Raw genomic sequence first — 57226 nt, 5'->3', positions numbered from 1 at the left:
CTACGTCGTGCGCGGAAGAAGCGCCTCTTTTGGCCCGAGTGCCCGGTGGGGCGGCTCAGTGGGGCGGTTCAGCGCGACGGCTCAGCGGGCGTTGAAGTACTTCGCCTCCGGGTGGTGGATCACGATGGCGTCCGTGGACTGCTCGGGGTGCAGCTGGAACTCCTCGGACAGGTGGACGCCGATGCGCTCCGGCTGGAGCAGGTCGGCGATCTTGGCGCGGTCCTCCAGGTTGGGGCAGGCGCCGTAGCCGAGGGAGAAGCGGGCGCCCCGGTACTTCAGCTCGAACATGCCCTGCATCTCGTCCGGGTCCTCGGCGGCGTAGCCGAGTTCGGAACGCACGCGCGCGTGCCAGTACTCGGCGAGCGCCTCGGCCAACTGCACGGACAGCCCGTGCAGTTCGAGGTAGTCGCGGTAGGCGTTGGCCTCGAACATCCGGGCGGTCTCCTCGCCGATGCGCGAGCCGACGGTGACGATCTGGAGGCCCACGACGTCCGTCTCGCCGGACTCCTCCGGGCGGAAGTAGTCGGCCAGGCACAGTCGGCGGCCCCGGCGCTGGCGCGGGAAGGTGAAGCGGGTGCGCTCGTTGCCCCGCTCGTCCAGGAGGATCAGGTCGTCGTCCTTGGAGACGCACGGGAAGTAGCCGTAGACGACGGCCGCCTCCAGCAGGTTCTCCGTCTGGAGCTTGTCCAGCAGGCCGCGCAGCCGGGGCCGGCCCTCGCTCTCGACGAGTTCCTCGTACGACGGGCCCTCGCCGCTGCGGACCTGCTTCAGGCCCCACTGGCCCTTGAACAGGGCGCCCTCGTCGAGCCAGCTCGCGTACTCCTTGAGCTGGATGCCCTTGATCACGCGCGTGCCCTGGAAGGGCGGCTCGGGGACGGGGTTGTCGGTGGCGACGTCGGAGCGGACGTGCCCCTCCTCGGGGCGCTCCTCGACCACGGCCTGGGCGGTCGCCCGGACGCGGCGCTGCTTCAGCTCGGGCAGCTTCGCTCCCGGCACGCCCCGCTTCACGCCGATCAGGGCGTCCATCAGGCGCAGGCCCTCGAAGGCGTCTCGGGCGTAGCGGACCTCGCCCTCGTAGATCTCGTGCAGGTCCTGCTCGACGTAGGCCCGGGTGAGGGCGGCGCCGCCGAGGATGACCGGGAAGTTCGCCGCCAGTCCGCGCTGGTTCAGCTCCTCCAGGTTCTCCTTCATGATCACGGTGGACTTGACCAGGAGCCCGGACATGCCGATGACATCGGCCCGGTGCTCCTCGGCGGCGTCCAGGATCGCGGAGACCGGCTGCTTGATGCCGAGGTTGACGACGTTGTAGCCGTTGTTGGACAGGATGATGTCGACGAGGTTCTTGCCGATGTCGTGCACATCGCCGCGGACGGTGGCCAGGACGATGGTGCCCTTGCCGTCCTCGTCGGTCTTCTCCATGTGCGGTTCGAGGTGGGCGACGGCCGTCTTCATCACCTCGGCGGACTGCAGGACGAACGGCAGCTGCATCTGGCCGGAGCCGAACAGCTCGCCGACGACCTTCATGCCGTCCAGCAGGGTCGCGTTGACGATGTCGAGGGCGGAGCGCTCCTGGAGGGCGTCGTCGAGGTCGGCCTCCAGGCCGTTGCGCTCGCCGTCGATGATGCGCCGCTTCAGGCGCTCGTCCAGCGGCAGGGCGGCCAGTTCCTCGGCCTTGCCGGCCTTGAGGGACTTGGCGGTGGCGCCCTCGAAGAGCTGCATGAGCTTCTGGAGCGGGTCGTAGCCCTCGGCGCGGCGGTCGTAGATCAGGTCCAGGGCCGTCCGGACCTCCTCCTCGCTGAAGCGGGCGATCGGGAGGATCTTCGACGCGTGCACGATCGCCGAGTCCAGGCCCGCCTTGACGCACTCGTCGAGGAAGACGGAGTTGAGCAGGATGCGGGCGGCCGGATTGAGGCCGAAGGAGATGTTGGACAGGCCGAGGGTGGTCTGCACCTTCGGGTGGCGCCGCTTCAGCTCGCGGATGCCCTCGATGGTGGCGATGCCGTCCTTGCGGGACTCCTCCTGGCCGGTGCAGATGGTGAAGGTCAGACAGTCGACGAGGATGTCCTCCTCGTGGATGCCCCAGTTCCCGGTCAGGTCGTCGATGAGCCGTTCGGCGATCTCGACCTTGTTCTCGGCGGTGCGGGCCTGGCCCTCCTCGTCGATGGTCAGCGCGATGAGGGCGGCCCCGTGCTCCTTGGCGAGCTGGGTGACCTTGGCGAAGCGGGACTCGGGGCCGTCGCCGTCCTCGTAGTTCACCGAGTTGATCACCGCGCGGCCGCCGAGCTTCTCCAGGCCGGCCTGGATGACGTCGATCTCGGTGGAGTCCAGCACGATCGGCAGGGTGGAGGCGGTGGCGAAGCGGCCGGCCAGCTCCTCCATGTCGGCGGCGCCGTCCCGGCCGACGTAGTCCACGCACAGGTCGAGCATGTGCGCGCCCTCGCGGATCTGCTCCCGGGCGATCTCCACGCAGTCGTCCCAGCGGGCCTCCAGCATGGCCTCGCGGAACTTCTTCGAGCCGTTGGCGTTGGTGCGCTCGCCGATGGCCAGGTAGGAGGTGTCCTGCCGGAACGGCACGCTCTGGTAGAGGGAGGCGGCGCCGGGCTCGGGCTGCGGGCTGCGCTCGCCCGGGGCGACGTCCCGGACGCGCTCGACCAGCTGGCGCAGGTGCTCGGGGGTGGTGCCGCAGCAGCCGCCGACCAGGGACAGGCCGTAGTCCTGGACGAAGGTCTGCTGGGCGTCGGCCAGGCCCTCGGCGTCGAGCGGGAAGTGGGCGCCGTCCTTGGTCAGGATCGGCAGGCCGGCGTTCGGCATGCACAGCAGCGGGATGCGCGAGTGGCGCGTCAGATACCGCAGGTGCTCGCTCATCTCGGCGGGGCCGGTGGAGCAGTTCAGGCCGATCATGTCGATGCCGAGGGGCTCCAGCGCGGTCAGCGCCGCGCCGATCTCGGAGCCGAGCAGCATGGTGCCGGTGGTCTCGAAGGCCATCGAGCACAGCAGGGGCACGTCGAAGCCGGTGGCCTCCATGGCCCGGCGGGCGCCCAGGATGGACGCCTTCGTCTGGAGCAGATCCTGCGTGGTCTCCACGAGCAGCGCGTCGGCGCCGCCTGCGAGCATGCCCTCGGCGTTGGCCTGGTAGCCGTCGCGGATGGTGGCGTACGCGACGTGGCCGAGGGTGGGCAGCTTGGTGCCGGGGCCGACGGAGCCGAGCACCCAGCGGGGCCGGCCGTCCTTCGCGGTGTACTCGTCGGCCACCTCGCGGGCGATGCGGGCGCCCGACTTGGACAGCTCGTGCACGCGGTCGGAGATCTCGTACTCGGCCGCGGCCGTGTGGTTGGCGCCGAAGGTGTTGGTCTCGACGCAGTCCACGCCCACCGCGAAGTACGCGTCGTGGACGGAACGGACGATGTCCGGCCGGGTCAGGTTCAGGATCTCGTTGCAGCCCTCGAGATTCTCGAAGTCCTCGAGTGTGGGGTCCTGAGCCTGGAGCATGGTGCCCATGGCTCCGTCGGCCACCACCACACGGGTGGCCAGGGCCTCTCTGAGCGCGGCCACACGGGTCCGGCTGTCTGCGGAAGGGGTCAGCGGCAACGAGGCCATGTAAAGGGCTCCCTCGGATGCGACGGCTGTCGGCTTTGCGGCTTCCCGGACATCCGGAGGGCATCCGGGGAAGGGCGCACCGCGCCAGCGTAACCGGGAGTCGGCTTGGATGGGCAGCGCGTCCACGGGGCGGACGCCGATGGCGCCGGGGCGGCCGTCGGGCGTCCGATGAACCCGGACCTGAACCGCCTGTGACGCAACAAATGGCGTCCCGCCATTAGCGAGAGGTCGGCAACGACCGGTAGTGTTCGACATTGCCGAACAAGGGCTGCGGCGCCGCTTGTCGGCGGTCGAAGGGGACGGAGGCAGTACGGCGATGGCACGGAACATCCAGTCGCTCGAACGGGCGGCCGCGATGCTGCGGCTGCTCGGGGGCGGCGAGCGACGGCTCGGCCTGTCGGACATCGCCTCGTCGCTGGGCCTGGCCAAAGGCACCGCCCACGGCATCCTGCGCACCCTCCAGCAGGAGGGCTTCGTGGAGCAGGACGACGCTTCCGGGCGCTATCAGCTCGGCGCGGAGCTGCTGCGCCTGGGCACCACCTACCTCGATGTGCACGAGCTGCGGGCGCGCGCCCTGGTGTGGGCCGACGACCTGGCCCGTTCCAGCGGCGAGAGCGTCTATCTGGGCGTCCTGCACCAGCAGGGCGTGCTGATCGTGCACCACGTCTTCCGGCCCGACGACAGCCGGCAGGTCCTGGAGATCGGGGCCATGCAGCCGCTGCACTCCACGGCCCTGGGCAAGGTGCTGTCCGCCTACGACCCGGTGGCGCACAGCGAGGCCCTGGAGAACGACCGCAAGGCGTTCACCGACCGGACCGTGTGCGAGCCGGAGGACTTCGAGCACATCCTCGACCTCACGCGCGCGCGTGGCTACGCGGCGGACGTCGAGGAGACCTGGGAGGGCGTCGCCTCCCTCGCCGCACCCATCCACGACAGACGGCGCATGCCCGTCGGCGCGGTCGGCATCACCGGCGCCGTGGAGCGGCTGTGCCGGTCCGACGAGGAGGGCGCGGTGCGGCCGGAGCTGATCGCGGCCGTCCGGGACTGTGCCCGCGCGGTGTCGCGGGACCTGGGCGCCGGGCGGTTCTGAGAGCTCACAGCGGGACCGGGGCGCCGTACGGCGTTCCGGTCCTCGGCATGTCCGCGCCTGCGGGCGTCGGACACCCATGGGACGGGCAGCGATCAGTAACGATCGTGTTTTCGACTACAGAGCCCTTGACGTGCTCGTAACCCCGAAGCAAGACTCCCGTCCATCGGTCGACATTGTCGAACAGCTACCGGCAATACGCGCTAGAGTGGGACAACGCCAGGCCGGTATCGAACTTCCCCCCTGGACGAAGGACAAAGGAGTCGCGGGTGTCCAGCTCCGACATCTTCATCGGCGAGACCATCGGTACCGCCATACTCATCCTCCTCGGCGGCGGAGTCTGCGCCGCCGTCACACTGAAGGCTTCCAAGGCCCGCAACGCCGGCTGGCTCGCCATCACCTTCGGGTGGGGCTTCGCGGTGCTCACGGCGGTCTACACCACGGCGCCGCTCTCCGGCGCCCATCTGAACCCGGCTGTGACGCTGGCCATCGCCATCAAGGACGGCGACTGGAAGAACGTCCCGGTCTACTGGGCCGGACAGGTGCTCGGCGCCATGATCGGCGCGGGTCTGGTCTGGATCGCCTACTACGGTCAGTTCCACGCCCACCTCACCGACCGCGAGATCGTCGGCGGTCCGGGCGCGCAGGCCACGACCGCCAAGGCCGTCGAGGCGCAGGAGAAGGGCGCCGGCCCCGTGCTGGGCGTCTTCTCCACCGGGCCCGAGGTCCGGGTCGCCTGGCAGAACCTGGCCACGGAGATCATCGGCACCATCGTGCTGGTGCTCGCCGTGCTCACCCAGGGCCTGAACGACAAGGGCAACGGCCTGGGCACCCTGGGTGCCCTGATCACCGCGCTCGTGGTGGTCTCCATCGGTCTGTCCCTCGGCGGCCCGACGGGGTACGCGATCAACCCGGCCCGTGACCTCGGTCCGCGTATCGTGCACGCCCTGCTGCCGCTGCCCAACAAGGGCGGCTCCGACTGGGGCTACGCCTGGGTCCCCGTGGTGGGTCCGCTGATCGGCGGCGCCCTCGCGGCAGGCATCTACAACGTCGCGTTCGCCTAGAGATCCTCGCGCTCTCGCGAAACTCTCGGCACGCGCCGTACGTAAAGCCCCATAAACACGGAAACCTCCAGGAGCACACAGTGACCGACGCGCACACCGCCGGCCCCTTCATCGCCGCCATCGACCAGGGCACGACCTCCTCCCGCTGCATCGTCTTCGACCGCGACGGCCGGATCGTCTCCGTCGACCAGAAGGAGCACGAGCAGATCTTCCCGAAGCCGGGCTGGGTCGAGCACAACGCCACCGAGATCTGGACGAACGTCCAGGAGGTCGTCGCCGGGGCCATCGCCAAGGCCGGCATCACCCGCGACGACATCAAGGCCATCGGCATCACCAACCAGCGCGAGACGACCGTGCTGTGGGACAAGAACACCGGTGAGCCCGTCCACAACGCCATCGTCTGGCAGGACACCCGCACCGACGCCCTCTGTCGCGAGCTCGGCCGCAATGTCGGCCAGGACCGCTTCCGCCGCGAGACGGGCCTGCCCCTCGCCTCCTACTTCGCCGGCCCCAAGGCCCGCTGGCTGATCGAGAACGTCGACGGCCTCCAGGAGCGCGCCGAGGCGGGCGACATCCTCTTCGGCACCATGGACACCTGGGTCATCTGGAACCTGACCGGCGGTGTCAACGGCGGCAAGCACGTCACGGACGTCACCAACGCCTCCCGCACGATGCTCATGAACCTGCACACCATGCAGTGGGACGAGAAGATCTGCGAGTCCATCGGCGTCCCGAAGCAGGTCCTGCCCGAGATCCGCTCCTCCGCCGAGGTCTACGGCGAGATCACCGGCGGCACGCTGGGCGACCTGCTCGGCGGCATCCCGGTCGCCTCCGCGCTCGGCGACCAGCAGGCTGCCCTGTTCGGCCAGACCTGTTTCGCCGAGGGCGAGACCAAGTCGACGTACGGCACCGGCACCTTCATGGTGATGAACACCGGTGACAAGATCATCAACTCGTACAGCGGCCTGCTGACCACCGTCGGCTACAAGATCGGCGACCAGAAGACGGTCTACGCCCTGGAGGGCTCGATCGCCGTCACCGGCTCGCTGGTGCAGTGGATGCGCGACCAGATGGGCCTGATCTCCACCGCCGCCGAGATCGAGACCCTCGCCCTGTCGGTCGAGGACAACGGCGGCGCCTACTTCGTGCCGGCCTTCTCCGGCCTGTTCGCCCCGTACTGGCGCTCCGACGCCCGCGGTGTGATCGCCGGCCTCACCCGGTACGTCACCAAGGCGCACCTCGCGCGCGCCGTCCTGGAGGCCACCGCCTGGCAGACGCGGGAGATCGCCGACGCCATGACGAAGGACTCCGGCGTCGAGCTGACCGCCCTCAAGGTCGACGGCGGTATGACCAGCAACAACCTGCTGATGCAGACGCTCTCGGACTTCCTGGACGCCCCCGTGGTGCGCCCGATGGTCGCCGAGACCACCTGCCTCGGCGCCGCCTACGCCGCCGGCCTCGCCGTCGGCTTCTGGAACAGCACCGACGACCTGCGCGCCAACTGGCGCCGGGCCGCCGAGTGGACCCCCCGCATGGACGCGGAAATCCGCGACCGTGAGTACAAGAGCTGGCTCAAGGCCGTCGAGCGGACCATGGGCTGGCTCGAGGACGAGGAGTAAGAAACAGCATGACCACTCAGTCCACCCTGCAGTCCGTGCCTGCCCTGGGGACGCACCCGGCCTCCGGCTCGAACCCGAGCCGAGCCGAGACCAGGGAGCAGCTCGCCAAGGCGTCGTACGACCTTCTCGTGATCGGCGGCGGCATCCTGGGCATCTCCACCGCCTGGCACGCCGCGCAGTCCGGCCTCAGGGTGGCTCTGGTCGACGCCGGCGACTTCGCCGGCGCGACATCCTCCGCCTCCTCCAAGCTGCTCCACGGCGGTCTGCGCTACCTGCAGACCGGCGCGGTGAAGCTGGTGGCGGAGAACCACTTCGAGCGCCGTGCGGTCTCCCGCCAGGTGGCCCCCCACCTGGCGAACCCGCTCACCTTCTACCTCCCCGTGTACAAGGGCGGGCCGCACGGCGCGGCGAAGCTCGGGGCGGGCGTCTTCGCCTACTCCGCGCTCTCCGCCTTCGGTGACGGCGTCGGACACCTGCTCTCGCCGGCCAAGGCCGCGCAGGACGTCCCGGAGCTGCGCACCGAGAACCTCAAGGCCGTGGCCGTGTACGGCGACGACCAGATGAACGACGCGCGCATGGCGCTGATGACGGTCCGCGGCGCCGTGGAGGCGGGCGCGGTCGTCCTCAACCACGCCGAGGTGACGGGCCTGCGCTTCACCAAGGGCCGTGTCACGGGCGCCGAGCTGAAGGACCGCCTCTCGGGCGACGAGTTCGGCGTCAGCGCCCGGCTGGTCCTGAACGCGACCGGCCCGTGGGTCGACCACCTGCGCAAGATGGAGGACGCGAACGCCGCGCCGTCCATCCGGCTGTCGAAGGGCGCGCACCTGGTCCTGAAGCGCACCTCCCCCTGGAAGGCCGCGCTCGCCACCCCGATCGACAAGTACCGCATCACGTTCGCCCTCCCCTGGGAGGACATGCTGCTCCTCGGCACCACCGACGAGGAGTTCGAGGGCGACCCGGCGGATGTCTCGGTCACCGAGAAGGACATATCCCAGATCCTCGACGAGGCCGCCTTCTCCGTCCGCGACCAGCAGCTCAGCCGCGACCTCATCACCTACTCCTTCGCGGGCCTGCGGGTGCTGCCGGGCGGCCCCGGCGACACCTCCAAGGCCAAGCGGGAGACGGTCGTCACCGAGGGCCGGGGCGGCATGCTGTCCGTCGCGGGCGGCAAGTGGACCACCTTCCGGCACATCGGCCGGACGATCATGCAGAAGCTGGAGTCGCTGCCGGGCCACCCCCTGGGCGACGACTTCGAGCCGATCAGCTCGCTGCCGAAGAAGCTGCCGCTGCCCGGCATCGCCAACCCGCGCGCGGTCGCCCACCGGCTGCTCACCGACCGCCCGGCGCCCGGCCCCCGCATGGGAGCCGACACCGCCAAGCACCTGGCCACGCACTACGGCTCGCTGGCGTTCGACATCGCCCGCCTGGCCAACGACAACCCGGAGCTCGCCGAGCGCGTGCACCCGGACGCCCCGGAGATCTGGGCGCAGGTCGCCTGGGCCCGGGACCACGAGTGGGCCGAGACGCAGGACGACGTGCTGCGCCGCCGGACGACGCTGACGATCCGGGGCCTGGCCACGGACGACGTCCGCGCCAAGGTCCAGGACCTGCTCGACAAGAAGTAGGCGCGATACGGGCCTCGTGCACGAAGGGGCGGCTCCCCGCCGACGGAGCCGCCCCTTCCTTGTGTCCGTGGCCGCATAATGACGTGATACGTCGGAGGTCTTAGGCGACAGGAGGCCGACCATGGCAGTCACCGACGAGGCGATCGAGAAGATCAAGGGAATGATCGTCTCCGGGGCGCTGCGCCCGGGCGACCGGCTGCCCAAGGAGAGCGAACTCGCCGCCGACCTCGGCCTGTCCCGCAACTCCCTGCGGGAGGCCGTCCGCGCGCTGTCGCTCATCCGGATCCTGGACGTCCGCCAGGGCGACGGCACCTATGTGACGAGCCTCGATCCGCAACTCCTGCTGGAGGCCATGAGCTTCGTCGTGGACTTCCACCGCGACGACACGGTCCTGGAGTTCCTCGCCGTACGCCGCATCCTGGAGCCGGCCGCGACGGCCATGGCCGCGCTGCGGATCAGCGAGCAGCAGCTGGACGCGCTCACGGCCCAGCTCGACAAGCTCGGCGACGCCCCGTCCGTGGAGGATCTCGTCGCCTGCGACCTGGAGTTCCACCGGGGCATCGTGCACAGCTCGGGCAACTCCGTGCTGTGCTCGCTGCTCGACGGGCTGTCCGGCCCCACCACCCGGGCCCGGATCTGGCGGGGCCTCACCCAGGAGGACGCCGTGGGCCGCACCCTGCGCGAGCACCGGGCGATCCTCGCCGCCCTGCGCGACCGGGACGCCGAGGCGGCGCGCTCGTGGGCGACCGTGCACATCGCGAGCGTGGAGCAGTGGCTGCGCTCCACGCTGTGACCGCAGCCTCACGGACAGCTCGGATGAATCCGGGGTGTTCAGGGGCGGATCACGGGGCAGTGATGGGGTCACTCCCCCTGCGAGGGGGCTGCGGGCGCCCCCTTGGCACGCCGTAAGGTTGGGGCGTTCGCGAGGGTACGTCGGAAGGAGGCACTGGGTGATCGAGCTCGAGGGGGTTCCCGAGCTGGTCGACCCGGTCATGGTGGCCGCGTTCGAGGGCTGGAACGATGCCGGCGACGCCGCCTCCACCGCGGTCGCGCATATCGACAGGGAATGGAAGGGCGAGGTGTTCGCGGCGCTGGACGCCGAGGACTACTACGACTTCCAGGTGAACCGCCCCACGGTGTTCATGGAGGCGGGCGTCCGCAAGATCACCTGGCCGACGACACGGCTGTCGGTGGTCCGGGTCGGCGGGGACAAGCCGCGTGATCTCGTGCTCGTCCGGGGCATCGAACCGTCCATGCGGTGGCGCTCGTTCTGCAACGAACTGCTGGGCTTCGCGCACGAACTGGGCGTGGAGCTGGTGGTGGTCCTGGGCGCCCTGCTCGGCGACACTCCGCACACCCGTCCGGTGCCGATCAGCGGGACGACGTCCGACGCCGACCTGGCCCGCCGCATGGACCTGGAGGAGACCAAGTACGAGGGCCCGACGGGCATCGTGGGCGTCCTCCAGGAGGCCTGCACCCACGCGGGCGTGCCGGCCGTGTCGCTGTGGGCGGCGGTGCCGCACTACGTGTCGCAGCCGCCGAACCCGAAGGCCACGCTGGCTCTCCTGAACCGCCTGGAGGACCTGATCGACGTGCGCATCCCGCTGGGCGAGCTGCCCGAGGACGCGCGCGCCTGGCAGGTGGGCGTGGACCAGCTCGCCGCCGAGGACAGCGAGGTCGCCGAGTACGTCCAGTCGCTGGAGGAGGCCCGGGACACCGCCGAGCTGCCGGAGGCCTCGGGCGAGGCCATCGCGCGCGAGTTCGAGCGTTATCTGAGACGCCGGGACGGCGGCGGACCGACCGCCTCCGGCGGACACGCGACGGCGGACGGCAGCGACAGCACGTCGTATCTGCGGGACAGCCCCAGCGGCCGTACCCGACCGCCGAAGCCGCCCAAGGCGGGCACGGACGACGGGGAGTCCTCGGCCCAGCCCAAGCCGGGCACGGACGACGAGGAGTCGTCGGAGGACTGAGGCACACAGACACAGCAGAAGGGGCGCTTCCCGGCCGGGAAGCGCCCCTCTCTCTGTTCTCGGCTACAGCGCTACGCCCAGCAGCGCGTCCACCGCCCGGGACACGACACCGGGAGCGCCGATGTCCGTGCCGCCGCTCTCCTCCTGGAGGGCGGCCCAGCGGTCGACCGCGGCGAGCGCGGCCGGGGCGTCCAGGTCGTTCGCGAGGGCCTCGCGGATCTCCTCCACGAGCGCCTCCGCGGCCGGGCCGTCGGGCCGGGACACGGCGGCGCGCCAGCGGCCGAGCCGGGCGACGGCGGCCCGCAGGACCTGGTCGGTCCACTCCCAGTCGGCGCGGTAGTGGTGGGCGAGCAGCGCGAGCCGGATGGCGGCCGGGTCGACGCCGTCGTGCCGCAGCTTGGAGACGAAGACCAGGTTGCCCTTGGACTTGGACATCTTCTCGCCGTCGAGGGCGACCATGCCGGCGTGCACATACGCCTTGGCCATGGGGAACTCGCCGGTGAGGGCCTGGGCGTGCGAGGCGCCCATCTCGTGGTGCGGGAAGGCGAGGTCCGAGCCGCCGCCCTGGATGTCGAAGCCCATGCCGAGGTGGTCGAGGGCGATGGCCACGCACTCGATGTGCCAGCCGGGCCGTCCGCGCCCGAGCGATCCGCCGTCCCAGCTCGGCTCGCCCTCACGGGCCGCCATCCAGAGCATCGGGTCGAGGGGGTTCTTCTTGCCCGGCCGCTCCGGGTCGCCGCCGCGCTCGGCGGACAGCAGACGCATCGCCTCGGCGTCGAGGTTCGAGACCTTGCCGAAGTGCGGGTCGGACTCGACGGAGAAGTAGACGTCCCCTTCGAGTTCGTAGGCCGCGCCCGCGTCCCGCAGCCGCTCGACGAGCGGGACGATGCCCGGTATCGCCTCGACGGCTCCTATGTACTGCCGCGGCGGCAGCATCCGCAGGGCCGTCATGTCCTCGCGGAAGAGGACCGTCTCCTTCTCGGCGAGGGCGGCCCAGTCGATGCCGTCGCGCTGCGCCCGCTCCAGGAGCGGGTCGTCGACGTCGGTGACGTTCTGGACGTAGTGAACCTGCCGCTGGGTGTCGAGCCACACGCGCTGCACGAGGTCGAACGCGTTGTACGTCGCCGCGTGTCCCAGGTGGGTGGCGTCGTACGGGGTGATGCCGCAGACGTAGATACGGGCGACGGGACCGGGGTCGAGGGTGACGAGGCCGCCGGTCGCGGTGTCGTGGATCCTCAGGTCGCGGCCCTGACCAGGCAGGGCGGGGACCTCGGAAGCGGGCCAGGCATGCATGTCATGAGCGTAACCGGACTGCAGTTCCATATACGAATGGGAGCGGTCCGGACGGCCGAGAAGGCGTTCTTGCGCGACCTCGACCTCTGTGCTTCTACACGGGTGGCCAGGGAATCGCCGGCCACTCCCCGCTCGGTTCCGGATGCGTCCCCGAGGCGAGCAGCGCACCGACACGCGCGCGTACGGCGTCGATCTCTACGGCGGTGATCAGCGGTTCCAGCCGCGCGGTGAGGGCCCCGCCCTCCGCCAGACCCTTCCTGAGCCCTTCGAGGACGTCGGCGGCCTCCGGGGTGAAGGGCTCCCCCGCCCAGCCCCACAGCAGGGTCCGCAGCTTGTTCTCGGCGTTGAAGGTCACCCCGTGGTCGATCCCGTACAACCGCCCCTCGCCGGTGGGCAGCAGGTGCCCGCCCTTGCGGTCGGCGTTGTTGATCACGGCGTCCAGCACCGCGAGCCGCCGCAGCCGCTCGTCGTCGGCGTGCACGAGCAGGGCGGTACGGCCCTCCCCGACCTCGGCGAACCCGATCGCCTTCCAGCCCGGCTCCGGTTCCTCCCCGTCGACCAGGGCGAGCAGCTCCGCGTCCGGCGCCGCCTCGATCCACAGCTGGCACATGCCCTCGCCGTAGGGGCCGTCGCGCAGCACGGTGGGCGGGACGAGGCCCCAGCCGGTCGCCTCGGAGACTTCGTACGCGGCGACCTCGCGCTGGGCGAGGGTCCCGTCGGGGAAGTCCCACAGGGGCCGCTCCCCGGCGACCGGCTTGTAGACGCAGGCCGCCTCCTGGCCGTCGTAGGCCACCGTGCAGTACAGGGCGGCGTTGGAGGCGTCACGGATGCGTCCGCGTACGGTGATCTCGCCCCGGGCGAGCAGCTCGGCGGAGGCCTGCGGCTCGGCGGGGTCCTCGGGAGGTGTCACGCTCCGCGGCGGTATCCGTTCTGGCGCGGACATACGTGTCCTTCCGGGTCGAGCGGGAGGCTGCACAGCGGGCACGGCGGCCGCCCGGCGTTGACGACGTCGAGGGCGCGCTTGGCGAAGGCCCTCGCCTGCGCGCCGGTGAGCCGGACCCGCAGCATCGGCGGCCCGTTCTCCTCGTCCTGGAGCAGCCGCTCCTCGGCCTCGGCGAGGTCCTCCTCGGAGTCGGCGTCGAGCTCGACGAGCGCCTGCGCCTCGACGATCATGAGCTGCTCGTCGCCGTCCCAGGCGAGCGCCATGGTGCCGACCCGGAACTCCTCCTCGACGGGGGTGTCCAGCGGGGCGCTGTCGTTGATCTCCGTCGGTGCGACGGCGGGGACGGAGGCGCTTCCTCCGCTACGGCGTACGACCTCGTCGAGGAGCTCGTCCATGCGCTCGGCGAGCGCGGCGACCTGGGTCTTCTCCAGGGCCACGCTGGTCACCCGGGTGCCGGCCGAAGCCTGGAGGAAGAACGAACGGCGCCCGGGCAGCCCGACCGTACCGGCCACAAAACGCTCCGGATGGTCGTAGAGGAACACCTGACGGGACACGTCCTGTCTCCATTGGAATCGTGGGGGCCGTGTGACAACGGCACTGCTGCGACCGCTTCACCCTACTGCGGCGAACGATCACGGTGCGCCCGCACCACCCCCGACTTGGGCGTCGTCGCCCGGCGCCTCCTCACGCGGCACCAGGGACGTGAAGTCGCCGGTGTCGCCGAGGCGGACGAGGAACGGCCGCAGTCGTGTGTAACGGATCGCGGTGATGGAACACGGTTCGACGGAAATCCGCTGGAAGAGGTCCAGATGAAGTCCGAGTGCCTCGGCGACGAGCGACTTGATGATGTCGCCGTGGGAGCACATCAGGTAGACGGCGTCGGCGCCGTGGTCGCGCTCCACGCGCGCGTTCCACTCGCGCACCGACTCGGCGGCACGCGTCTGCATGGCCCGCATCGACTCGCCGCCGGGGAAGGCCGCCGCGGACGGGTGCGCCTGCACCACCTCCATCAGGGGCTCGTCCTTGAGCTCGGCGAGCTTGCGCCCGGACCAGTCGCCGTAGTGGCACTCGCCGATGCGCTCGTCGGTGTGCGGGGTCAGTTCCGGCCGGGCCTCCAGCAGGGGCCCGATCGTCTCCTGGCAGCGCTGGAGCGGGCTGGCGACGATCTCGGCGAGGGGCAGTTCGGCGAGGCGTCCGGGCAGCGCGGCGGCCTGCGCGGCGCCGCGTTCGTCGAGGGCGACACCGGGCGTCCAGCCGGCGAGCAGTCCCTCGGTGTTCGCGGTGGAACGTCCGTGCCTGACGAGGATCAACGTGGGCATGCGATCCAGCGTAGGCGCACGCGCGCGTACGGTGTCGTTCGAGTGACAGGAGACTCGCCTCGTGATCGTCGACTGTGCCATCTACCGCGACGGACACCGGACGGAGGGGCCCGAGGACTTCTCCGACGCCCTGGGTGAGGCCCGTACGGCGGGCGGTTTCGTCTGGATCGGGCTGCACGAGCCGACGGAGCGCGAATTCGACCATGTCACCCGGGAGTTCGGTCTGCACCCGCTGGCCGTCGAGGACGCCCTCAAGGCCCATCAGCGGCCCAAGCTGGAGGTGTACGACGACTCGCTCTTCGTGGTCCTCAAGCCGGTGGTGTACGAGCCGCGCAGCGACACCGTCTCCTCCGGCGAGATCATGATCTTCCTGGGCGACGCGTTCGCCGTCACCGTCCGGCACGGCGAGGGCGCCCCGCTCAAGGCCGTACGCAACCGGCTGGAGCAGGAGCCGGAGCTGCTGGGCAACGGCCCCACGTCCGTGCTGTACGCGATAGCCGACGCCACCGTCGACCACTATCTGGACGTCGCGATCGAGTTGCAGGCCGATCTGGAGGGGCTGGAGGCGGAGGTGTTCTCGCCGCTGGACGGCGGCTCACGGAACACCGCCTCCCGGATCTACGACTTCAAGCGCCAGGTCCTGGAGTTCCGCCGGGCGACCGGACCGCTGGCCTTGCCGGTGAGCCGGCTCGCGGGCACGGCGCAGTCCGGTGCGACGGTGCCGTTCGTGGACGACCGGGCCCGGCCCTTCTTCCGGGACGTCGGCGACCACCTCACACGCGTCAACGAGTCCGTGGAGGGCCTGGACCGGCTGGTGTCGGACATCCTCTCGGCGCATCTGGCGCAGATGAGCGTCCGGCAGAACGACGACATGCGGAAGATCTCCGCGTGGGCGGCCATGGCCGCGATCCCCACGATGGTCGCGGGGATCTACGGCATGAACTTCGAGCACATGCCCGAGCTGCGCTGGGAGTGGTCCTACCCGGCCCTCGTCCTGCTGATGGTCGTCCTGGAGGTGCTGGTGTTCCGGCTGTTCAAGCGCCGGGGGTGGCTGTAGACCGGCTGGTCTCAGGCGAACTCGGGTGCCGCGGAGGCCGGGCCGCCGAGGGCGTCGCGGCGCTCGGGCATCTCCAGGGACACCATCCGGCGCCATCCGCCCAGCCGTTCGTAGGCGTACATCGCGTGGATGCCCGCCGCGAGCACCGCCGACTTGGCCTTCGACCAGCCCAGGATGCGCCCCATGTTCGCCATGACCGCGAGGCTGACGTCCCGGTAGACCCGGATCTCGGCGAGCGCGCACTCGCGCAGGGTCCGCTGGATGGCCCGGCCGTGCCCCGCGTAGGCGAAGCGCAGCAGTTCCTCGTGGCAGTAGGCGAGGTGGTTGTCCTCGTCGCCCGAGATCTGCTTGACCGCGCGGCCGATGTCGGGGTCGTCCGCGAAGTGCTTGCGGAGCAGATCCATCTGCTCGGAGGCGCGCTGTTCGGTGACCCGGCTGTGCGAGAGGTACGTGACGATGTCCTGGACCGCGAGCCGCTCGTCACGCCCCAGCTGCTCGTGCGCGAGGCCGATGCCGTTCTTCTCCAGGAGCATCGTGTAGTCGGTCTCCGGCGGGACCGGGACGGGGTCGAGGCCGCGCTTCTTCATCAGGGCGTTGAAGATCCGCCCGTGCTTGTCCTCGTCGGCACCGTGGCGGGTGATCTTGGGGGCGAGTTCTCGCTCGCTCTCCGGGACGAGCGCGGCGATCCGGGCGTTCTCCCAGCCGCCCTGGGACTCGCCGCTCGCGGCGATGGAGCAGAACAGGGCGAAGGACTCGTCGTTGGCGAGGATCTCCTGGAACAGACTCTTGGCCGAAAGCATCGTGGGCACCTCTCCCGCGCGCGTGCGCGTGCTGCAGGATTCCGCAGTTTCCGCAAAGAACGAGTCAAGTGCGGGCTGCGCGGTGCTGCAACAGGTACGACGGACAACTCCGCCAAATGGAGGACGTAACCCTCGGCTGCTCCCCGCGTTGTTCTGCGTGACGGCCGTGGCGGGGAAGACCCCCGAGCCCCCACCACGGCCGCAGAAATCTTCTAGGCGAGCCCGGCGCGCTCCAGGGCCTCGCTGCCGGCGCGCAGGGACGCGATCCGCTCGTCGAGCGTGAAGCCCGCCGGAGCCAGGGTCAGGGTGGTGACACCGGCTTCCGCGTAAGCCTTCATCCGGTCCGCGATGCGCTCCACGGAACCGAGCAGGGTCGTCTTGTCGATCAGGTCGTGCGGCACGGCGGCCGCCGCGCCCTGCTTGTCGCCGGACAGGTACTTGTCCTGGATCTCGGCGGCTTCCTTCTCGTAGCCCATGCGCTGGGCGAGCTGGTTGTAGAAGTTCTGCTTGCGGCTGCCCATGCCGCCGACGTACAGCGCGGTGTAGGGGCGGAAGGTGTCGGCGAGCACGGCCACGTCCTTGTCCTCGCCGAGGGCCAGGGGCAGGGTCGGGCAGATGTCGAAGCCGTCGAGGGTCTTGCCCGCCTTCTCACGGCCGGCCCGCAGATACTGGATCGCCGTGTCCTCGAGGTGGTCGGCGGAGGGGAAGATCAGCAGGGCGCCGTCGGCGATCTCACCGGTCTGCTCGAGGTTCTTCGGGCCGATCGCGGCGATGTAGAGCGGGATGTGCTCGCGCTGCGGGTGCACGGTCAGCTTGAGGGGCTTGCCCGGGCCGCCGGGCAGCGGCAGCGTCCAGTGCTGTCCCTCGTACGACAGACGCTCGCGCGTCATGGCCTTGCGGATGATGTCGACGTACTCACGCGTGCGTGCCAGCGGCTTGTCGAACTTGACGCCGTACCAGCCCTCGGAGACCTGCGGGCCGGAGACGCCGAGGCCGAGCCGGAAGCGGCCGCCGGAGAGCGAGTCGAGGGTGGCGGCCGTCATGGCGGTCATCGCGGGCTGGCGGGCCGGGATCTGGAAGATCGCGGAGCCGACGTCGATCCGTTCGGTCTGGGCGGCGACCCAGGTCAGTACGGTGGCGGCGTCGGATCCATAGGCCTCGGCGGCCCAGCAGACGGCGTATCCGAGCCGGTCGGCCTCCTGGGCGACGGCCAGATTGTCGGCGTCCATGCCGGCACCCCAGTAGCCGAGGTTGATACCGAGCTGCATCCCGATTCCCCTTACCGATCAGTAACGTGCCTTGTCCGCAGACCATAGCGCGCGGAAATCCGTCGTCCACAGCCCCCCACACCGTAGGTTCTGGCCAGTAATCTCGGCGTTCATGGAGCAGAGGCATCTCGGCCGCACCGGCCTTCGTGTGTCCCGGATCGGGCTCGGCACCCTGACCTGGGGGCGGGACACCGACGAGCACGACGCCGCGGACCTGATGAAGACGTTCTGGGAAGCGGGCGGGACCCTCGTCGACACCGCGGACGTGTACGGCGACGGAGAGGCCGAGTACCTGCTCGGCCGACTCATAGACGGCCTGGTGCCCCGCCGTGACCTGGTCATCTCGACCAAGGCCGGCAGCGTACCGGACCCCGACCGCCGCTTCGACGGCTCCCGCGGACATCTGCTCTCCGCGCTGGACGCCTCGCTCTCCCGCCTCGGCACCGACTACGTCGACCTGTGGCACGTGCACGCCTTCGACCCGGACACCCCGCTGGAGGAGACCCTCCAGGCCCTGGACCTCGCGGTCGCCAGCGGCCGTGCCCGCTATGCCGCCGTCTCCAACTTCTGCGGCTGGCAACTCGCCAAGGCCGCCACCTGGCAGCTCGCCTCCCCCGGCACCCGGACCCGGCTGGCAGGCACACAGTTGGAGTACTCGCTGCTCCAGCGCGGCGTCGAGCGCGAGGTGCTGCCGGCCGCGCTGGACCTCGGCATCGGCCTGCTGCCCTCCTCCCCGCTCGGGCGCGGCGTGCTGACGGGCAAGTACCGGGGCGACACGACGCCCTTGGACTCGCGCGGCGCCTCGGAGCATCTCGCCCCGTTCGTCGCGCCGTACCTCGACGACACCGCGAGCCGCATCGTGGACGCCGTGACGACCGCGGCCGACGGCCTCGCGGTGACGCCGCTCCAGGTCGCCCTGGCGTGGGTCCGCGACCGGCCGGGCGTGGCCGCTCCCGTCGTCGGCGCGCGCAACGCGCAGCAGCTCACGGCCGCGTTGTCAGTGGAGACCCTTAGTCTTCCTGACGAGATCTGCCGGGCGCTCGACGATGTGTCGGCGCCCGTGCACCGCTATCCCGATCACGACTGGAGCACGCTGTGAGCACGGAGCCGGAGACCACGGAGGACGCCGAGCCGGGGACGCCGACCGGTGGTGCGGAGCCCGAGGAGACCGAGCAGGCCAAGGAGGGCGCGGCCGATGCCGGTCAAGTGTCCGAGGCCGAGGCCGAGCTGCGGGCCCAGCAGGCCGAGCGGGAGCGCATCGAGCAGCGGAAGGCCGAGAAGGCACCGATCGAGAGCGGCACCAAGCTGAGCGGCAAGGCCGCCGATCTGCTCGCCGCCGTACGGGCCGTGGAAGGCGGCGAGAAGCCGTCCGCGACGGTCTTCGAAGAGCCCGCGCCCGCCCCCCGGCGCCCCGCCCAGCCGGTACGGCGACCGCAGCCGGTGCCGTCGGCCGAGACCAGCGCCGCTTCGTCGGCTCCCGCGCCGGAGGCGGTGCAGGCCGTGGGGCGGGTGCTCGGCGAGGGCGGCGCCCCGGAGACGCTCGCGCCGCAGGTGACCGAGGCACTCGGCGAGAGCGCGGACGAGCGGCTGCGCGCGGACCCCTGGCAGTTGCTGCGGGTCGCCGGCGTGCGGCCCGAGCAGGCCGACGGGTTCGCGCGGGCCCTGCTCGGCTCCGAATGCGCCCCGGACGACGAGCGACGGGGCCGGGCCGTCACCGTCTGGCTCCTGGAGCAGGCCGCGCTGGCCGGGCACACCGCCCTGGAGATGCCGGCGCTCCTCGCGGCCTTGGCGCAGCGGGGCGTTCCGGAACCGGACGGCGCGGTGCAGGACGCCCTCGCGGAGGGTGACGCGCTGGTCTTCCAGGACGCCCTGGAGGAGACCGGCGCACCGGCCCCGGCGCAGCAGAGCGACGCGGAGCAGGACGACTCGGAGGAGGACGACTCTGAGGACGAGGGGCGCCCGGTCCGCGTCCTGGTCGGGCTGGAGCGGTACGCCCTCGCGGAGGAGAGCCTGGCCGACGGTCTGGCCCGGCTCGTCAACTCGGCGCCCAAGCAGGACGGTTCGGCCGAGGAGTGGGAGCGGGCCGCCGCGGCGAAGGGGTCGGCGGGTGAGCTGCTGCGCGCGGTCGCCGGTCATGGCCTGGTCCTGCACACCGGCGGGGAGGCGTCCCTGGCCGAACCGGCCGCGCTGCTGACCGCCGCGCACTCCCTCGGGCTGCGCGCCTGGGCAGCCGCCCATGGCCCGATCGGCCGGAACCGTTTCGCGGCTCTGCTGCGCTCCGGTCCGGACGGCGCAGCGGATGAGGACCACTCCCCCGTCGCCACCGTCTCCGGGCTGCTGGCCGGCCTCGAAGGACCCGGCCGGGATGCCGAGGGGGCGCTGGATCTCGATCTGCTCGTCGTGCTCGACGCGCCGCAACTGGACGTCGAGACGGCGGCGCTGCTGACGGAGTCGCTGCCCGACGGGGCGCGGCTGGTGCTGGCCGGGGACCCGGCGGTGCTGTGGTCCGTCGGACCGGGCCGGGTCTTCGCGGATCTGCTCGCGGCGCGGATCTGCCCGCAGATCGCCTCGCGGCGGCCGGATCCCGGGCCGCTGGGCGAGCTGGTCTCGGGGATCGGCGTCGGCGAGCTGAACCAGGTCGAGGCCCCCGGCAAGGAGGTCGTGATCGTGCCGGTGCGGGACGCGGGCGAGGCGGTGCACCGGGCGGTGCAGCTCGTCGTCGACTCGGTGCCGCGGGCGATCGGCGTACCGGCCGAGGAGACCCAGGTGATCACACCGGGGCACGGCGGCGCCGTCGGCACCCGCGCGCTCAACACGGCGTTGAAGGAGCGGCTCAACCCGGGCCCGGGCCGCTTCGGCGGCTTCGACCCCGGTGACCGGATCGTCTACTCCCCCGTTCCGGGCCGTGCGCTGCCGGGGCGTGTGGTGAAGGCGGACGCCGAGGGGCTCCATCTGTCGTGCGAGGGCGAGGCCGTCGTCGTACCGAAGGAGCGGGTGGAGCAGTCCGTGCGGCACGGCTGGGCGCTGACCGCGCACCAGGCGGTGGGGAGCCGGTGGCCCGCGGTGGTCGTGGTGCTGCCCGGCGATGCCGCGCAGGCGCTCAGCAGGCCCTGGGTGTACACGGCGTTCGGGCGGGCCGACCGCCATCTGTCCGTGGTGCACGGCGTGGAACAGGCGCTGCCCCGGGCCGTGGCCGAGGTTCCGGCGAAGCCCCGGACGACCCGGCTTCCGGTGCTGCTCGCTCCGCAGGTCGACGGAGGCTGACAACGGCGGTGGTCACGGGGACGGCCCCCGTGACCACCGCCGTCGGGTGACCAGCGGGTGCGCTCAGCGGCGGTCCGCGTCCAGGCGCTCCAGATCCTCGTCCTCGTCCCCGTCCAGGTCGGTGTCGAGGCCCTCCAGGTCCTCCCCGTCGTCGTCCTCTTCGTCCTCGTCGTCATCGTCCTCGACGTCGTCGAAGACGGCGCTGACGTCGAATCGGCAGACCACCTGCTGCGGATCGACCTGCTCGAAGGGGGCCTCCAGCCACTCCCCGGGGTCGGCCGGTTCGTCCGCCGCCATCACCCAGAGCGTGGAGTCGCCCTCCTCCAGCCCGAACTCCTTGTGCCGGGAGGCGATCTCGTCGGGCTCGAACTCGCCGAACAGCAGCCCGAGCGCGCCATGGGTCGTCCCGGACGCGGCCGGGCCGTCCTCGCCTTCGGCGGCCTCGATCCGCTGTGCCTGCGCCAGGAGGCGCTGCGGCTCCGCCACCGCGTAGTCGCGGCGGATCAGTACGCTCAGCGCGTTCGGTTCCTCGGGGCCCGCGTACGGGGGCAGCGCGTCCTCCGCACCGGGGATCTCGAAGGGGGTGACCTCGTCGTATCGGTCGTAGAGCAGCTCGTCGTACACCTCTGCGGCCGCGGCCAGCTGGTTGAACGCCTCGTAGACGGCCGGGTCGTCCTCTCCCGACCTGCCCTCGACCGCGGCCAGGTGGCGGTCGAGCGCGGTCTTGACCGCCTCGGCGGCGGCGCGTACCTCGGCAGCGGTGGGCTGCGCAGCATCAGACATAGTGCAGACGCTATCCGTACCAGGCCCCAGCCCGCACAATAGATGCGATGCCGGAATACGAATTTGTCGACGTGTACGTACCGCGCGGGGTCTCCCGCAAGGAAACGGCACGTCTGCTGACGGACCACGCCGAGTACGGACACTGGGAGTTGCACCGTCTGAGCCTGCTGCGGGACGGCAGCCGCAAGGTGCGGTTGCGCCGGCGGATCATCCGCCAGGTGCGGGCCACGTGGTGAGCTGGGACGGCGCACCGGGAGAAGGCATACACGGGAGCGGGCCCCGCATCGGCGGGGCCCGCTCCGTTTGCCGTGGGGGTCAGGCCGAGGCACGCGCCTTGCGGTAGAGGACCGCGCCCGCCAGCAGCGCGCCCGCGCCGGCGGGGAGGGTGAGGCCGAGCGGCAGGCCGCTGCCGGTCTCCGCGAGCTGGGCGTCGCCCTCGGGCTGGGTCACGAACTGGCCGCCCGGCTTGTTTCCGGGGTTCTCGGGGTTGCCCGGGGTACCGGGGTTACCAGGTTCACCGGGGTTTCCGGGCTCACCCGGGTTTCCGGGCTCACCGGGGTTGCCAGGCTCCCCGGGTTCACCGGGATTTCCGGGCTCACCCGGCTCGCCAGGCTCCCCCGGGTTACCGGGCTCACCCGGTTCACCGGGGTTCCCGGGCTCACCCGGGTTGCCAGGCTCCCCCGGCTCCCCGGGGGGTGTCTCGTATCCGCCGCCGGGCGGGTTGCTGTGACGCCTGCCGGAGCCGTTCGCGCAGTCGTTGCCCGTGGTGGAGTTGCCGACGCCGATGACGTCGACACTGTTGCCGCAGGCGTTCACCGGCACATGGATCGGCACCTGGACGTGGTTGCCCGAGCCGACGCCGGGCGAGTCACTGGCCCGGCCGCTCGCGTGCGAGCCGCCATGGCCGCCCGAGGACGATCCACCGCCCTTGTTGGCACACGAGTTGCCCACCGACGGGTTGAGGACACCGATGACGTTGACCGTGTTCCCGCAGATGTTGACCGGCGCGTGCACCGGCGCCTGCACCGTGTTCCCGGAGAGCACGCCGGGCGAGCCCGAACTGGAGCCGTGCGCGCCCGAGTCGGCATAGGCGGAGCCGCCCGCGGCGGCGATCACGCCGGTCGCGGCCGCCACGGTCATCAGACCCTTGCGGGTGACCTGTCGCATTGCTGAATACCTACCTTCGACCCTGTCTCGAATTCTTATCGAATTACTCGAAAGAAGCGTTCGGTCCCGGAGCGCATGGCACGCGCTCCGGGACCGATGGCTTTTGAGCTCCCCTCAGAGAGGGGGAAACGTCACTTGTTGACGCAGGTGTTGCCGAAGGCGGGGTTCAGCAGCCCGATCACGGAGACCGTGTTGCCGCAGACGTTCACCGGGACGTGAACGGGCACCTGGACAACGTTGCCGGACAGGACACCCGGGGAGTGCACGGCGGCACCCTGGGCACCCGAGTCGGCGACGGCCAGGCCCGCGCCCGCGAGAACCAGCCCACCGGTGGCAGCCGCAGCAGCGACGACCTTCTTGATCATTATTCCTCCTAGTTGGCAAAGCGACCCATCTTGCGATCGCATTACCTGTAACGAGGAGGGAGTAATGAGGCTACGAGCTTATGGTCGCATTCACTCTTCCCAGTCTGTTCCGTACGGGCGAGCGAATATCTCCGTATCGGAGGGCCGATTCAGGACGCGTCGATGAAACGGTCGAGGACCCGCACACCGAACTTCAGGCCGTCCACCGGCACCCGCTCGTCGACGCCGTGGAACATGCCCGCGAAGTCCAGCTCCGGGGGCAACTTCAGCGGTACGAAGCCGAAGCCCCGGATGCCCAGGTCGTCGAAGGACTTCGCGTCGGTGCCGCCGGAGAGCATGTAGGGGACGGCCTTGGCGGTCGGGTCCTCGGCCAGCAGCGAGGACTGCATGGCCTCGACGAGCGCCCCGTCGAAGGTGGTCTCGACGGCCTTGTCGGCGTGGACGTCCTCGCGCCGCACCTTCGGGCCGAGGATCCGGTCGAGGTCGGCGAGGAACTCCTCCTCGTGCCCGGGCAGGAAGCGTCCGTCGACGTGGGCGGTCGCCTCGCCCGGGATGACGTTGACCTTGTAGCCGGCGCCGAGCTGGGTGGGGTTGGCCGTGTTGCTCAGGGTGGCGCCGATGAGCTTGGCGATGCCGCCGAGCTTGGCGAGGGTCGACTCCATGTCCTCGGGGTCGAGTTCGGTGCCGAACGCGTCGCCGAGTTCGTCGAGGAAGGCGCGGGTGGTCTTGGTGACCCGCACCGGGAACTTGTGCCGCCCCAGCCGGGCGACGGCCTCCGACAGCTCGGTGATCGCGTTGTCCCGGTGGATCATCGACCCGTGCCCGGCCGTGCCGGCCACGGTGAGCTTCATCCAGTGCATGCCCTTCTCGGCCGTCTGGATCAGATACAGCCGCCGCTGCTCGCTCACGGTGAACGAGAATCCGCCCACCTCGCTGATCGCCTCGGTGACCCCCTCGAACAGGTCGGGGTGGTTGCGGACGAGGTGCTTGGCGCCGTACGTGCCGCCCGCCTCCTCGTCCGCGAGGAACGCGAGGACGATGTCGCGCGGGGGCTTGCGCCCGCTGCGCAGCCGGTCGCGGACGACCGCGAGGGTCATCGCGTCCATGTCCTTCATGTCGACGGCCCCGCGGCCCCACACGCAGCCGTCGGCGACCTCGCCGGAGAAGGGGTGGTGGGTCCAGTCGGCCGCGTTGGCCGGTACGACGTCGGTGTGGCCGTGGATGAGGAGTGCGGGCCGGGACGGGTCCTCGCCCTCGATCCGGGCCACCGTGGAGGCGCGGCCCGGGTGCGACTCGAAGATCTGCGGTTCGAGCCCGACCTCCGCGAGCTTCTCGGCGACATACTCGGCCGCCTTGCGCTCGCCCGGACCCGAGTGGTCGCCGTAGTTGCTGGTGTCGATCTGGATCAGCTCGCGGCAGAGGTCCACGACCTCGTCCTCGCCGGTGACGCTCCTGGCCGTGTCCGTCTCGCTCACGTGCTTCCTCCCGCTGTCACTGCTGGTGGGTCCCCCTCATCCTCTCTCTCCGCGGCCCGCTCCCCAAGACCGCTTGCGGCCCGTCACGCGCCGTTCACACCTCGCCGGGGCTCGGGCGGGGGGTGATCGGCCACCCCTGAAAGCCTGGTAATGTTTACGTCGTCGCCGCGGGGAGAACCCACGCGACAGACACCTTGTCCGGGTGGCGGAATGGCAGACGCGCTAGCTTGAGGTGCTAGTGCCCTTTATCGGGCGTGGGGGTTCAAGTCCCCCCTCGGACACAGAGCGAAAGGCCCCTCTCGTCGAGGGGCCTTTCGTCGTATCCCGGGAAGTGTGGGCGACATCTCGCCCTGCCGGGAAAAGCCCAGGTGGGAGGGGGTGGCTTCGCACCTGCGCGGTGTCTCGCGTTTGCCTCCGAGTGGCGGACATGACAGGACGAAGTAACCCGACCACTAGAGTATTGGGCTTGTTCGCGCCGGAACGGAACATCCCCAGGCAGACCTGCGGGCCCGTCGGCGCCCCGGACCGTCCGGGCTGGAGACGCGAGGATCCGATGGCCGCCCTGTTCGAAAGCCCCGACCTCACCGTGCTGGACCAGGAGTGGAGCACAGGCCTCAGCGACCTGGCCCGCTTCTCCGCCGGTCCCGCGGCATCGCCCCGCACCCTGGTCGACGTCTTCGAGGCGTCCGTACGGTCGTATCCCGACGAGCCGGCGCTCGACGACGGCCATCGGCTGCTCACCTATCGCGCGCTGGCGATCGAGGTGGAGCACCTGCGGCGGAAGCTGGCCGCGGCGGAGGTCGGGCTCGGGGACCGCGTCGGGGTGCGGGTCCCGTCGGGCACCAATGATCTGTACGTGGCGATCCTCGCCGTGCTGGCCGCCGGTGCGGCGTATGTGCCCGTGGACGCCGAGGATCCCGACGAGCGGGCCGCGCTGGTCTTCGGCGAGGCCGGGGTGCGGGCGGTCATCGGGGCCGGTCACGAGCTGACCGTCGGCGATGCCGCCGGGCATGCCGCCGCCCGGCCCGGTGTCGGGCACGACGCGTGGATCATCTTCACCTCCGGCTCCACCGGGAAGCCCAAGGGCGTGGCCGTGAGCCACCGCGGCGCCGCCGCCTTCGTGGACGCGGAGGCCGCGCTGTTCCTGGCCGAGGAGCCGATCGGCCCCGGTGACCGGGTCATGGCGGGGCTGTCCGTCGCCTTCGACGCGTCCTGTGAGGAGATGTGGCTGGCGTGGCGGCACGGGGCCTGTCTGGTGCCGGTGCCGCGCGCGCAGGTCAGGAGCGGTGCCGATCTGGGGCCCTGGCTGGTCGAGCAGGAGATCACCGTCGTGTCCACCGTGCCGACGCTGGCCGCGCTGTGGGAGCCGGAGACGCTCAACGACGTACGTCTGCTGATCTTCGGCGGCGAGGCGTGCCCGCCCGAGCTGGCGCAGCGGCTGGTGACCGAGGGGCGCGAGGTGTGGAACACCTATGGGGCCGACCGAGGCGACCGTGGTGGCCTGCGCGTCTTTGATGAGCGGCGAGGAGCCGATCCGGATCGGGCTGCCGCTGGACGGCTGGGAGCTGGCCGTCGTGGACGAGGCCGGTGAGCCGGTGCCGATGGGCGGCAGCGGTCAGCTGGTGATCGGCGGGGTCGGACTCGCCCGGTATCTCGACGCCGAGAAGGACGCGGAGAAGTACGCGCCGCTTCAGTCGCTGGGCTGGGAGCGGGCGTACCGCAGCGGTGACCTGGTGCGGGCCGAGCCGGAGGGGCTGGTCTTCCTCGGGCGGGCCGACGAGCAGATCAAGCTCGGCGGGCGCCGTATCGAGCTCGGTGAGGTGGACGCGGCGCTTCAGGCGCTGCCCGGGGTGGCCGGGGCGGCCGCCGCGGTGCGCACGGCCCGCAGCGGCAATCAGCTTCTCGTGGGCTATGTCGTCGTCCAGGACGGCTGGGACCCCGCGAGCGCCGTCGAGCGGCTGCGTGCCGAGCTGCCCGCCGCCCTGGTGCCGCTGCTCGCGCCGGTGGACGAGCTGCCGACCCGTACGTCGGGCAAGGTCGACCGCAACGCGCTGCCCTGGCCGCTGGAGGGGCTGGAGACGGGCGGCCCGGCCGAGCCGCTGTACGGCACCGAGGCGTGGCTCGCCGAGCAGTGGACGGACGTCCTCGGTATTCCGGTGTCGTCGGCCTCGGACGACTTCTTCGCGATAGGCGGGGGCAGTCTGGCCGCCGCCCAGCTCACGACGAGGCTGCGCACGCGCTACCCGAGCGCCGCCGTCTTCGACATCTACCAGCGGCCGGTTCTGCGGAAGCTGGCCCGGCATCTCGAGGAGTCGGCACAGGACGACAACGCCGAGCGGGTCGTGGCGCCGGTGCCGAGGCGTGCCCAGCTCGTGCAGCTCCTGCTGCTGGTTCCGCTGTTCACGCTGCTCGGGCTGCGCTGGAGCGTGGTGCTCGCCGCGCTCGGGAACGTGCTGCCCGCCTACGCCTGGCTGCCGACCGCGCCCTGGTGGCTCGTCGCGGCCGGTGCCGTGCTGCTCTTCAGCCCGCCCGGGCGCCTGGCGCTCGCCGCGGGCGGGGCGCGGCTGCTGCTGCGGGGGGTGCGGCCGGGCCGGTACCCGCGCGGCGGGAGTGTCCATCTGCGGCTGTGGACGGCCGAGCGGCTGGCCGAGTTCAGCGGGGCGACCTCGCTGACCGGTTCCTGGCTGGAGCGGTACGCGCGGGCGCTGGGCGCCAAGGTCGGGCAGGACGTGGACCTGCACTCGCTGCCGCCGGTCACCGGCATGCTCAAGCTGGGCCGGGGCGCCGCCGTCGAGTCCGAGGTGGATCTGTCCGGGTACTGGCTGGACGGCGACCGGCTGGAGGTCGGGACGGTGAAGGTGGGCGCGCACGCCGTCGTCGGCACGCGCAGTCTGCTGTTCCCGGGCGCGCGGGTGGGCAAGCGGGCCGAGGTGGCGCCGGGTTCTGCGGTCTCCGGGCAGGTTCCCACCGGGCAGCGGTGGGCCGGCGCGCCCGCGGTCAAGCTGGGCCGGGCCAAGCGCAACTGGCCCAAGGAGCGGCCCGGGCGGGGCGCCCTCTGGCGGGTGATGTACGGCGTGACGGGTGTCGGGCTGACCGCGTTGCCGGTGCTCTCGGCTGCCGCCGCGCTGCTGGTGGCGGCGCTGTTCGTCGCTCCGGACACCGGGCTGGGGGCGGCCCTGCGGGGCGCCGCTCTCGCGCTGGTGCCGGCGACGCTCGCGTTCGGGCTGGCGTACGCGCTGCTGATCGTTGTCGCCGTACGGCTGCTGAGCCTCGGGCTGCGGGAGGGCACGCACGCCACGCACAGCCGGGTGGGCTGGCAGGCCTGGACCGTGACGCAGCTGATGGACCGGTCGCGGGACGTGCTGTTCCCGCTGTACGCGGGGCTGGTCACGCCGGTGTGGCTGCGGCTGCTCGGGATGCGGATCGGGCGGCGGGCCGAGGTGTCCACCGTGCTGGCCCTGCCCAGTCTGACCACGGTCGGCGAGGGCGCGTTCCTGGCGGACGACACCCTGACCGCGCCGTACGAGCTCGGCGGCGGCTGGCTGCGGATCGGGCGTGCGGAGATCGGTCGGCGTGCCTTTCTCGGCAACTCGGGGATGACCGGGCCGGGGCGGAGCGTGCCGGACGGTGGCCTGGTGGGGGTGCTGTCGGCGACGCCCAAGAAGGCGAAGAAGGGCAGCTCCTATCTGGGGCTGCCGCCGGTGAAGCTGCCGCGGGCCGCGTCCGACGGCGACCAGAGCCGCACGTACGAGCCGCCCGCGCGGCTGCTGTGGGCGCGCGGGCTGGTGGAGCTGTGCCGGATCGTGCCGGTGTTCTGCTCGGCGGCGCTGGCGGTGGCGACGGGAGCGGCGCTGTGCGTGCTCGGGGTGTGGGCTCCCCTGCTGTCCGGTCTTGTGCTGCTCGGGGCGGGCTGTGCGGCGGGGCTGGTCACGATCGCGGCGAAGTGGCTGCTCGTGGGGCGGCACCGGCGGGCCGAGCACCCCTTGTGGAGCGCGTTCGTGTGGCGCAACGAGCTGGCGGACACCTTCGTCGAGGTGCTGGCCGTGCCGTGGCTGGCCGGCGCCGTGCCGGGGACGCCGCTGCTGTCGGCGTGGCTGCGCGGCCTCGGTGCGCACATCGGCAGGGGCGTGTGGGTCGAGAGCTACTGGCTGCCGGAGACGGATCTGGTGACGCTCGGAGACGCCGCGACCGTGAACCGGGGCTGTGTGCTCCAGACCCACCTCTTCCACGACCGGATCTTGCGGACGGATACTGTGGTACTCCGTGAGGGCGCCACTCTGGGCCCGGGCGGAATCATCCTGCCCGGCAGCGCCGTCGGGGCCCGCGCCACGCTGGGTCCGGCGTCCCTGGTGATGGCCGCGGAGTCCGTGCCCGACGACACGCGCTGGCTGGGCAACCCGATCGAGGCATGGCGTCGCTAGGCACAACCCCCTCGGGGCCGGTGGACGTCGTACGAGCGCAGTGCAGGGAGCAGACGCAACAGTGGCGGTTCAGCAGTCAGTGGGGCAGGACCCGTACTTCCCGGGCAACGGTGACCTCCGGTACCGGGTGCACCGGTACGAGCTCACGCTGGACTACCGCCCCGCGCCGAACCGGCTGTCGGGAACCGCGCGGATCAACGCCATAGCGGGCCGCGGCCAGCTCACCGAGTTCCAGCTCAACCTCGCCGACTTCCGGGTGGGCCGGGTGAAGGTCGACGGCCGTACGCCGCACTACACACACCGGGGCGGCAAGCTGCGCGTGCGCCCCGCGAAGCCGGTGCGCGCCGGTGCGGCCTTCACCGTCGAGGTGCAGTGGTCGGGCAACCCCCGGCCGGTGAACAGTCCCTGGGGCGGACTCGGCTGGGAGGAGCTGGAGGACGGGGCGCTGGTGGCGAGCCAGCCGGTCGGGGCGCCGTCGTGGTACCCGTGCAACGACCGGCCCGCCGACAAGGCCTCGTACCACATCTCGGTCACGACGCCGTCGGCCTACGCGGTGGTGGCCGGTGGTCGCCTGCTCACCCGCACGACGAAGGCCTCGACGACCACCTGGGTGTACGAGCAGGCGGCGCCGACGTCCAGCTATCTGGTGGGGCTGTCGATCGGGAAGTACCAGACCGTGCTGCTGGGTGATCCGGGCCCGGGCGGGGTTCCGCAGCACGGGCACATCCCGGCGCATCTGCTCCCCCGGTTCGCCCGGGACTTCGCGCGGCAGCCCGCGATGATGGAGCTGTTCCAGGAGCTGTTCGGGCCGTACCCGTTCGACGAGTACGCGGTCGTGGTGACCGAGGAGGAGCTCGACGTCCCCGTCGAGGCGCAGGGGTTGTCGCTGTTCGGGTCCAACCATGTGGACGGCGAGCGGGGTTCGGAGCGGCTGATCGCGCACGAGCTGGCGCACCAGTGGTTCGGCAACAGCGTGTCCATCGCCGACTGGCGGCAGATCTGGCTGAACGAGGGGTTCGCGAAGTACGCCGAGTGGCTGTGGTCGGAGCGCTCGGGAGGCCGGAGCACCCAGCAACTGGCCGCCGTCGCGCACCGGTTGCTGTTCTCGCTGCCGCAGGACCTCCGGCTGGCCGATCCGGGGCGCAAGTCGATGTTCGACGACCGCCTCTACCAGCGGGGCGGGCTCGTCCTGCACGCGGTGCGGTGCGCCCTGGGCGACGACGCGTTCTTCCGCATGCTGCGCGGGTGGGCGGGGCAGCACCGGGGCGGGGCGGTGACGACGGCGAACTTCACCGCGCACGTGGGGCGGTTCACGGACGAGCCGCTGGACGCGCTGTTCGACCTGTGGCTGTACGGGACGACGCTGCCGCCGCTGCCCTCGCCCCGGACGGGTGGGGCCGTCTAGGAGAATGTCCGGCATGACGACACGTTCCTGCACCTGTGGCCGCCCAGGGACTTACGACGACTGCTGTGGGCGCTATCACGCGGGAGCAGCCGCGGCTCCGACCGCCGAGGCGTTGATGCGGTCGCGGTACAGCGCCTTCGTGAAGGGGGACGCCGGGTATCTGCTGCGGACCTGGCATCCGCGGACGCGGCCCGGGCGGCTGGACCTCGATCCCGGGATGCGGTGGACCGGGCTGGAGATCCTGGACACGAGTGACGGGTCGGCGTTCCACACGACCGGGACCGTGACGTTCCGGGCCTCGTACCGGGGCGGATCGCTGCACGAGCGGAGCCGGTTCGAGCGGGTGGACGGGGCGTGGGTGTACGTGGACGGGGAGATTCTTCCGTAGGGAACTACGGCGCCAGGATGTCGAGTTCCTGGAGGGCGCCGACCGTGATCTCGCGGGTCAGTTCCTCCGCGCGGACCGCGTCGCCCGCGCGGACCGCCTCGGCGACCTGGACGTGCAGGGTGACGGCGGCCGGGTCGGGGTCCTCGAACATGACGTCGTGGTGGGTGCGGCCGGCCAGGACCTCGGCGACGACGTCGCCGAGGCGGGCGAACATCTCGTTGCCGGAGGCCGCCAGGACGGCGCGGTGGAAGGCCACGTCGTGGACGAGGTACTCCTCCAGCTGGTGACCGCGTGAGTTGGCGACCATGCCGAGGGCGCACTCGGTGAGTTCGGCGCACTGCTCGGCGGTGGCGTGCCGGGCGGCGAGGCCCGCCGCGACGGGTTCGACCGCCGAGCGCAGCACCGTGAGGGACCGCAGCTGCTGTGCGCGGTCGGCGCCGGCCAGGCGCCAGCGGATGACCTCGGGGTCGTAGACGTTCCACTCCGACTTGGGGAGGACCGTGACGCCGACGCGGCGGCGGGACTCGACCAGGTGCATGGACTCCAGGACGCGGACCGCCTCGCGCATCACCGAGCGCGAGACATCGAAACGCTGGGCCAGCTCGTCCGTGCGCAGCACGCTGCCCGGCGGGTAATCGCCCGCCGTGATCTCGGGGCCGAGGGTGTCCAGAACATGGCCGTGCAGCCCTCGACCCGGTGTGCTCATGCACTCAGCGTACGGGGTAGATCACGGAGACAAAAAGTCAGACTTATTTGTCACGGGCTCTTGAATTAGTCGTACCTAATGGGTTTCAGTGGCGTCGACATCACGTGTCGACGAAGACAGCAGACAGTGAGGCAGCGATGAACACCCCCCACGTCGTCGTGGTCATGGGCGTCGCGGGCACCGGCAAGACCACCATCGGTCCCCTGCTCGCGGCCCGGCTCGGCGTTCCGTACGCAGAGGGCGACGACTTCCACCCGCAGGCCAACATCGCCAAGATGTCGGCCGGTACCCCGCTCACCGACGAGGACCGCTGGCCCTGGCTGGACGCCATCGGCGCGTGGGGGCACGGGCGGGCCGGACTCGGCGGGGTGGTCAGCTGCTCGGCACTGAAGCGGTCGTACCGCGACCGGCTGCGGGCCGCCGCACCCGGCGTGGTCTTCGTGCACCTCGCGGGCGACCGCGCGCTGATCGAGGACCGGATGTCGCACCGGCAGGGGCACTTCATGCCCACGGCGCTGCTCGACTCCCAGTTCGCCACGCTCCAGCCGCTGGAGAGCGACGAGGCGGGGGTCCGCGTGGACGTCCTGGGCAGCCCGGAGGAGATCACCGAACGGGCGGCGAGCGCCCTCGAGGATCTCCCCGAGACCGTCCAGTAGCCCCTCACTCCCTTCCTACGACTCCCCTCACCCCCAAGGACACTCCCCCGTGACCAGACTCAGCGTCGAGATGCTGGCAGCGGACGCACCCGAGCCGATCACCTCGGCCGGCCACGCTCAGCTGGGCATCGCCGTTCTGGCGGGCATCGCCGTCATCGTCCTGCTCATCACCAAGTTCAAGCTGCACGCCTTCCTGGCGCTGACCATCGGGTCACTGGCGCTCGGCGCGATCGCCGGGGCGCCGCTGGACAAGGTCCTGCTCAGTTTCAGCGCAGGACTCGGCACCACGGTCGCCGGCGTCGGCGTGCTGATCGCCCTCGGCGCGATCCTCGGCAAGATGCTCGCCGACTCCGGGGGCGCCGACCAGATCGTCGACACCATCCTGGAGAAGGCCGGCGGACGGTCGATGCCCTGGGCGATGGTGCTGATCGCCTCCGTGATCGGGCTGCCGCTCTTCTTCGAGGTCGGCATCGTGCTGCTGATCCCGGTGGTACTGATGGTCGCCAAGCGGGGCAACTACTCGCTGATGCGCATCGGCATCCCGGCGCTCGCGGGCCTGTCCGTGATGCACGGCCTGGTGCCGCCGCACCCCGGTCCGCTGGTCGCGATCGACGCGGTCGGGGCCGACCTCGGCGTGACGCTGGCGCTCGGTGTCCTGGTCGCCGTCCCCACGGTGATCATCGCCGGTCCGGTGTTCTCGAAGTACGCGGCCCGCTGGGTGGACGTGCCCGCCCCGGACAACATGATTCCGCAGCGCGCCTCCGAGGACCTGGAGAAGCGTCCCGGCTTCGGCGCCACGCTGTTCACCGTGCTGCTGCCGGTGATCCTGATGCTCGCCAAGGCGCTGGTCGACATCGTCGTGGACGACCCGGAGAACCCGGTCCAGCGCGTCTTCGACGTCATCGGCGCCCCGATGATCGCGCTGCTCGCCTCGGTGCTGGTCGGCATCTTCACGCTGCTGCGGCCCGCCGGGTTCTCCAAGGAGCGCGTCTCGCCGCTCGTCGAGAAGAGCCTCATGCCGATCGCGGGCATCCTGCTGATCGTCGGCGCGGGCGGCGGCTTCAAGCAGACGCTGATCGACACCGGCGTGGGGCAGATGGTCCTGGAGATCTCCGAGGACTGGTCGATCCCGGCGCTGCTGCTGGCCTGGCTGATCGCGGTGGCGATCCGGCTGGCGACCGGTTCGGCGACGGTGGCGACGGTCTCGGCGGCCGGTCTGGTCGCTCCGCTGGCGGCCGATATGTCGACGACGCACGCGGCCCTTCTCGTCCTGGCCATCGGCGCCGGCTCGCTCTTCTTCAGCCATGTGAACGACGCCGGGTTCTGGATGGTGAAGGAGTACTTCGGGCTGACCGTCGGTCAGAACATCAAGACCTGGTCCGTCATGGAGACGATCATCTCGGTGGTCGCCGGCGGCATCGTCCTGCTGTTGTCCTTGGTGATCTAGGAGAGGTACGGCCATGACTGCTCACCCCCTGTTCGACATCGGCGGCCGTACGGCCCTGGTGACCGGCTCCAGCCGGGGTATCGGGCTCGCCCTCGCCCGTGGTCTGGCGGAAGCCGGCTGCACGGTCGTCCTCAACGGACGCGACAAGGACCGCCTCGCCGAGGCCGCCGCCGGACTGCCCGGCGACAAGGTGCACACGGCCGCGTTCGACGTGACCGACGGATCGTCCGTGGCGGACGGGATCGCCGACGTCGAGGAGCGGGTGGGCCCGCTCGACATCCTCGTCAACAACGCGGGCATGCAACTGCGCGCCCCGCTGCTGGAGTTCACCGACTCCGACTGGCACCGGATCCTGGACACCAACCTGACCAGTGCCTTCCTGACCGGCCGTGAGGCCGCGCGCCGGATGACGGAACGCGGCCACGGCAAGATCATCAACATCTGCTCGCTGCAGAGTGAGGTCGTACGGCCCGGGATCGCGCCGTACGCCGCCACCAAGGGCGCGCTGAAGATGCTCACCAAGGGCATGTGCGCGGACTGGGGCCCGAGCGGAGTGCAGGTCAACGGGCTCGGCCCGGGCTACATCGAGACCGAGCTGACCAAGCCCCTCGTCGACGACGAGGAGTTCAGCGCCTGGGTGCGGCGGCGTACCCCGGCCGGGCGCTGGGGCCGTACCGAGGACCTGGTGGGCGGGGTGCTGTTCCTCGCCTCCCCGGCCGCGGACTTCATCAGTGGGCAGGTGCTGTACGTCGACGGCGGTATGACGAGCGTGCTCTGACATAGCTGTGTCATCGCCGGGGCCATTGCTGTGACGATTCAGGAGGTTGTGATGCTGGGTTGTGTGATTCACGGTCAGGACGACCTCCGGGTCGCGCAGTTGCCGGTGCCGGAGCCCGGGCCGGGGCAGGCGCTGGTCGCCGTCCGGTACGGCGGGGTGTGCGGGTCCGATCTGCACTACTGGCGGCACGGCGGGGTCGGTGACTTCCGGCTCCGCGAGCCGATGGTGCTCGGGCACGAGGTCGTCGGGACGGTCCTCGGGTACGGGGACGGCGCCTCGGGTCCGGCTCCGGGTACGGCCGTGGCCGTGCACCCGGCGACCCCGTGCGGGGTGTGCCCGGAGTGCTCGGCCGGGCGGCGGAACGTGTGCCGGGACACCAGTTATCTGGGCAGTGCGGCGCGTTTCCCGCATGTGCAGGGCGGGTTCGCGGCCCAGGTCGTCGTGCCCAGTGAGCAGTTGCGGGCGCTGCCTGAGGGTCTGGAGCTGCGCCGGGCCGCGCTCGCCGAGCCGCTGTCCGTCGCGCTGCACGCGGTGCGGCGGGCCGGGGACGTGGCCGGGCGGCATGTGCTGGTGACCGGGGCCGGGCCGATCGGGTGTCTGGTGGTCGCCGCGGCGAAGGCGGCGGGGGCGGCGCAGGTCACTGTGACGGACCTGCTGCCCGAGGCGCTGGAGTATGCCCGGGTCGCCGGTGCGGAGACGGTGGTGCGGGCCGATGACCCCGACGATGCCGGGTGGCCCGACGAGGTCGATGTGGCGATCGAGGCGTCCGGGGTGGCCGCGGGGCTTGACGCGTGTCTGCGGCGGGTGCGGCGGGGTGGGGTTGTCGTGCAGTTGGGGATGTTGCCGCCGGGGCAGAGTCCGTTTGCGGGGAACCTTGTGGTGAGCCGGGAGATCGAGCTTCGGGGGGCGTTCCGGTTCGATACGGAGTTTGATGCGGCGTTGGAGTTGTTGGCTGTGGAGCCGGCGTTCGATGGGCTGGTGAGTGCGGTGGTTCCTGTGGGGGATGCCGAGTCTGCTTTTGCTTTGGCCGCTGATCGGAGTCGGTCTTGCAAGGTGCTGTTGGATTTTTCCGTTGCGCCGTAGGTGGTTGATGTTGTCCGGGGGCTGCGGGTGTGTTGTGGCTTGTCGCGCAGTTCCCCGCGCCCCTGAGGGGCAACACCTACCGGCGCCATAGAGGGTGCTGGCGGTCCGCCCAGTCTCTGCTCACCTTGCCCGTTCTCATTCCTCTGCGCGCTTCCGGGTCCGCTGCCGCCATGCCGATGTGGCCGGCCAGGACGATGCCGATGGTGAGGGCCAGCCAGTCGTGGACGAAAGTTGCGCTGGTGCGCCAGAGCAGGGGGGTGAGGTGGGTGAACCACATCATCAGGCCGGTGGCGAGCATGACGAGGGTGGCGCCGGCGATCCAGGCGGCGTAGATCTTCTGGCCGGCGTTGAACTTGGCGGCGGGGCGGGAGTCGGGGCGTCTGTCGCGGTGCAGGGCGGCGCGCAGCCAGGTGCGGTCGTGGGGGCCGAAGCGGTTGAGGTGGCCGAGGTCGGCTCGGAAGGCTCGGGAGGCGAGGCCTGCCAGGACCGGGACGGGCAGGGCCAGGCCTGACCACTGGTGCAGGGTGACGACCAGGGCGCGGCGGCCCACGAGTTCGGCGAGCTGGGGGACGTAGAGGCAGGCCGCCGTCAGGACGCACAGGCCCATCAGGGCGGCCGTCGTGCGGTGGATCCAGCGCTCGGTCCGGGTGAAGCGGCTGACCTCGGCCGCGGTGTCAGCTCGTGGGGGCATCGTCGCGTCCGTTCGAGCGGCCCACCCAGGCGTCGATGTCGTAGCCGCGCTCCTCCCAGTAGCCCGGGTCGACCTCGTCGGTCAGGGTGATGCCGGAGAGCCACTTGGCGGACTTGTAGAAGTACATGGGCGCCACATAGAGGCGGACCGGGCCGCCGTGGGAGTGGCCGAGGTCCTTGTCCTGCATGCGCAGGGCGACCAGGACGTCCGCGCGGCGGGCCTGGGCGAGGGTGAGGCTCTCGGTGTAGGTGCCGTCGAAGCAGGTGAAGCGGATCGCCTTCGCGGTGGGGCGTACACCGGCCGCGTCGAGGAGCCGGGAGAGGCGTACGCCTTCGAACGGGGTGTCCGGGACCCGCCAGCCGGTGACGCACTGGACGTCGCGGACCATGCGGGTCTGCGGCAGGGCTTTCAACGCGTCCAGCGTGTAGGTCGTGGGGCGGTCGACCAGGCCGTCGATCCTGAGGCGGTAGGTGTCGGCGTTCTTGCGCGGGACGGACGAGGCGACCGAGTAGTAGCGGAAGCCGCCGCCGTTCGGGAGCAGTCCGGTCAGGCCGGTGGGGTCCTTGTCGGCGGCGCCGCCGAGGAAGCCCTCCAGGCCGCTCTGCAGCTTGGGGGCGGCGACGACGCCCAGGGCGCCCGCGGCGAGGGTGCCGAGGAAGACGCGGCGGCCGACCGGGGTGCCCCGCTCCTCGGGGTGTCCGTCGTTCACGCCGTCTTGTACGTCCCCGTGCACGCCCCCATTCACATCCTCGTCGCCCCTCTTCGCGTTCACGTTCTCATTCGAACACCCGCGGCCCCGGCAGGACAGGGATCGCGGGTGCTCGTCAGACTTCCGTAACCACTTCTTACGCGGGCCGCCTCAGGACGAGGCCGCCTTGTCGAGCTGGAACGCCTCGTTGCCGAGGCCGATCCGGGCGTGCTTCTCGGGGGCGCGGGCGCGCAGCACCAGGCCCAGGACCAGGCCGGCGACGAGGGCGAGGCCGATGACTCCGGGCAGGACCCAGAGCAGCGAGGAGTCCGGGCCGGCGCCGACCAGCACCTCGAAGTCCTTCACGGTGTAGCCGGCGATCACGAGCAGGGCGAGGCCCGACAGTGTGGCGGTGACCAGCCGCCAGGCCTGGGCTCCGGCGGCGCCGCGGCGGACGAAGAAGACGACGACCGACAGGGAGGCCGCCGCCATCAGCAGGATCACACCGAGGGCGCCGATGTTGCCGAGCCAGGTGAAGAGCTGCAGGACGGGCGCGGTCGGGTCGCCGGCCGGCTTGTCGTCGGCGATCGCGAAGGCGGCCACGACGACCAGGGCGATGACGGTCTGGAGCAGCGAGCCGGTGCCGGGGGCGCCGCTGGTGCCGCTGGTGCGGCCGAAGGCGGCGGGCAGCAGGCCCTCGCGGCCCATGGCGAAGGCGTACCGAGCGACGACGTTGTGGAAGCTGAGCAGGGCGGCGAACATGCCGGTGACGAACAGGACGTGCAGGACGTCGGTGAAGGTGCCGCCGAGGCGGGACTCGGTGAGGAAGAACAGCAGTCCGGCGCTCTGCTTCTGGGCCGTGCCGACGATCGCGGAGGGGCCGGTGGCGACGGTGAGGGCCCAGCTGCTCAGCGCGAAGAAGACGGCGACCCCGCCGACGGCGAAGAACATCACGCGCGGCACCAGGACGTGCGGGCGGCTGGTCTCCTCGGCGTAGACGGGGGCCTGCTCGAAGCCGAGGAACGCGGCGATGCAGAAGCACAGGGCGGTGCCGACGCCCGCGCCGGTGAGCGTGTCGGGGTTGAAGGCGTGCAGCGACAGGCCTTCCTTGCCGGGGTCGGCGAGGGCGGCGATGTCGAAGATCACGACGAGGAGCACCTCGATGACCAGCAGCACACCGAGCACGCGCGCGTTGACGTCGATCTTCAGCCAGCCGAGCAGTCCGACGGCGAGGGCGGCCACCAGGGCCGGTATCCACCAGGCGATCTCCACGTCGGCGTAGGTGGCGAGGAGGCCGGAGACCTCGAAGCCGAAGATGCCGTAGATGCCGATCTGGAGCGCGTTGTAGGCGACGAGGGCGACCAGGGCGGCGCCCGCGCCGGCGGTGCCGCCGAGGCCGCGGGAGATGTAGGCGTAGAAGGCGCCGGCGTTGTGGACGTGGCGGCTCATCTCGGCGTAGCCCACGCTGAACAGGATCAGGACGACGCCGAGGAGGACGAAGAGCAGCGGCTGGCCGACGATGCCCATCACCGCGAATGTGGTGGGCATGACACCCGCGACCACCATGAGCGGGGCGGTCGCCGCGAGGACGGAGAGCAGCAGTCCCCCGGTGCCGAGGCGGTCGGCGCGCAGGGCGCGCTCCTGTCCCTTGAACGTACTGATGCCGCCGCCGGCGGCGGACGTGCTCGTGCTCGTGCTCGAACTGTCCGTGGTCATCGGGAGAGCGTCCTCACTTCGGGGGGTGGCGGGGTCAGGTCGTGCCGAGCGCGCCGGCGCGGGCGGCGGCGAAGGCGGTGTGCGGGTCGCGGTCCGGATACGACCAGGGCGCCGGGGTGGCGTACCGGCCGATCCGGTGGAACAGGGCGGCGGCCTCGGCGCCCCGCCCCTCGCAGAACTTGGCGTGGGCCAGGAAGTTCAGGTCGATCAGCCGGCGCGGGTGGCCCTCCAGCTCCCACTCCAGCCACCAGTCGAAGGCGGTCTTCATCACCTGCCGGGCGCGGCGGCCGGCCCAGTGGCCCGAGACGGAGGGGTCGGCGGGCTCGTACCCGGCGGCCGCCAGGACGCGGTAGCGCTCGGCGTGGGCGATGACGGGCAGGATCGCGAGCGGGGAGTCGGCCGGTGCCTGTTCGGCGGCCCAGTTGGCGAAGTCGTAGACCTCGTGCAGCGGGTCCGGGCCGGCCTCGATGCGGCGTGCGGCGAGCCGGGCGACCATCAGGTGGTGGGCGTGGTGGTGGTCGGCGTACCGGCCGCGGACCGCCTCGAAGCGCCGGACCACGTCCATGTCGGTGCCGGTCGCGCACTCCAGCATCAGCAGGCCGAGCCAGGGGGTGGGGTCGGCCGGGGCGCGGGTGACGGCGCTCTCGCAGGCCTCGCGGGCGCGGACCGGCTTGCCCTTGCCGCGCAGCACCCGCCGTACCTCGGCGAAGGCGAGCAGGACGGAGGCGTCGGCGGACTCGGGTTCGGCGAGCAGCCACTCACGGGCCCAGGCGGCGCAGTAGGACTCGGCCGCGAGGACCGTGATCCGGTGGCCGCGGCGGTCCCAGTCGTCCCCGGTGCGCACCAGCAGGGAACGGACGTGCTGCCAGCGGCCCTGCGCCAGCGCGGCGCGCGCGGCCACGAGGTCGGCGTCGTCGAGGGCCTCGTCGAAGGCCTGTGCCGCACGTCTGCGGCCACGGCCGAGGGGAGGCGGGGGTGGGGACACCGCGGGACTTCCTCACGCGCTCTTCTGGTGTTTCGGCTCACGGCGGTCGATGGGGCGCGGGTGTGCGCAATGCCATGAACTGATCACGCACAGCCAACCCCCCGCCAACGGTTGACGTCAAGGGCCGTCGTCGCGTTACACGCGTCAAGTGGTGTTACTTGTGAGGGAGTTGTGATCAAAGGGGAGCGGGAGGAGCATGTGACCGGCATCCGATTTATCCGTTTCGCCCTTTGTGACGTACGTCATAGCGTTAGCCGGTTTTGACCCGGACCATGGCAGGACGTACGGGCGCGCCGGGCGGAGCCGGCCGGTACAGTCGGCCCCTACGCAACCGTGAACCCGACCTGATGATCGAGGTACACCGCGTGTCGGTTCTAGTTCTCGTGCTCGCCCTGAGCGCCGCCTGCTGTCTTGGCTTCGGCTTCGTCCTGCAGCAGAACGCGGCCCAGCGGGCACCGCTGAGCGACTTCCTCTCCTTCCGTCTGCTGATCGACCTGGTGAAGGTGCCGCGCTGGCTCGGCGGCATCGCGCTGATGGTGGTCGGCATGGCGCTGGGCGCCGCCGCCCTGGGCCAGGGCGAGCTGTCCCTGGTGGAGCCGCTGCTGGCGACGAACCTGCTGTTCGCGCTCGCACTGTCCCGCAAGCAGACCAAGCAGCCACTGGGCCGCCAGGGCTGGGCGGGCCTGCTGCTGCTGGCCGGCGGAGTGACCGCGTTCATCGTGGCGGGACAGCCACAGGGCGGCGCCGCGACGGCCGATCCGGTGCGGCAGTGGCTGATCATCGGGGTCATGGTCGGGCTCGCGCTGCTGCTCACCACACACGCCAAGCGCTCGCGGCTCAGCTCCGGACCCGTACTGCTGGCCCTGGCCGCCGGGCTGCTCTACGGCGTGCAGGACGCGCTGACCCGGGTCAGCGGCCAGAAGTTCTCCGAGGGCGGCTTCGCCGAGCTGCTGACCGGCTGGCAGCCGTACGCGGTTCTCGCGCTGGGCGTCACGGGGCTGGTCCTCGTGCAGAGCGCCTTCGAGACCGCCTCCCTGCGCAAGTCGCTGCCCGCCCTGACCGCGGCCCAGCCGCTCGCCGGGATCATCTGCGGCGTCGGCTTCCTCGGCGACCGGCTACGCACCGACGCGGTGGCCCTGAGCTGGGAGGCCGGCGGTCTGCTGGCCGTGGTCGCCGGGATCGTGCTGCTCGGGCTGCATCCGGCGATGCCGCACGGCCTGACGGACCGGGCCCGCGTGGGAAAGCTACCGGCACAGCCGCAGCCGCAGCCCCAGCCGCAGTGATTCCGGCGCCGCCCCCCTGCTTGGATGAGGGCATGAGCGCTGCTGACGAGATCCTCGACATCGTCGACGAGAACGACCAGGTCATCGGGCAGTTGCCCCGAGGCGAGGTGTACGCCGGGGGCCTGCGGCACCGCTGCGTGTTCATCCAGGCCCGGGACGCCCAGGGGCGCCTCTTCGTGCACCGGCGGACCCCCACCAAGCTGGTCTTCCCCTCCCTCTACGACATGTTCGTCGGCGGAGTCGTCGGCGCGGGCGAGGCCTACGACACGGCGGCCCTGCGCGAGGCCGAGGAGGAGCTGGGCGTGACCGGCCTGCCAAAGCCGCGGTACCTCTTCAAGTTCCTCTACGACGACGGCGGCGGCCGGAGCTGGTGGTCGGCGGTGTACGAGGTCCGCTGCGAGCTTCCCGTGCGGCCGCAGGCCGAGGAGGTGGCCTGGCACGACTTCCTGCCCGACGACGAGGTGGAGCGGCGCCTCGGGGAGTGGGAATGGGTGCCGGACGGGCTGGCGGCGTACGAACGGCTCAAGGCGTTCCGGTCGAGGCCGTAGCGGGCGGCAGCGCCCGGCCAGGACCTCCCAGGTAGGGTCGCGCAGGTGATCGAGTTCGTACGGAACGTCCGTTTGTGGTTCGCGCCCGCGGAGGTCCGGCAGGACGGCGAGACGCCCGACTACCGGTTCTCGCTGGCGAACGAACGCACCTTCCTGGCCTGGCTGCGCACCGCGCTCGCGCTGATCGGCGGCGGCTTCGCCGTGGACCAGTTCCTGCCGGACCTGCGCTGGGGCTGGCGGGTGGGGCTGGCGCTCGCGCTGCTGGCGGCGGGGGTGCTGTGCTCGCTGCGGGCGGTCAACCACTGGGTGCGCTGCGAGCGGGCCATGCGCCGGGGCGAGGATCTGCCCGTCTCCCGGTTCCCGGCGCTGCTGAGCCTCGTCGTGGCGGTCGTCGCCGTGGCCATGGTGCTGGTGGTGCTCGTGGGGTGGGAGGGGTGAGCACGGCTCACAGCGCGCCCCGCACCCCCGACCGCGACCCCGGGCTCCAGCCCGAGCGGACCCGGCTCGCGTGGCGGCGTACGACGCTCTCGGGCACGGTCGCCGCCGTGCTCGCCGTGAAGACCGCGCTGCACGGCGGCGCGTCGGTGGCCGGGGTGGTCGGATGCGCCCTGTGCTGTGTCCTGTGGCTGGGCTTCCTCGGCGTCGCCCACCGCCGTATCCGCACGCTCTCAGCCTCGGGCAGCCCCGCGGCGTTCGCGCCCCGGCACGCGACGGCCGCGGTGCTGTGCACGGTGGCGATGGCGGTGTGCGGGGCGGCCCTCGTTCTCTAGGCCGCATCCGCGGGCCAGGGGGGTTACGCGCCCTCCGTCTCCCAGTCCACCGTGACGACGATCTTGCCGCGGGTGCGGCCCTCCTGGTTCAGCAGGTGCGCGTCCGCCGCCCGCTCCAGCGGGAAGGTCTCGGAGACATGCACGCTCACCACGCCCTGTTCCGCCAGGTCGGACAACCGCTGGAGGTCCTCGGCGTCGGGGCGCACGAAGTAGTAGCGGCCGCCGTAGTTCACGACGTCGCCGTCGGCGATCGACGCCAGGCGGCCCTCGGGGGCCAGCAGGTTCGCCGAGGCCTTCAGCGCGTCACCGCCGATGGTGTCGAACACCGCGTCCACGCCCTCGGGCGCCAGCCCCCGCACCCGCTCGCCCAGGCCCTCGCCGTACGTCACCGGCTCGCCGCCGAGGCCCCGCACGAAGTCGTGGTTGGGCTCGCTCGCCGTACCGATCACCCGGGCGCCGAGGTGGGTGCCGAGCTGGACGGCGATCGATCCGACGCCGCCGGCCGCCGCGTGCACCAGGACGGTCTCGCCGCGCTTCACCTGGAGCACCTTGAGCAGCACCTGGTAGGCGGTGAGCCCGACCAGCGGCAGCCCGGCCGCCTCCTCGAAGGAGAAGTTGCGGGGCTTGCGGGCGAGGGTGCGCAGGGGCGCGGCCACGTACTCGGCGAAGGTGCCCCGGGAGAGGAAGTCCTCGCGCACGTACCCGATGACCTCGTCCCCGACGTCGAACTCCGAGACGGCCACGCCGGGCCGTACGACGACGCCCGAGACGTCCCAGCCGGGCACCACGGGGAAGACGGGTTCGAGGATGGCGTCGAGGTAGCCCTCGCGGGCCTTCCAGTCGACGGGGTTCACGGACGCCGCCCGCACCTTCACCAGCACGGCGTCCGGGCCGACCTTGGGATCGCGGACCTCCCCGAACGCCAGCACCTCGGGTCCGCCGTACCGTGAGTAGCTGATGGCCTTCATGGCTCCGACCTTCCGGGCTCCCCGGACGGCACGCAAGCCGGATGGCCTGAACGTAGCGGTCCAGGCATCTCCTGACGGGCCCCTGGACCTCCCCGGCGTCCCATGGGAGAGGTCGTCGGCCTATCGTGGCTCCGATCACGTTTCGGCCCCCCTCTGGACGACATACCGACCGGTCGGCATCATGAGTCGGGAACCGTCCATCTCCCCGTAGGAGCGACGCATGAGCCCCGACCACCCGCCCGGACTCGATCTCGACCGGCTGCGCGGCCTGCTCGACCGGGAGCGCCCCGGCCTGGTGAACGGCCCGCTGTCCGGCCGGCTGATCGAGGGCGGCCGGTCGAACCTCACCTACGCGGTCTCCGACGGCACCGCGCGCTGGGTCGTGCGGCGGCCTCCGCTCGGCCACGTCCTGGCCACCGCGCACGACATGAAGCGCGAGCACCGGGTGATCAGCGGTCTGTACCCGACCGCCGTGCCGGTTCCCCAGCCGGTGTTGCTGTGCGAGGACGAGGAGGTGCTCGGGTCGCCCTTCTACGTCATGGAGTTCGTCGAGGGCACCCCCTATCGCACCGCCGACCAGCTCGTGCCGCTCGGTCCGGAGCGGACCCGGGGCGCGGTGCTGAACCTGGTGGACACGCTGGTGGAGCTGCACGCCGTGGACCCGGGTGAGGTCGGGCTCGCGGACTTCGGGCGGCCCGAGGGCTTCCTGGACCGGCAGCTGCGGCGCTGGGGCAAGCAGCTCGACGCCTCCCGCAACCGCGACCTGGACGGCATCGACGAACTGCACGCCGCCCTCGGCCGGGACCTGCCCCGCTCCCCCGCCCCGGCCGTCGTGCACGGCGACTACCGGCTCGACAATGTGCTGATCGGCGAGGACGACACCATCCGGGCGATCCTCGACTGGGAGATGTCGACGCTCGGCGACCCGCTCACCGACCTCGGTCTGCTGGTCATGTACAGCATGCCGCTGGGCATGCCCGACTCCCCCGTCTCCACCACCGCCGAGGCCCCCGGGCATCCGGCACCGTCCGAACTCATCGAGCGGTACGCCGCGCGCTCGGGGCGCGACGTCTCCGCGGTCTCCTGGTACACGGCGTTCGCCTGGTTCAAGCTCGCCGTGATCCTCGAGGGCATCCACTACCGCTACACGCTCGGCCAGACGGTCGGGCGCGGGTTCGACCGCATCGGCGACCTCGTGCCCGTCTTCGTCCGGCACGGGCTGACCACGCTTCACGAGGGCCTTCAGGAGGGCTGATCCGTATGGACTTCGCGTTCGACGCACGCACCGAGGAGCTGCGCGCCAAGCTGCTCACCTTCATGGACGAGTACGTCTATCCCGCCGAGGCCGTCGCGGAGGAGCAGCGCGCCCTGCTCGCCTCCCCGTGGGACACGCCGGCGGTCGTGGAGGAGCTGAAGGCCGAGGCGCGCAGGCAGGGGCTGTGGAACCTGTTCCTGCCGGACTCCGAGTACGGGGCCGGGCTCACCAACCTCCAGTACGCGCCGCTCGCCGAGATCATGGGCCGCTCCCCGCATCTGGCGCCGACGGCGACGAACTGCGCGGCGCCCGACACCGGGAACATGGAGGTGCTCACCCAGTTCGGTGACGAGCAGCAGCGCAAGCAGTGGCTGGAGCCGCTGCTTGCCGGTGAGATCCGCTCGGCGTTCGCGATGACCGAGCCGGAGGTGGCCTCCTCGGACGCCACCAACATCACCACGCACATCGAGCGGTCCGGCGACGAGTACGTCATCACCGGCCGCAAGTGGTACATCTCCGGGGCGATGAACCCCGACTGCAAGATCTTCATCGTGATGGGCAAGACGGACCCGGACGGGGACGACATCCGCCGTCAGCAGTCCATGGTGCTGGTGCCCCGTGACACGCCGGGTGTGACCGTCAAGCGCGCGATGCGGGTCTTCGGCTACGAGGACCACTCCCACGGCGGCCACGCCGAGGTCATCTTCGACGGGGCGCGTGTGCCGGCGTCGAACCTGATCGGCGAGGAGGGCGGCGGCTTCGCCATCGCGCAGGCGCGGCTCGGTCCCGGCCGGATCCACCACTGTATGCGGCTGATCGGCATGGCGGAGCGGGCGATCGAGCTGATGTGCCGGCGGGCGGTGTCCCGTACGGCGTTCGGCAAGGCGCTGGCGCAGCAGGGTGTGGTGCACAACTGGATCGCGGACGCGCGGGTGACGGTGGAGCAGTTGCGGCTGCTCGTGCTGAAGACTGCGTGGCTGATGGACACGGTCGGGAACAAGGGCGCCCACACCGAGATCCAGTCGATCAAGATCGCTACGCCTCGGGCGGTGGTGGACATTCTCGACCGGGCGATCCAGTTGCACGGGGCGGGGGGTGTCAGTCAGGACTTCCCGCTGGCGGAGCTGTATGCGGCGGCGCGGACGCTGATGATCGCGGACGGGCCTGATGAGGTGCATCAGCGGTCGTTGGCTCGGCGGGAGTTGAAGAAGTACGTGTAGGTGGGGCGGGCGGTGGGGGTTTTCTCGCCCCCGCCGCCCCTACCCGTCCCATCCCAGGGGCTCCGCCCCTTCGACCCCGCCAGGGGGCTGCGCCCCCTGGACCCCCCTTCGGCCTGAACGGCCTCGTCCTCAAACGCCGGACGGGCTGGGTGGGACTCGGCTCGGCGTTTCGAGTTCGGCCTCTTGACCGGCCGATTCGGGTGGTGGGTGGGCATAGGCCGGGGGTCCAGGGGGCGGAGCCCCCTGGGTCAGGGGCGCAGGGCCCGCATCAACAAGTCGGCCAGGTGGTCGGCTACCTGTTGCGGGCTCATCGGGCCATCCGGCCGGTACCACGTCGACAGGTGGTGGACCGAGCCGAAGTGGTAGTCGACGACCAGGTCCGCCGGGGTCGTCCTGGAGAAGATGCCCGACTCCTGGCCCTCCTCGACCAGCGCCCGGAAACGCTCGTGGTAGCGGCGCCGCTCGGAGCGGACCTGCTTGTTCTTCTCGGGGCTGAGATGGTGCATCGACCGCCAGAAGATCATCGCGTCGTCGAGATTGTCGATGGTCGTCACCACGACGTCCGCCGCCGCGGACCGCAGCCGCTTCTCCACCGGCTCGTCCGCGTCCGCGATGACGTCCAGCCGCTCCTGCTGGATGCGCAGCACGCGCGCGTACACCTCGTGCAGCAGGTCGTCCTTGGAGCCGAAGTAGTGGTACAGCGCCCCCTTGGTGACGCCGGCCGCCTCGACGATCTCCTGCACCGAGGTGCGGTCGTAGCCCTGCTCCGCGAAGAGCCGGGTGGCGGCGGCCAGGAGCCGCTGAGGCACGGGGGTGCCGTCCGAGTCCGTAGTCCTGGGCACTGCCGCCACCTGCCTTTCCGTACTGCTGTCAGTTGTCTTGCGTACGGGAACGAAGTTCCCGACGGAGGATCTTCCCACTGGCCGTCTTCGGCAAGTCGGGCAGGATCTCCACCTGGCGCGGGTATTTGTAGGCGGCCAGTCTCTCCTTGCAGTAGGCGGCGAGCGCATCCGGGTCCGTCTCGGCGTCCGGACGCAGGCTGATGTACGCCTTGACGGTCTCCCCGCGATACCCGTCGGGCACCCCGACGACGGCGGCCTCGCGCACCGCCGGGTGCGTGTAGAGCACGTCCTCGACCTCGCGCGGCCACACCTTGAAGCCGGACGCGTTGATCATGTCCTTCTTGCGGTCGACGACGTACAGCCAGCCCTGTTCGTCCATGAAGCCGATGTCGCCGGTGCGCAGTTCGGCGCCGGGGAACGTCTCGGCGGTGGCGTCGGCGCGCCGCCAGTAGCCGGGCACGACCTGCGGGCCGCGTACGGCGATCTCGCCCTGCTCGCCGAAGGGCACCTCGTCGCCGTGGTCGTCGACGATCCGTACGACCGTGTCGGGGCCGGGCAGGCCCACGGCGAGCGTCCCGGAGGCCGGGTCGACGGGTGCCTCCAGGCCGGGCGGCACGGAGGCGCAGGGCGCGGTGCACTCGGTCAGTCCGTAGCCGTTGCGGATGTACGGCCCGAAGCCCGAACGGAACTTCTCCACCAGCGCGGGCGGCAGCGGGGCGCCCCCGGAGGAGATCACCCGGAAGGAGGAGAAGTGGTCGCGGGTGACCGTGGGGTGGGCGGCCAGCGCCATGAAGGCCGTGGAGGGGCCGACGGTGTAGTGCGGCGCGTGCTCGGCGAACGCGTCCAGCACCACGCCCGCCTCGAAGCGGTAGGCCAGTACGAGCGTGCCCCCGCTGTTCAGACAGGCGCCGAACTGACAGACCATGCCCGTGATGTGGAACAGCGGCGCCATCGCGAAGTACACGGGCCGCTCGGGCAGCCCCAGGCCGGTCCGCTGCCGCTCGGCGTTGTACATGATGTTGCCGTGCGTGTTGGTGGCGCCCTTGGGGGTGCCGCTCGTGCCGGAGGTGTAGCTGATCAGCGCGATGTCGGAGGGCCCGGGCACCCGGTCCGCCGGTGCCTTGTTCCCGGCGCGCGCCACCGTCACCAGGTCATCGGCGTCCGGGGCCTGCGGCAGCCGCTCGAAGGTCAGCACGCGCGCGTCGTCACGCGTCTGGAAGTCCCGCTCGCATCCGGTGAGCACGATCCGCACGGGCGAGTCGGCCGCCGTCTCGCGCAGATACGACTCCCACGCCCGGTCCGAGCAGATCAGCGCGGCCACCTCGCCGTCCCGCAGGACGTGGGTCACCTCGCCCGACTTGTACATCGGGTTGACGGGCACGACGACCGCGCCCGCCTTCCACGCGCCGAGCACGGCGAGCACGAAGTGCGGGGAGTTCTGCAGCAGCACCGCGACCCGGTCACCGCGCTCCAGGCCGCGCGCCGCGAGATGCCCGGCGACGGAGTCGCTGAGCTCGTCGACCTCCCCGTAGGTCAGCCGGCCGTCGAAGTAGGCCAGGAAGTCGTTGTCCGGCGTCTCGGCCACCACCCGTCGCAGGGCGTGCACGAGGGAGCCGGCGGGGCTGATCGGGCCCTTCTGGGCCTCGCCGAGCAGGGCGAGCCAGGGTTTGGCCGCGTAGCGGGACTCGGTCACCGGGTCTCCTCCCACTGCTGCTGGATGCGGTTCATGCCGGTCAGCCACCGGTCGGGGTCACCGGCCCGGGCCTGGTGATAGGCGGCTACCTCCGGGTGCGGAAGGATCAGGAAGCGGTCCTCCTCGATGCCCTTGAGCAGGGCGTCCGCGACGGCGTCCGGCTCGATCGCGGTCGGCTGCAGCACCAGGTCGCCCGCGCTGCCGGTGGCGGCGAGCATGTCGGTGCGGACGCCCTGCGGGCAGATCGCGTGGACCTTCACACCCCGGTGCCGGTACGTCAGCGACAGCCACTCGGCGTAGGCGAGGGCGCCGTGCTTGGTGACGGCGTAGGGCGCGGCACCGATCATGGTGAGCAGCCCGGCTGCGGACACCGTGGACACGAACCGGCCGCTGCCGCGCTCCAGCCAGGCCGGCAGCAACTGCTCGGCGGCCCGGACATGGGCCATGACGTTCACGTCCCAGGACGTCGACCACGCCTTCTCGTCCAGCGCCCGACCGGAGTCGACGCCGTCGAAGGCGACACCGGCGTTGGCGCAGTACACGTCGACGGTCCCGCCGAGCGCGTCCCGGGCGTCCCCGACGATCGCCGAGGCGTCACCGGGCACGGCGATCCCCCCGACCTCGTCCGCGACGTGCTTGGCCCGCTCGGCATCCAGGTCATTGACCACGACCCGGGCCCCCTCGGCGGCGAAGCGCCGGGCCAGCGCGGCCCCGATCCCGCCACCGGCCCCCGTGACAACGACTCCGGCCCCTTGAAAGGCTCCCACCATCGGTCTCCTTAGACGCGGCTCAGCAATGGCGCCAGACTAACCGGTCGGTATGTACCACGGAAGGGGTATCGGCAACGCCCCTCAAGGGGCGCGGGGAACTGCGCGAAGGACCACAGACGGCCCGCAGCCTCCCCACAGCCCGCGGAAGCGCATACCGTGCCCATGCCGACCGTCCCCGCTCAAGGAGGTCACCGCATGCGCCCTTCAAGACGAGCCGTACTCACGGCGGCCACGGCGGCAGCCGTATCAGCGGCACCCCCCACGGCCGCCGCCCAGCGCCACAAAAAACTACGCACCGGCTTCGAACGACTCGCCCAGGACGGCTACACCCCGCTCGACAGCCAAAAGGTCGGCATCGTCACCAACCCCACCGGCATCACCCGCGACGCCCGCCACATCGTCGACGTCATGCACGCGGACGACCGCGTCGACCTCACCGCCGTCTTCGGCCCCGAGCACGGCTTCCGAGGCACCGCCCAGGCCGGCGGCTCCGAAGGCCGCTACGACGACCCGGCGACCGGTCTGCCCGTCTACGACACGTACCTCAAGAGCGGCCGCCCCCTCGCCGACATCTTCACCGCGTCCGGCGTGGACACGGTCGTCTTCGACATCCAGGACGTCGGCGCCCGCTTCTACACGTACATCTGGACCCTGTACGACTGCATGGAGGCCGCCCAGCTCGCCGGCAAGCGGTTCGTGGTGCTGGACCGGCCCAACCCGGTGACGGGTCGCGCGGCCCTCGGGCCCGTGCTGCACAAGGAGTTCGCCACGTTCGTCGGGCGGCAACCCGTCTCCCAGGCCCACGGGATGACCGTCGCGGAGCTGGCGCGGCTGTTCAACGGCGAGTTCCTCACCGACCCCGTGCCGCTGGAGACCGTGATGATGTCGGGCTGGAAGCGCTCGGATTTCTACGACGCCTCCGGTCTGCCCTGGGTGCCGCCGAGCCCGAACATGCCGACGCCGGAGACGGCCCTGGTGTACTCGGGGACGTGCCTGTTCGAGGGCACGAACCTGTCGGAGGGGCGTGGCACGACCCGGCCGTTCGAGCTGCTGGGCGCGGAGGGGATCGACCGGCGCTGGGCGGCCGAGGCGAACGAACTCGGGCTGCCGGGCGTGCGGTTCAGGGAGGCGTACTTCGCGCCGACCTTCTCGAAGTTCCAGGGCAAGACGGTCGGCGGCGTCCAGCTCCATGTGCACGACCGGGCCGCGTTCGACCCCGTGCGCACGGGAATCGCCCTGCTCGTGACCGCCAAGCGGGTCTGGAGCGGCTTCGCCTGGCGTCCCGACCACTGGATCGACAAGCTCACCGGCTCCACGCGCGTACGCACGATGATCGACGCGGGCGCGGACACCGACGAGGTCGTGGCGGGGTGGCAGCAGGACCTGGCGGCGTTCCGGCGGACGCGACGGGAGTACCTCGTCTACCGCTGAGCACGGCATACGGGCCCCCAATGCGCCCGTGACGTATGGCCAATCGGCCCGGTTGGCAGGACGATGCGCCCAGATCGCGGCGTCACCCGGGGGCTAGGGGGCCTGTCATGGCGGATCCGGCGATGAGTGTGACTCCCTACTGGGAGCTGACCTTCGACGCGGACGGGGACCCGGTGGGCCGCCAGCGGGACCGGTTGCTCGCCGGGGTGGCGGAACGCAGGGTGCGCGACCTGATCGTCTTCGCGCACGGCTGGAACAACGACCGATCGGGCGCGACGCGGCTCTACGACCGTTTCCTCGCGCCCTTCCCTCGGCTGGCCCCGGCGGCCCGGGTCGGGTACGTCGGGGTGCTGTGGCCGGCGATGCGGTTCTCCGACGAGCCGATCCCGGACCTGCCCAGGGCCGTGGCGGCCGAGGCCCCCGGGCGGCCCGTGCTCGACAAGGACACGCGGCACGCGCTGCTGGAGACCTTCCCGGGCCGGGCGATCCTGGTCGACCAGATCGCGCGGCTGCTGGAGCAGCAGCCGCCGGAGGAGGCCGAACTGGAGGAGTTCGGGCGGCTGGTGCGGCTGCTGGTGGAGGTGGTGGCGCCCGGGCCGCAGGAGCTGTTCGCGGCGGACACGGTGGCGGAGGGGGTGCCGCAGAGCGAGCCGGAGATGTTCGCCGGATCGTCGGCGGCGGCCTGCGAGGAGTTCGCTCAGGCCCTCGCGGAGCTCGAAGCGTCCGGCGGACGGCGGGACTTCCGGCTCCCGAACCCCTGGGACGGTGCGCACGAACTCCTGCGGCAGGCGACGTACTACGCGATGAAGCGGCGCGCGGGAACCGTCGGCGAGCGTGGCCTCGGCCGGGTCGTCGGGCAGCTCGCCAAGGCGGCGCCGGATGTGCGCGTGCACCTGGTGGGGCACAGCTTCGGCGCGCGGCTGGTGTCGTTCGCGCTGCGCGGACTGCCCGAGGGCGTGCGCTCGGTGAAGTCCGTGACACTACTCCAAGGGGCGTTCTCGCACTACGCGTTCGCGGCCCGGCTGCCGCACGACCCGCGCGCGGGAGGGGTCCTCCAGGGGCAGCAGAACCGCATCGACGGCCCCCTGGTGTGCTGCCACTCCCGGCACGACACGGCCCTCGGCACGATCTATCCGCTGGCGTCCCGGATGGCGGGCGACAGCCGGTCGGTCGCCACCGGCCTCGACCTGAGCCGGGCCCTGGGCGAGAAGTGGGGTGCGATGGGCTGCGGCGGGGCGCGGGCGGTGCCGGGCACGCGCGCGTACACCCTCGCCAAGGCCCTGACGGTGAAACCGCCCGCCTCGGGGTGCGTGAACGTCGACGCGTCGGCGGTGGTCAGACGCGGCGGCCCGCCGGCCGGGGCGCACAGCGACATCCTGCACGAGGAGCTGGCCCGGCTGGTGCTGGCGGCGGGCCGCGTGCGCTGACCCGCCGCCTGTTGTCGGAGCTGCCGGGTCACCGGTGCGAGGTGAACTCCACGACCTGCTGGTAGGTCGGCCGGTTCTGCCAGCTGATCTTGCCGTGCTTGATACCGCCGAGGGTGCGATGGATGACCGAGTCGGCACACCACTGGTCGCCCGCCGCGCACTGGTCGTCGCCGGGGTAGACCTGGGCGGCGGTCTTTCCGGCCGCCTCCTTCAGGGTGCCGACGAGGGTGTCGCGGCAGGCGCCGAGGCTGCCGTCGCCGCAGTACTTCCTGGCCAGCGGCCCCTGCACCTGCTCGCCGAGCACGGCCCGGAGGTCCTTGTCGACATAGCTCCACCAGCCGTACTGGAAGGAGCTTCCGGCGTGCGAGCCGGTCGGGCCGTGGGCGGCCGACGGGGACTCGTCGACGGGCAGGTTCGCGGTCATGGCCTCGTACAGCTCACTGCCGAGGCCCGGTTCGAACTCGGCCTTGACCAGCAGCGGCCACCAGGCGTCCAGGATGCGGATCGCGTCGGCGTCGGCGTACTTCTTGGAGCCGGCCGAGGTCTCGGTGCGCTTGCCGCCTGCCGCGACCCAGGCCTGGAGCTTGCCGACGGCAGCGGCGGTGGCGGAGTCGGTGACCGGCGAACTCGTGACGACCTTCAGCAGCCTGGGCAGGACGTCCTCCGCCCGCAGATCGGCCGTCCCCGCGTCGGCCATGGCCTTCACCAGCGAGGCCCGGGTCACCCCGCCCTGCCGGACCAGCTTCTTCACCCGGTCCTCCAGGAGGTTGCCACGGTGCACGGACCCGTTGCCCCAGGGCGCGGTCGTGTAGTCCTTGGCCTGCTTGTTGTTCCAGGAGATGTAGTAGTCCTGGTCGATCGAGTTCGGGTGGGCGGAGGGCGGGGTGTAGTCGGCCGTGTTGGCCGCCGGGTCCCAGCCCCGCCACTCGTACGCCGGCCGCGCCCACACCGGGAACTCGGCGTCGACGCCGTTCGCGCGCACCGGGTTGTCTCCGCTGTTGTAGTACGCGGTGTGCTCGGAGTCGGCGTAGAACCAGTTGAAGGTGTAGTTGATGTGCTGCACCGCCTTCTGGAAGGACTCCGGGCCCTTGACGTAGCCGGGGTCGTTCAGCATCTGGAAGCCGATGATGGAGTCGGCCTCGTGCATGAAGGACGAGCGCAGGGTGGTGTAGGCGACCTTCTTGCCGCCGACCGTCGCGCGGTATTCGACCGGGCCGTACTTCGTGCGCCAGACGCGCATCGTGTACGAGCCGGCCGCGGTGCCGTCGGCGGTGGTGGGCTTCCAGGCGTTCTTCTGCTCGATCTTCTCCATCGGCGTGCAGGTGCCGCGGTACAAGTAGTGGTGGTCGTCCTGGCACAGTTCGACGGCGTAGGTGTCGATGATGTCCTGGCCGGAGGTCGTGGCGCTCCACGCGTAGTCCTGGCCCCGGCCGAGTTCCACGTACATGCTCAGGCCCGCGAAGGAGGCGCCGCGGGCGCTGATGCCCGGGCCCTGGATCTCCTGGAGCAGCAGCAACTGCGGGGCGAAGTAGCCGGTCTGCGGGCCGAACACGGCGACGGGGTGGCCGCTGGCGGTGTGCTCGCCGCCGACCACGAGGGCGTTGGACATGCCCCGCTTGGCGGACGACAGGGCCGTCTTCGCCGCCTCGCCGGAGGCGCCGGTGGCACCGGCCGTCGCGGCGCTGCCGGTGCGGTCGTACACGAGCGGCTCGGGCTCCACCGAGCCGGCGTCGGGCAGGGCCGTGCCCTGCGGATCGTCGGGCTTGGTCGCGTACGGGAAGCTGCCGTCGTGGACGGTGAGGACGGCCTCCGGGTCGTTGCGCTCGCGGAACGACTCCCAGACCTTGGTGCCCTCGGCCACGCCGTACTTCTCCTGGGCGGCCAGCAGCGAGAGCGCGTTGTTGACCTCGCCGCCCCCGCCGGAACCGAACAGCGCGCCGATGACCGAGCCCAGCGCGACCAGGTCGGTGATCTTGAAGTGCTCGATCGTCCCGGCGTTGGTGACGGAGTCCTTGTGGCCGGTGAGGACGTACTCGCCGGGGAAGTAGCGGCCGCTGTCGGAAGCGTCGATGTAGGAGTTGATGCCGTCGAGATAGGCCGTGGCGTCGGCGAGGGCCTGCTTGCCGCGCTCGCCGCCCGTGGCGACGGCGTTGTCGATCTGCGCCTGCAGATCGGCCTCGGTGTACGGGGCGTGCCGCCAGAACTGCTGTTCCAATCCCTGGTTGGAGGGCGCGCCGCCGGCGAATGCGGTGAGCCGGCCGCGCCCGACATGGCGGAAGACGTCCATCAGCCAGAGCCGGTCCTGGGCGGCCGCGTAGCCGGCCCCGAACTCGGTGCCGTACCGGGTAGTGCCGGTGATGTGCGGCACACCCGTCTTCTTGTCACGGACGATCGTCACATCGGCCCGCCCGGCGGGCTTGACGGTGGAGGCGACCTGGTCCGCCGGGACCCCGAAGGAGGCGTCGTTGAAGAAGTCGTTGATCTTGTCGTTAGTGAGGCCGGTGTAGCCCTTGGCGAGGTTCGCGTAGGGCCCGAGCTGGTCCTCGGCGTGCTCGGGCTGGGTGCCGAAGGCCTGATTGAGGAGGATCTGGGCGAGGGTGGCGTTGCCGTTCTGGCCGGGCGGAAGAATGTCCGAACACTGGTTGCCGCAGTAGTCGTTCACCGAGGCCGCGACCTGCGCGGTCGCTGTTTCCGAGGCGGCCGCCGGGGCGAGCGGCGACAAAAGTCCTGCGATCAGGGCGCATACCGAAGCGGTCTTCAGGAACCCGGGGATTCCCCGGGGAGTTCTCATTCTGCCGAGAGCGGTGCGTGGGGTACGCCGTGGCATGGGGGGCTCCTCGCGAGGGGGTGGCCGGATGTTACCGCCGGTATCCCCGGCTTTGAAGATGAACAAGCGTCACTTCTTGGAGTCAGCACAACAGGCACACGGACCACGGCAGTCGACTCGCGAGCCCCTTAGGACGGCTTATGGAGGGCATTTGAAATCGGATGGAGCCGATTCGCTTGTCGATACGTCTATTCGGCGACGTCCGTACGACGACGCCGAAGTGACCGGATTACAGGTGCAGGTGTGACGGAGGTGCAGGACGATGGCCGGTTTCCGGAGTCTGGCGAGACAGGTCCGCGATCCGCGGTGCGATCTCGCATTGCGGCGCTATTCGCTGCGCAAGTGCCTTGAGAGGTTCGCCCCTTACGGGCACAGGGCGACCTGGGACCATTTGTGCTCCCGGGCAGGGTTCGGTCCCGAGGACCGCTCCCCCGATCCAGTGCGGCTCGTGGCCGCACTGGACGAACTGGAAGAGGCGCGGGCGGTCTGGCTGGCCTACGAGGTCGACTTCGCCGAGCGCCGCAAGAAGGAGAAGCACGACGGACTGCGCCGGCCGGGCAGTGTGGACGACTGGCACCGGCTGACCTGGGGCGGGTTCGGTGTGGCGTGGTGCGACGATCCGGCGGTCCATCCCCGTGAACCGCTGGCCGAGGTACTGCGCCGGCTGATCGCCGCGCTGGAGCGCGAACCGGGCTCGGCGTGCCCGGTGTGCGGCGGGGGGCAACTCGCCTGGAAGTACGACCTGGACCACGAACCATCGGCGGGTCCGGTCTGCACGGACTGCGGAATCCTGGTGCCGCGTCCCGTGCTCACGCCCGAGTCCCTGGCGTTCGCCAGGCGGGCGAGGCCACTGTTGATGTCGGCTTGACGAACGCGGGTGCGCGGGGGGTGCGCCGGGGATGCCGCACCCCCACTGTCGCCGCCGGGGCCGGTTGTCAGTGGTGACTGGCACCATCGGGACATGGTGCAGGTGTGTCTGAACGGGGCGCGGGGAGCCGCCGACGGTGCGGCGGTGCCGCTGACGCCCGAGGCGATGGCCGAGTCCGCGGCGGAGGCCGTCGCGGCCGGGGCCACGGACATCCATGTTCACCCCAAGACGCCGTGCGGACGGGACACGCTGTCGCCGCGCGTGCTCGCGGTGACGCTGGAGGCGATTCGGGCGCGGGTGTCGGTGCCGGTCGGGGTGACGACGGGGGCGTGGGCTGAGCCGGACCCCGCCGCCAGGGTGGAGCGTGTCCGGGGGTGGACGGTGCTGCCCGACCACGCTTCGGTCAACTGGCATGAGCCGGGGGCGGAGGAGGTGGCCGCCGCGCTTCTCGATCTCGGGGTGGGGGTGGAGGCGGGGATCTGGTCGGGGACGGACGGGGCGGAGCGGTTTGCCGCGTCTTCGCTGGGGCCGAGGGTTTTGCGGGTGCTGGCCGAGGTGACGGACACGGATGCGGGGAGTGCCGTTGCCTCTGCGCGGGGGTTGCTGTCCGAGATCGGTTCCGCCCATGGCCGTCCTGTGTTGTTGCACGGGGAGGACGGGGGTGCTTGGCCTGTGCTGCGGCTCGCGGGGCGGTTGGGGGTGGGGGCTCGGGTCGGGCTTGAGGATGTGCTGGTGTTGCCGGGTGGGGGGCGGGCTCGGTCCAATGCGGAGTTGGTTTTGGCGGGGTTGGGTGAGTACGCGCTTGGTCGGGCGGCGGGTGCTCGGCGTTGAGGCTGGGGGCGGGGGGTGCGCAGCCCGGCGGAGCGGGGTGCCTCCCCCACTCTCGGCTTCGCTCGAGCGGGGGGACCCCCACCGCCCACCCGTGCCGCCCTGGGGGCACCTCCCAGGCCCTTAAGGCACTGGGGGAGGCACGCATGCCCGCAGCTCTGGCTATGCGCGGTTCTTGTCCACCATCAGGCGGGAGCCTGTGCGGCGTTCGCCGAAGGCGTCGTCCGGGTTGGAGAGGACGCAGCCTTCGAGGGAGAGGCAGCCGCAGCCGATGCAGTCGGTGAGGTGGTCGCGCAGGCGGTTCAGTTGGGCGATGCGCTCGTCCAGTTCGGAGCGCCAGGCTTCCGAGAGGTGCGCCCAGTCCTCCCTGGTCGGCGTGCGCTCCTCGGGGAGTTCCGCCAGTGCCTCGCGGATCGTCGCCAGCGGGATGCCGACCCGTTGCGCGGCCCTGATGAAGGCGACCCGGCGGAGCGTGTCACGTGAGTAGCGGCGCTGGTTGCCGGAGGTCCGGCGGCTGCCGATCAGGCCCTTGGACTCGTAGAAGTGCAGCGCGGAGACGGCCGCGCCGCTGCGCGCCGCGAGCTGGCCGACCGTGAGCTCATGGATCTGCTCTGGAATCTGGGGCACCCATCGAACCCTACCCAGTCCGTTGACACGACCCCCCGCGGCCGACCATGCTAAGCAGTCGCTTAGAGAAGTAGAGACATCAGCATCCCTGACATGCGAGAGGCCGGGACATGGCAGAGCCGAGGATCTTCACGTCCGTCGACGACCTGAAGTCGGCGGTGGGCGAACAGCTCGGGTACACCGACTGGCTCGACATCGACCAGAAG

At 71.2% G+C, this 57226-nt stretch carries 49 protein-coding genes, 1 tRNA gene and 1 pseudogene (1 of these 51 only partly in view); 29 read left to right on the top strand and 22 right to left on the bottom strand.

Features of this window, described 5'->3' with window-relative positions; translation table 11 throughout:
* Positions 1–81 precede the first annotated feature (81 nt).
* Complete coding sequence (gene metH / locus NNW99_RS31115) at positions 82–3597, bottom strand: methionine synthase (protein ID WP_215122488.1); 3516 nt, start codon at positions 3595–3597, stop codon at positions 82–84.
* Between the two features lie 316 nt (positions 3598–3913).
* Between metH and NNW99_RS31110 the strand changes: the two genes are divergently transcribed.
* From NNW99_RS31110 to NNW99_RS31085, 6 genes are all read left to right on the top strand, one after another.
* Complete coding sequence (locus NNW99_RS31110; RefSeq protein ID WP_215122487.1) at positions 3914–4687, top strand: IclR family transcriptional regulator; 774 nt, start codon at positions 3914–3916, stop codon at positions 4685–4687.
* Between the two features lie 266 nt (positions 4688–4953).
* Positions 4954–5748, top strand: a complete 795-nt coding sequence (locus NNW99_RS31105; protein WP_215122486.1) for an MIP/aquaporin family protein — start codon at positions 4954–4956, stop codon at positions 5746–5748.
* 80 nt (positions 5749–5828) lie between these two features.
* Positions 5829–7367, top strand: coding sequence for a glycerol kinase GlpK (gene glpK / locus NNW99_RS31100; protein WP_215122485.1), 1539 nt, complete (start codon positions 5829–5831; stop codon positions 7365–7367).
* An 8-nt stretch (positions 7368–7375) separates the two neighbouring features.
* Positions 7376–8992 carry a glycerol-3-phosphate dehydrogenase/oxidase gene (locus tag NNW99_RS31095; protein WP_215122484.1) on the top strand — a complete coding sequence of 539 codons (1617 nt, stop codon included), beginning with the start codon at positions 7376–7378 and terminating at the stop codon, positions 8990–8992.
* A 121-nt stretch (positions 8993–9113) separates the two neighbouring features.
* Complete coding sequence (locus NNW99_RS31090; protein ID WP_189726593.1) at positions 9114–9785, top strand: FadR/GntR family transcriptional regulator; 672 nt, start codon at positions 9114–9116, stop codon at positions 9783–9785.
* A gap of 157 nt (positions 9786–9942) precedes the next feature.
* Entirely contained in the window at positions 9943–10965 is a 1023-nt protein-coding gene (locus NNW99_RS31085) for a PAC2 family protein (RefSeq protein WP_215122483.1), read from the top strand.
* A 63-nt stretch (positions 10966–11028) separates the two neighbouring features.
* On the opposite strand, the gene mshC is transcribed toward NNW99_RS31085, so the two are convergent.
* From mshC to NNW99_RS31065, 4 genes are all read right to left on the bottom strand, one after another.
* Entirely contained in the window at positions 11029–12258 is a 1230-nt protein-coding gene (mshC, locus tag NNW99_RS31080) for a cysteine--1-D-myo-inosityl 2-amino-2-deoxy-alpha-D-glucopyranoside ligase (RefSeq protein WP_215122482.1), read from the bottom strand.
* Between the two features lie 94 nt (positions 12259–12352).
* Positions 12353–13201, bottom strand: coding sequence for an SCO1664 family protein (locus NNW99_RS31075; RefSeq protein WP_215122481.1), 849 nt, complete (start codon positions 13199–13201; stop codon positions 12353–12355).
* On the bottom strand, positions 13165–13755 hold the full coding sequence (locus NNW99_RS31070; RefSeq protein WP_189726597.1) for a DUF3090 domain-containing protein: 591 nt from the start codon (positions 13753–13755) through the stop codon (positions 13165–13167). Before NNW99_RS31070 ends, NNW99_RS31075 begins: the two co-directional genes overlap by 37 nt.
* A gap of 78 nt (positions 13756–13833) precedes the next feature.
* The gene (locus NNW99_RS31065) at positions 13834–14520 is read right to left on the bottom strand and encodes a histidine phosphatase family protein (RefSeq protein WP_215122480.1); all 687 of its coding nucleotides are present in this window, start codon (positions 14518–14520) and stop codon (positions 13834–13836) included.
* 61 nt (positions 14521–14581) lie between these two features.
* On the opposite strand from NNW99_RS31065, the gene NNW99_RS31060 reads away from it, so the two are divergent.
* Positions 14582–15577, top strand: a complete 996-nt coding sequence (locus NNW99_RS31060; RefSeq protein ID WP_215122479.1) for a magnesium and cobalt transport protein CorA — start codon at positions 14582–14584, stop codon at positions 15575–15577.
* Between the two features lie 11 nt (positions 15578–15588).
* Here NNW99_RS31060 and NNW99_RS31055 read toward each other — a convergent pair whose 3' ends face one another.
* Entirely contained in the window at positions 15589–16377 is a 789-nt protein-coding gene (locus NNW99_RS31055) for a ferritin-like domain-containing protein (protein ID WP_215122478.1), read from the bottom strand.
* A 212-nt stretch (positions 16378–16589) separates the two neighbouring features.
* On the bottom strand, positions 16590–17645 hold the full coding sequence (locus tag NNW99_RS31050) for an LLM class F420-dependent oxidoreductase (protein WP_215122477.1): 1056 nt from the start codon (positions 17643–17645) through the stop codon (positions 16590–16592).
* Between the two features lie 112 nt (positions 17646–17757).
* Between NNW99_RS31050 and NNW99_RS31045 the strand changes: the two genes are divergently transcribed.
* Together NNW99_RS31045 and NNW99_RS31040 are read left to right on the top strand one after the other, a co-directional pair.
* Positions 17758–18744: an aldo/keto reductase gene (locus NNW99_RS31045; RefSeq protein WP_215122476.1), complete on the top strand. Its 987-nt coding sequence runs from the start codon at positions 17758–17760 to the stop codon at positions 18742–18744.
* Positions 18741–20909 (top strand): ATP-dependent RecD-like DNA helicase, encoded by a 2169-nt coding sequence (locus NNW99_RS31040; protein WP_215122475.1) that lies wholly within the window; start codon positions 18741–18743, stop codon positions 20907–20909. Before NNW99_RS31045 ends, NNW99_RS31040 begins: the two co-directional genes overlap by 4 nt.
* Positions 20910–20972: 63 nt before the next feature.
* Here the strand turns inward: NNW99_RS31040 and NNW99_RS31035 are convergent, their stop codons facing one another.
* Entirely contained in the window at positions 20973–21692 is a 720-nt protein-coding gene (locus NNW99_RS31035) for a hypothetical protein (RefSeq protein ID WP_215122474.1), read from the bottom strand.
* Between the two features lie 47 nt (positions 21693–21739).
* Here NNW99_RS31035 and NNW99_RS31030 point away from each other — a divergent pair, with 47 nt between their 5' ends.
* Positions 21740–21928, top strand: a complete 189-nt coding sequence (locus tag NNW99_RS31030) for a DUF5703 family protein (protein WP_010045410.1) — start codon at positions 21740–21742, stop codon at positions 21926–21928.
* Between the two features lie 79 nt (positions 21929–22007).
* Here NNW99_RS31030 and NNW99_RS39005 read toward each other — a convergent pair whose 3' ends face one another.
* The 3 genes from NNW99_RS39005 to NNW99_RS31010 all read right to left on the bottom strand — a co-directional run bounded on the left by NNW99_RS39005 (position 22008) and on the right by NNW99_RS31010 (position 24699).
* The gene (locus NNW99_RS39005) at positions 22008–22859 is read right to left on the bottom strand and encodes a chaplin (protein WP_215122473.1); all 852 of its coding nucleotides are present in this window, start codon (positions 22857–22859) and stop codon (positions 22008–22010) included.
* Positions 22860–22990: 131 nt separating this feature from the next.
* Positions 22991–23224, bottom strand: coding sequence for a chaplin ChpH (gene chpH, locus NNW99_RS31015; RefSeq protein WP_215122472.1), 234 nt, complete (start codon positions 23222–23224; stop codon positions 22991–22993).
* A gap of 149 nt (positions 23225–23373) precedes the next feature.
* On the bottom strand, positions 23374–24699 hold the full coding sequence (locus NNW99_RS31010; protein WP_215122471.1) for a M20/M25/M40 family metallo-hydrolase: 1326 nt from the start codon (positions 24697–24699) through the stop codon (positions 23374–23376).
* Between the two features lie 196 nt (positions 24700–24895).
* On the opposite strand from NNW99_RS31010, the gene NNW99_RS31005 reads away from it, so the two are divergent.
* The 4 genes and pseudogenes from NNW99_RS31005 (at position 24896) to NNW99_RS30990 (ending at position 30913) form a co-directional block, all read left to right on the top strand.
* Positions 24896–24980: transfer RNA gene (locus tag NNW99_RS31005), tRNA-Leu, on the top strand.
* Between the two features lie 272 nt (positions 24981–25252).
* Positions 25253–29120, top strand: a pseudogene (locus NNW99_RS31000) (Pls/PosA family non-ribosomal peptide synthetase).
* Positions 29121–29181: 61 nt separating this feature from the next.
* Positions 29182–30525, top strand: coding sequence for a M1 family metallopeptidase (locus NNW99_RS30995; protein ID WP_215122470.1), 1344 nt, complete (start codon positions 29182–29184; stop codon positions 30523–30525).
* Positions 30526–30538: 13 nt separating this feature from the next.
* Positions 30539–30913 carry a YchJ family protein gene (locus tag NNW99_RS30990; RefSeq protein WP_215122469.1) on the top strand — a complete coding sequence of 125 codons (375 nt, stop codon included), beginning with the start codon at positions 30539–30541 and terminating at the stop codon, positions 30911–30913.
* 4 nt (positions 30914–30917) lie between these two features.
* Here the strand turns inward: NNW99_RS30990 and NNW99_RS30985 are convergent, their stop codons facing one another.
* Positions 30918–31619 (bottom strand): FadR/GntR family transcriptional regulator, encoded by a 702-nt coding sequence (locus NNW99_RS30985; protein WP_215122468.1) that lies wholly within the window; start codon positions 31617–31619, stop codon positions 30918–30920.
* Positions 31620–31756: 137 nt separating this feature from the next.
* Between NNW99_RS30985 and NNW99_RS30980 the strand changes: the two genes are divergently transcribed.
* The 4 genes from NNW99_RS30980 to NNW99_RS30965 are packed head-to-tail and all read left to right on the top strand — an operon-like array spanning position 31757 to position 35583.
* A complete protein-coding gene (locus NNW99_RS30980) occupies positions 31757–32275 on the top strand; it encodes a gluconokinase (protein ID WP_215122467.1) in 519 nt (172 codons plus the stop codon).
* A gap of 49 nt (positions 32276–32324) precedes the next feature.
* Positions 32325–33722 (top strand): gluconate:H+ symporter, encoded by a 1398-nt coding sequence (locus tag NNW99_RS30975; protein ID WP_215122466.1) that lies wholly within the window; start codon positions 32325–32327, stop codon positions 33720–33722.
* 13 nt (positions 33723–33735) lie between these two features.
* Positions 33736–34500 (top strand): SDR family oxidoreductase, encoded by a 765-nt coding sequence (locus NNW99_RS30970; protein ID WP_215122465.1) that lies wholly within the window; start codon positions 33736–33738, stop codon positions 34498–34500.
* Between the two features lie 51 nt (positions 34501–34551).
* Positions 34552–35583, top strand: coding sequence for an L-idonate 5-dehydrogenase (locus NNW99_RS30965; protein WP_215124519.1), 1032 nt, complete (start codon positions 34552–34554; stop codon positions 35581–35583).
* Between the two features lie 76 nt (positions 35584–35659).
* Here NNW99_RS30965 and NNW99_RS30960 read toward each other — a convergent pair whose 3' ends face one another.
* The 4 genes from NNW99_RS30960 to NNW99_RS30945 all read right to left on the bottom strand — a co-directional run bounded on the left by NNW99_RS30960 (position 35660) and on the right by NNW99_RS30945 (position 39663).
* Positions 35660–36274 (bottom strand): cytochrome b/b6 domain-containing protein, encoded by a 615-nt coding sequence (locus tag NNW99_RS30960; protein WP_215122464.1) that lies wholly within the window; start codon positions 36272–36274, stop codon positions 35660–35662.
* Positions 36258–36983, bottom strand: a complete 726-nt coding sequence (locus tag NNW99_RS30955) for a molybdopterin-dependent oxidoreductase (protein ID WP_215124518.1) — start codon at positions 36981–36983, stop codon at positions 36258–36260. The genes NNW99_RS30960 and NNW99_RS30955 overlap by 17 nt, the downstream gene beginning before the upstream one ends.
* A gap of 150 nt (positions 36984–37133) precedes the next feature.
* A complete protein-coding gene (locus NNW99_RS30950; RefSeq protein ID WP_215122463.1) occupies positions 37134–38678 on the bottom strand; it encodes an APC family permease in 1545 nt (514 codons plus the stop codon).
* Positions 38679–38712: 34 nt separating this feature from the next.
* A complete protein-coding gene (locus tag NNW99_RS30945) occupies positions 38713–39663 on the bottom strand; it encodes a hypothetical protein (protein WP_215122462.1) in 951 nt (316 codons plus the stop codon).
* 365 nt (positions 39664–40028) lie between these two features.
* Between NNW99_RS30945 and NNW99_RS30940 the strand changes: the two genes are divergently transcribed.
* The 4 genes from NNW99_RS30940 to NNW99_RS30925 are packed head-to-tail and all read left to right on the top strand — an operon-like array spanning position 40029 to position 42264.
* Positions 40029–40946 (top strand): DMT family transporter, encoded by a 918-nt coding sequence (locus NNW99_RS30940; protein ID WP_251057981.1) that lies wholly within the window; start codon positions 40029–40031, stop codon positions 40944–40946.
* 32 nt (positions 40947–40978) lie between these two features.
* Positions 40979–41494, top strand: a complete 516-nt coding sequence (locus tag NNW99_RS30935; RefSeq protein ID WP_215122460.1) for an NUDIX hydrolase — start codon at positions 40979–40981, stop codon at positions 41492–41494.
* 45 nt (positions 41495–41539) lie between these two features.
* Positions 41540–41932: a YidH family protein gene (locus NNW99_RS30930; RefSeq protein WP_215122459.1), complete on the top strand. Its 393-nt coding sequence runs from the start codon at positions 41540–41542 to the stop codon at positions 41930–41932.
* Positions 41929–42264 carry a DUF202 domain-containing protein gene (locus tag NNW99_RS30925; RefSeq protein WP_215122458.1) on the top strand — a complete coding sequence of 112 codons (336 nt, stop codon included), beginning with the start codon at positions 41929–41931 and terminating at the stop codon, positions 42262–42264. The genes NNW99_RS30930 and NNW99_RS30925 overlap by 4 nt, the downstream gene beginning before the upstream one ends.
* A 23-nt stretch (positions 42265–42287) precedes the next feature.
* Here NNW99_RS30925 and NNW99_RS30920 read toward each other — a convergent pair whose 3' ends face one another.
* Entirely contained in the window at positions 42288–43232 is a 945-nt protein-coding gene (locus NNW99_RS30920) for an NADP-dependent oxidoreductase (RefSeq protein ID WP_215122457.1), read from the bottom strand.
* A gap of 220 nt (positions 43233–43452) precedes the next feature.
* On the opposite strand from NNW99_RS30920, the gene NNW99_RS30915 reads away from it, so the two are divergent.
* The gene (locus NNW99_RS30915) at positions 43453–44487 is read left to right on the top strand and encodes a phosphotransferase family protein (RefSeq protein ID WP_215122456.1); all 1035 of its coding nucleotides are present in this window, start codon (positions 43453–43455) and stop codon (positions 44485–44487) included.
* 5 nt (positions 44488–44492) lie between these two features.
* Positions 44493–45707: an acyl-CoA dehydrogenase family protein gene (locus NNW99_RS30910; RefSeq protein ID WP_215122455.1), complete on the top strand. Its 1215-nt coding sequence runs from the start codon at positions 44493–44495 to the stop codon at positions 45705–45707.
* A gap of 248 nt (positions 45708–45955) precedes the next feature.
* Here NNW99_RS30910 and NNW99_RS30905 read toward each other — a convergent pair whose 3' ends face one another.
* Genes NNW99_RS30905 through NNW99_RS30895 form a run of 3 tightly spaced genes read right to left on the bottom strand, consistent with a single transcriptional unit; the run spans position 45956 to position 49012 of the window.
* Positions 45956–46549 (bottom strand): TetR/AcrR family transcriptional regulator, encoded by a 594-nt coding sequence (locus tag NNW99_RS30905; protein WP_215122454.1) that lies wholly within the window; start codon positions 46547–46549, stop codon positions 45956–45958.
* 28 nt (positions 46550–46577) lie between these two features.
* Positions 46578–48242: a class I adenylate-forming enzyme family protein gene (locus NNW99_RS30900; RefSeq protein ID WP_215122453.1), complete on the bottom strand. Its 1665-nt coding sequence runs from the start codon at positions 48240–48242 to the stop codon at positions 46578–46580.
* Entirely contained in the window at positions 48239–49012 is a 774-nt protein-coding gene (locus NNW99_RS30895) for an SDR family oxidoreductase (RefSeq protein WP_215122452.1), read from the bottom strand. The genes NNW99_RS30900 and NNW99_RS30895 overlap by 4 nt, the downstream gene beginning before the upstream one ends.
* Positions 49013–49207: 195 nt before the next feature.
* Here NNW99_RS30895 and NNW99_RS30890 point away from each other — a divergent pair, with 195 nt between their 5' ends.
* Entirely contained in the window at positions 49208–50443 is a 1236-nt protein-coding gene (locus NNW99_RS30890) for an exo-beta-N-acetylmuramidase NamZ domain-containing protein (protein WP_215122451.1), read from the top strand.
* A gap of 107 nt (positions 50444–50550) precedes the next feature.
* A complete protein-coding gene (locus tag NNW99_RS30885) occupies positions 50551–51870 on the top strand; it encodes a serine-threonine protein kinase (protein ID WP_215122450.1) in 1320 nt (439 codons plus the stop codon).
* A gap of 28 nt (positions 51871–51898) precedes the next feature.
* Here the strand turns inward: NNW99_RS30885 and NNW99_RS30880 are convergent, their stop codons facing one another.
* A complete protein-coding gene (locus tag NNW99_RS30880) occupies positions 51899–54697 on the bottom strand; it encodes a penicillin acylase family protein (RefSeq protein ID WP_215122449.1) in 2799 nt (932 codons plus the stop codon).
* Between the two features lie 262 nt (positions 54698–54959).
* On the opposite strand from NNW99_RS30880, the gene NNW99_RS30875 reads away from it, so the two are divergent.
* Together NNW99_RS30875 and NNW99_RS30870 are read left to right on the top strand one after the other, a co-directional pair.
* The gene (locus NNW99_RS30875) at positions 54960–55565 is read left to right on the top strand and encodes a hypothetical protein (RefSeq protein ID WP_215122448.1); all 606 of its coding nucleotides are present in this window, start codon (positions 54960–54962) and stop codon (positions 55563–55565) included.
* 93 nt (positions 55566–55658) lie between these two features.
* Positions 55659–56396, top strand: a complete 738-nt coding sequence (locus tag NNW99_RS30870) for a 3-keto-5-aminohexanoate cleavage protein (RefSeq protein ID WP_215122447.1) — start codon at positions 55659–55661, stop codon at positions 56394–56396.
* A gap of 159 nt (positions 56397–56555) precedes the next feature.
* Here the strand turns inward: NNW99_RS30870 and soxR are convergent, their stop codons facing one another.
* Positions 56556–57020 carry a redox-sensitive transcriptional activator SoxR gene (gene soxR, locus NNW99_RS30865; RefSeq protein ID WP_215122446.1) on the bottom strand — a complete coding sequence of 155 codons (465 nt, stop codon included), beginning with the start codon at positions 57018–57020 and terminating at the stop codon, positions 56556–56558.
* Positions 57021–57130: 110 nt separating this feature from the next.
* Between soxR and NNW99_RS30860 the strand changes: the two genes are divergently transcribed.
* Positions 57131–57226, top strand: partial view of a MaoC family dehydratase gene (locus NNW99_RS30860; RefSeq protein ID WP_215122445.1) — the beginning only. The gene runs 366 nt beyond the window's last position; 96 of the gene's 462 nt are visible here — the first part of the coding sequence; the start codon lies at positions 57131–57133; its stop codon lies off the right edge, out of view.

This window comes from Streptomyces sp. CRCS-T-1, from assembly GCF_024442335.1.
Lineage (GTDB): Bacteria > Actinomycetota > Actinomycetes > Streptomycetales > Streptomycetaceae > Streptomyces > Streptomyces koelreuteriae.
This window is presented reverse-complemented; position numbering and strand designations above follow the sequence as displayed.

Coding starts and splice junctions, on each gene's coding strand:
- chpH (WP_215122472.1), bottom strand. CDS start 23,224: ATGATCAAGAAGGTCGTCGCTGCTGCGGCTGCCACCGGTGGGCTGGTT.
- NNW99_RS30965 (WP_215124519.1), top strand. CDS start 34,552: ATGCTGGGTTGTGTGATTCACGGTCAGGACGACCTCCGGGTCGCGCAG.
- NNW99_RS31095 (WP_215122484.1), top strand. CDS start 7,376: ATGACCACTCAGTCCACCCTGCAGTCCGTGCCTGCCCTGGGGACGCAC.
- NNW99_RS31045 (WP_215122476.1), top strand. CDS start 17,758: ATGGAGCAGAGGCATCTCGGCCGCACCGGCCTTCGTGTGTCCCGGATC.
- NNW99_RS30980 (WP_215122467.1), top strand. CDS start 31,757: ATGAACACCCCCCACGTCGTCGTGGTCATGGGCGTCGCGGGCACCGGC.
- NNW99_RS31030 (WP_010045410.1), top strand. CDS start 21,740: ATGCCGGAATACGAATTTGTCGACGTGTACGTACCGCGCGGGGTCTCC.
- NNW99_RS30960 (WP_215122464.1), bottom strand. CDS start 36,274: ATGCCCCCACGAGCTGACACCGCGGCCGAGGTCAGCCGCTTCACCCGG.
- NNW99_RS30970 (WP_215122465.1), top strand. CDS start 33,736: ATGACTGCTCACCCCCTGTTCGACATCGGCGGCCGTACGGCCCTGGTG.
- NNW99_RS30895 (WP_215122452.1), bottom strand. CDS start 49,012: ATGGTGGGAGCCTTTCAAGGGGCCGGAGTCGTTGTCACGGGGGCCGGT.
- NNW99_RS30890 (WP_215122451.1), top strand. CDS start 49,208: ATGCGCCCTTCAAGACGAGCCGTACTCACGGCGGCCACGGCGGCAGCC.
- NNW99_RS31110 (WP_215122487.1), top strand. CDS start 3,914: ATGGCACGGAACATCCAGTCGCTCGAACGGGCGGCCGCGATGCTGCGG.
- NNW99_RS30920 (WP_215122457.1), bottom strand. CDS start 43,232: ATGAAGGCCATCAGCTACTCACGGTACGGCGGACCCGAGGTGCTGGCG.
- NNW99_RS30910 (WP_215122455.1), top strand. CDS start 44,493: ATGGACTTCGCGTTCGACGCACGCACCGAGGAGCTGCGCGCCAAGCTG.
- NNW99_RS30880 (WP_215122449.1), bottom strand. CDS start 54,697: ATGCCACGGCGTACCCCACGCACCGCTCTCGGCAGAATGAGAACTCCC.
- NNW99_RS30870 (WP_215122447.1), top strand. CDS start 55,659: ATGGTGCAGGTGTGTCTGAACGGGGCGCGGGGAGCCGCCGACGGTGCG.
- NNW99_RS30990 (WP_215122469.1), top strand. CDS start 30,539: ATGACGACACGTTCCTGCACCTGTGGCCGCCCAGGGACTTACGACGAC.
- metH (WP_215122488.1), bottom strand. CDS start 3,597: ATGGCCTCGTTGCCGCTGACCCCTTCCGCAGACAGCCGGACCCGTGTG.
- NNW99_RS31090 (WP_189726593.1), top strand. CDS start 9,114: ATGGCAGTCACCGACGAGGCGATCGAGAAGATCAAGGGAATGATCGTC.
- NNW99_RS31050 (WP_215122477.1), bottom strand. CDS start 17,645: ATGCAGCTCGGTATCAACCTCGGCTACTGGGGTGCCGGCATGGACGCC.
- NNW99_RS30875 (WP_215122448.1), top strand. CDS start 54,960: ATGGCCGGTTTCCGGAGTCTGGCGAGACAGGTCCGCGATCCGCGGTGC.
- NNW99_RS31065 (WP_215122480.1), bottom strand. CDS start 14,520: ATGCCCACGTTGATCCTCGTCAGGCACGGACGTTCCACCGCGAACACC.
- NNW99_RS31055 (WP_215122478.1), bottom strand. CDS start 16,377: ATGCTTTCGGCCAAGAGTCTGTTCCAGGAGATCCTCGCCAACGACGAG.
- NNW99_RS31075 (WP_215122481.1), bottom strand. CDS start 13,201: ATGTCCGCGCCAGAACGGATACCGCCGCGGAGCGTGACACCTCCCGAG.
- mshC (WP_215122482.1), bottom strand. CDS start 12,258: ATGCATGCCTGGCCCGCTTCCGAGGTCCCCGCCCTGCCTGGTCAGGGC.
- NNW99_RS30885 (WP_215122450.1), top strand. CDS start 50,551: ATGGCGGATCCGGCGATGAGTGTGACTCCCTACTGGGAGCTGACCTTC.
- NNW99_RS31035 (WP_215122474.1), bottom strand. CDS start 21,692: ATGTCTGATGCTGCGCAGCCCACCGCTGCCGAGGTACGCGCCGCCGCC.
- NNW99_RS30985 (WP_215122468.1), bottom strand. CDS start 31,619: ATGAGCACACCGGGTCGAGGGCTGCACGGCCATGTTCTGGACACCCTC.
- NNW99_RS30935 (WP_215122460.1), top strand. CDS start 40,979: ATGAGCGCTGCTGACGAGATCCTCGACATCGTCGACGAGAACGACCAG.
- NNW99_RS30950 (WP_215122463.1), bottom strand. CDS start 38,678: ATGACCACGGACAGTTCGAGCACGAGCACGAGCACGTCCGCCGCCGGC.
- NNW99_RS30915 (WP_215122456.1), top strand. CDS start 43,453: ATGAGCCCCGACCACCCGCCCGGACTCGATCTCGACCGGCTGCGCGGC.
- NNW99_RS39005 (WP_215122473.1), bottom strand. CDS start 22,859: ATGCGACAGGTCACCCGCAAGGGTCTGATGACCGTGGCGGCCGCGACC.